Below are 52,683 nucleotides of genomic sequence, written 5' to 3' on the forward strand. Positions count from 1 at the left end.
CGCGGGCCTGGGCGGAGTTCCCCGCCGCCGTCGCGGCGGCCGACCGCTCCGGTGACCAGGTCAGCGTCGACCTCATGACGGAACGCCTCGCCAACCCGCTGCTCGACCTGGAGCGCGGCACGCTGGCGGCCCGCGTGGGCCGGGAGATCGTCGCGGTCGGGCTGGCCCCTGTCAGGCACGCGGCGGAGCCCGTCCACCTGATGGACCTGTGGGGCGGCGGCGTGCACCCCGCCCATCGCAGGCGCGGCCACGGCAGGCGGATCATCGACTGGGTGCTCGCCACCGCGCCGGAGCTGCACGCCCGCAAGCATCCCGGCAAGCCGCTCCACCTGCAGCTGCACGTCCCCGACGACAACCACGGGCTGGCCGTGCTGGCGGAGCGCACCGGGTTCGTGCCCACCCGTGTCTTCCAGGACCGGCGGCGCGACCTGACGGTCCCGGTCCCGCCGCCCCGGCCGTCCGGCGGCGTCACGATCGTCCCCTGGGCTCCCGAGCTCGACGACCAGGCGCGCGAGGTGCGCAACGCCGCCTTCCGCGACCACTGGGGCTACACGCCGCACACCGCCGAGAGCTGGAACCGCTCCATCACCGGCACCGGGGTCTTCCGTCCCGCAGGCTCGTTCCTGGCCGTGGCCGGCGGGCACGCCGTGGGCTGCCTGCTCACCCACCACCGGCCCGCCCCGACCGGCGCGCCCGAGGCGTGGATCCAGGTCGTCGCCACGGTCGCCGAGTGGCGGGGCAGAGGCGTGGCCGGCGCGCTCGTCTCCCACGCGCTCACCGCGTTCCGGGCCCAGGGTTACGCCACGGCCGGGCTCAGCGTCGACGCCGACAACGGCACCGGCGCGGTCTCCGTCTACGAGCGCGCCGGGTTCGCCACGTTCCGGACGAGGACCTCGTACGTGCACGTCAGGCAGTGATGGCGAGCTTGAGCCGCCGTCACAGAGTGATGGCGTTCTTGGCCCGGTCGACGGACTCCTCGGCGGCGGGGCCGCCCGGGTTCTCCAGCGCGAGGGCCTGGTTGACCTCGGCGAAGGGCCGCATGCGGGCCTCGTAGCGGGCGAACGCGGTCTCGTGACCGGCCCTGCCCAGCTCCTCGGCCAGCACGGACGCGCCCACCAGCGCCAGGCTGGTGCCCTGGCCGGACATCGGGGAGGGGCAGCAGGCGGCGTCGCCCAGCAGCGTCACCCGCCCGGCCGACCAGCGGTCCATGCGGACCTGGGCCATGGCGTCGAAGTAGAAGTCCGGGTCGGCCCACATGCCCTCCAGCAGCTTGGGCGTCTCCCAGCGCAGGCCGCCGCAGTGCTCGGCGGTGATGCGCTTGTGCTGCTCGATGTCGCGGTGGTCGTAGGCGATCGGCCCGGCGTTGAAGCCCAGGTAGACCTTGATGCGGCTGTTGTCGCGGGTGGTGAAGAGGCCGTAGCCGGCGTCGCCGTCCTTCAGCCAGGTCTGCCAGTCGCGCAGGCCGAGGAAGTTGTCCATCGTGCAGATGCCGACATATTGGCCGATGGGGTGGACGAAGCGCTCCTCGGGGCCGAAGGCCAGCCGGCGCACGGCCGAGTGCAGCCCGTCCGCGCCGATCACCACGTCGTAGTCGGCCGGCTCGGCCCGGGCGAACGTGACGCGCACGCCGTGCTCGTGCTCGCGCAGCGCGGTGATCGAGTCGCCGAACCGGTAGCCGGCCGGGGCGTGCTCGTGCAGGATGCCCGCCAGGTCGTCGCGGAACAGCTCCACGTCGTCGTTGTCGAGCCGGCCGCCGCTGTAGGTGGTCTCGGTGGTGCGGAAGACCTCGTTGCCGTCGCCGTCGAGCACGGACATGCCCCGGTAGGCGGTCCTGGCGTCCCGGACCCGCTCCAGCAGGCCCATCCGGTCGACGACCTCGAGCGCCGCGCCGCGTACGTCGACCGCGTGCCCGCCGGTGCGCAGAGCGGGTGACCGTTCGACGACGGTGACGGCGAAGCCCTGGCGGCCCAGCCAGTACGCCAGCGCGGATCCGGCGGTCCCCGCGCCGGAGATGAGTGCCTTCTTCATGGTGAACCCCTCTCGTGTACGACTGAACGTACAGCGTAAATACAGAGGTTGCAAAGGGGTATCTGGTAAGTTCTGTACTAGTACAGAAGGAGAGACGCATGCCCGCGCCGTACCAGCAGATCGTCGACGACCTCCGGCGGCGGATCGACGACGGCGAGCTCGCGCCCGGCGACCGGGTGCCGTCGACCAGGCAGATCGCCATGAAATGGGGCGTCGCCCTCGCCACGGCGGCCAAGGCGCTCGCCACGCTCGGCCACGAGGGCCTGGTCGAGGCCCGCCCGCGCTCCGGCACCGTCGTCGCCGACCGCGCCCAGCGGCGCCGCCCGCAGGGGGAGCAGGGCCTGACCCGCGAGCGCGTCGTCGCGGCGGCGATGGAGATCGCCGACGCCGAGGGGCTGGCCGTGCTGTCCATGCGCGGCGTCGCGGCCCGGCTCGGCGTCTCGGCCATGTCGCCCTACCGCTACGTGGGCGGCAAGGAGGAGCTGGTGACGCTCATGGCCGACGCGGCCTACGGCGACGCCGAGTGGCCGGAGACGCTGCCGGAGGGCCGCCGGGACCGGATCGAGCTGATCGCGCGGCTGCTGTGGCGGGTGCACCGGCGGCACCCGTGGCTGGCCCACGTCACCCCGCTCAACCGGCCGCTGCCCCTGCCGAACCTGATGGTCTACGCCGAGTCCCTGCTGGCCGCGCTCGACGGCCTCGGCCTCGGCTCGGTCACCATGCTCAACCTCCAGGTCCTGGTCTTCAGCCACGTCCAGGGCCTGGCCGCCAACCTGGAGCACGAGGCCCAGGTCCAGGCGGCGACCGGGGTGTCCGACCAGGAGTGGGTCGACGCCCGGATGAGCGCCCTCGACCTGCGCCGCATGCCCACGTTCGCCAAGGTGCTCGCCGGGCTGCCGAGCGAGGGCTACGACCTGGACCTGGACGCGTTCTTCGAGTTCGGCCTGCAGCCGCTGCTCGACGGCATCGACAGGCTGATCGAACGGTCGGCGACGAGTTAGAGCCAGCCGGCCTCGGTGGCGATGCGGATCGCGTCCTGCCGGGTGCGGGCGTTCAGCTTGGTGACGGCGGAGGCCAGGTAGTTGCGCACGGTGCCGTAGCTGAGGTACAGGTCCCTGGCGATGTCGCGGGGCGCGGCCCCGGCCCCGGCGCCGGTCAGGCGCAGCACGCCGCGACGTCGCGGATCGCGGCCACCAGCTCCTGCGGCCGCGCGTCCTTGAGCATGAACCCCGCACGTGCGCGTCGACGCCGCGCCGCAGGTTGCCGGGCCGGCCCAGCGCGGTGAGGATCAGCACCCGGCAGTCCGGCAGCCGCCCGCGAGGCCGCCGCCGAGGCCAGGGCGGTCGCCGCCGCTCCCGGCGCGCCTTCGACGCCCGCCGCCCCCACCGGCCCGCCCGATGCGCCGTCGCGGCTCGCTTGGTGGGCGCTCACCGCGATGACCGTCAACGTGGCCGTCATCGCGCTCCACAACGTCGCCGACACGGGCCCGGCAGTGGTGCCGCCGATCCCGGCCGCTGGGCCGTCGCCGTCACGGCCGCGGTCCTGGCCGTCGCGTTCCAGCTCCACCACGGCGTGCCCCGGGCCAGGCCCGCCCGGCACTGGCGGCGGACGCTCCCAGCGCACATCCTCGCCGTCACCGCCGCCGCGCTGCACGTCGGCGAAGGCGCCCTGTCGCCGCTGGTCGGCCTGGCCGTGGCCAACACCCTGCTGTGGCTGCCCGCCCGCTGGTCCGTGCCCGCCGTCGCGCTCGGCGCCGGCCAGTAGTTCCGCGTGCACCGATGCGCCATGCACAATGCACGGCCCGCCCGTGAGCCCGCCGGGCCGGTTGCTGTATGAATGATCGCAGCATGGCCTGGTGAGCGGAGGCGGTCCCGATGACCAACGGTGACACGGTCTCGGGACGGGTGATCTCGCCGGTCCTGGTCGGGCGCGAGGAGGAGCTGCGCCGCCTGGCCGCGGCGGTGAGCCGGCCACCGGCCGTGGTGGTGCTCGAAGGCGAGGCCGGGATCGGCAAGAGCAGGCTGCTGGCGGAGCTCGCGGCACGGCCCGAGACCGCCGGCCGGCTGCTGCTGCGCGGGGGCGCCCGGCGCATCCGGGAGCCGTTCCCGCTCGGGCCGCTGGTGGAGGCGTTGCGCGGCGCCGAGGAGCCGCTGGCGCGGGCCGGGCTGTCGCCGGTGGCGGGCGCGCTGCGCGGCCTGCTGCCCGAGCTGGCCCCGGTGCTGCCGCCCGCGCTGGACCCGCTCGACGACCGGGCCGCCGAACGGCACCGGCTGTTCCGGGGGCTCGCGGAGGTGCTGCGCGCGCTCGGCCCGGTGGTGCTGGTCGTGGAGGACCTGCACTGGGCCGACGAGCAGACCGTTGAGTTCCTCGCCTACGCGCTGGCGGTGCCGCCGCCCGGGCTGTCGATCGTGCTCACCTACCGGGGCGAGGAGGCCGGCGCGGTCGTCAGGGAGGTGACCGGGCGTCCGGCGGACGCGGTGTTCCACGATCACATTCTGCTGAAGGCGCTGGACGTCACCCAGACCGGCGACCTGGCCGCGGCGATCCTCGGCGAGTCCGGCGTCACCGCCGACTTCGGCGCCCACCTGCACGAGCTGTCGTCAGGGCTGCCGCTGGCCGTACAGGAGCTGATGGCCCTGCTGCGCGCGCGGGGCGCGCTGATCAGGCTGCGCAGCGGGCGATGGGCGCGCAAGGCGGTGGCGGAGCTCGACGTGCCGCCCGGCGTGCGGGACTCGGTGCGCGAACGGGTCGCCCGGCTGCCCGAGGCGGCGCGTGCCGTCGCGGAGGCAGCCGCGGTCTTACAGGCCCCGGCGCGGCCGGCCGACCTGGCCCGGGTGTGCGGGCTGCCGAGGGCCGACACCGTGGCCGGGGTGGACGAGCTGCTGGTCTCCGGGCTGCTGGCCGAGCAGGCGGGCGCGGTGGCGTTCCGGCACGTGCTGGCCGCGCAGGCCGTCTACGGCGCGATCCCGCTCGGGCGCCGCCAGGAGCTGCACGCCCGCGCGGCGGCGGTCGTACGGGAGCTGCGGCCCGTGCCGCTCGGCCAGGAAGCCCACCACCTGCGCCAGGCCGGGCGGCTGGCCGACTGGGTCGAGGCCGCGGAACGGGCGGCCGAGCAGGCGTCGCGCCTCGGCGACGACGCCGAAGCCGTGCGCATCCTGGAGGACGTGCTGCGCCACGCCCCGCTCGACCCGCGACGCCGGGGCCGCCTGGCCGCGCGCCTCGGCTGGGCCGCCGCCCAGGTGCTGCGCCCGCCCCAGATCATCGGCCTGCTGACGCAGGCGCTGGAGACGGAGCAGCCCGGCCCGCTGCGCGGCGAGCTCAACTTCCTCGTCGGCATGCTCCAGGAGAGGCTCGGCGAGGACTCGGGCGCGCAGCGCCGCACCATCGCCGCCGCCGTCGGCGACCTCGCCGACCGGCCCGACCTCACGGCCTGGGCGATGGCGTCGCTCGGCAGGCCGATGGACCCGAGCGTGCCGCTGGCCGAGCACGTCACGTGGCTGGAACGCGCCCTGGAGACGGCCCCGCGCGTCGGCGACCCGGCCGAGGAGGTCTTCGTCCTCGGCAAGGTCGCGACCTCCTTCAGCGGGTACGGCGACCCGCGCTGGCTGGAGCTGACCGAGGAGGTGCGCCGCAGGACCGGCGGCCGGCCACGGCACCGGCAGGAGGTGGGCGCCTACCGGTCCATCGCCGAGAACGCCTGCCTCGCGGGCAACTACGCCGTCGCCGCCGACCTGCTGGCCGCCGCCATGCGCGGCGCGGCCGGCGAGGAGTCGTCACGCGAGCCGCTGTCGCGCTGCCGGCTGGTCGCCCTCCTGCTCGCCTGCTGCCGTGGCCGCTGGGACGGGCTGGAGGAAGAGACCGCGCTGCTGCTCGACGAGTACGGCGGGCGGCCGTTCGACCGCCTGGGCGCCGAGATCGTCGCAGCCTGCCTGGCGCTGGCGCGCGGCGAGCTCGACACCGCCCGGCGCGAGCTGCCCGAGGTCACCGGCACCGCCCTGGTCCAGGGGGCCTACGAGCTGCTTCCGCTGTCGATGGCCGCCTTCCTGCGGCTGTCCACGGCGAGCGGCGAGGCCGGGGCCGCGCTCGCGGCCGTCGAGGCGGCGGTCGAGGTGTGGGAGGTCAAGGGGCTCTGGCCGCTGGCGGTGCGCGCGCTGCCCGCGCTGGCCGAGGCGATGGCGGCGGCGGGCCGGCGTGCCGAGGCCGTCGCGCTGGTGGAGCGGGTGTCGGCGCGGCTCGACGGGCTCGACGCGCCGATGGCTGCGGCGGCCCTGGCGCACGCCCGCGGCCACCTCGCCGCCGACGGCGCGGACGCGGCGGCGCTGTTCCGCGCGGCGGCGGCGGGCTACGACCTCCTGGGAGCCCCGTACGAGGCGGCCCAGTCCCGCGAACTCGCCGCCGCCCACCTCTTCACCACCAAACCCACCAAACCCACCGAACCCGACCCCGCCGAACCAGCCGCCCCACCCGGGAGGGCCGCCTCTTCGGGGGCTGCCGCCTCTTCGGGGGGTGCCGCCTCTTCCGGGGCTGTCGGCCTCTCCCGCCCTTCGGATGCTCCGGGGTTGTTGTTGGAGGCGATCGCGGGGTTTCGGGAGCTGGCTGCGCGGTGGGATCTCGACCGGGCGGCGCAGCTCGCCCGCAAGCACGGGGTGACGGTCAGGGGCCGGTATCCCGGCGGCCCGCAGGGGTACGGCGCTGACCTGTCGCCCCGGGAACGGGAGATAGCCGAAATGGCCGCCGCCGGGCTGACGAACCGGGAGATCGGCCGCCGGCTGTTCGTCTCGCCCAGGACGGTCGAGAAGCACCTGGGCGCCGCGCTGCGCAAGCTCGGCCTGCGCTCCCGCACCGCGCTCGCCGCCCACCTCGGGGACCCCCGTAGTGACCCGCCCGGTACGGGGGCCGCGAATGGGGTGGCCTACCCATAGTCCCCACCGGCGGTGCGGACGACGCTTGGGGCATGTCCGAAACCGACGCCACCGACGGCGATCCGGCTGACTCCGACCCAGCGCGGAAAGGACCGGCGGCCCCGCCGGAGCAGCCGGTCATCGAACCACTCGAAGACGCCCCCGAAGGGTTCGAGCCCGTCTGACCCTCACCCCTCAGCACCCGAAAGGGCAGTTCGGCATGTCTCCACGCACTTCACCGCATGATCCCCCCTCCTTCAGGCCCCGCCGCACCGGCGCGCTGATCGCGGCCTCGGCCCTGATTCTCGGCACGCTCGCCGTTCCGGGCGCGCCCGCCCTGGCTCAGGAACCCGAGCCCGCCGCCCCGGCGACCGCCCCGGCGACCGGGCAGGTGACCGGCCCGATCGCGCTTGCCGGGCTCGGCAAGGGCGACCGCACGGTCACCCTGATCACCGGCGACCGGGTGCGCCTCAGCGACGCGGGCGGCGGCACGTACTCCGTCCGGCCGGAGTCGAGCGTGCGCCCCGACGGCACCACCGCCCAGCTCTCCACGCTCGCCACCCCGGACGGCGTCTACGTCACCCCGAGCGACGCCGTGCCCGCCATCAACGCGGGCCGCCTGGACCGGGAGCTGTTCAACGTCACCTACCTGGCCGAGAACGGCTACACCGACGACCGGGCCAAGCAGTTACCCGTCATCGTGCAGTATCCAGGGCAGCACACGGACCGGGCGGTCGCCTCGGCGGCCGAGGCCATCCCCGCCAGCGAGCCCGTGCTCACGCTGGAGAGCGTCAACGCCGCCGCGCTGGCCGTCACCAAGGCGGAGGCGGGCGCGTTCTGGACCGCGGTGCGGGCCGAGCCGGACGCGAACGGGCTCGCCGGGCGGGCGGCGCTGCGCGGCGGGATCGCCAAGGTGTGGCTGGACGGCAAGGTCAAGGCCGATCTGGCGGAGAGCGTCCCGATGATCGGCGCCCCGCAGGCGTGGGCCGGCGGGCACGACGGCGCGGGCGTGAAGGTCGCCGTCCTCGACACCGGGGTGGACGCCACGCACCCCGACCTGGCGGACCGGATCGCCGACAGCAGGTCCTTCATCCCCGGCGAGGAGGTGCGGGACGGCCACGGCCACGGCACCCACGTCGCCTCCACGATCGCCGGCTCGGGCGCGGCCGGAGGCGGCAAGCACAAGGGCGTCGCGCCGGGCGCGCGGTTGATCGTCGGCAAGGTGCTGTCCGACGCGGGATCGGGCCAGGACTCCCAGATCATCGAGGGCATGGAGTGGGCTGCCGCCTCCGGCGCCAAGGTGGTCAGCATGAGCCTGGGCGGCGGCGCGAGCGACGGCAGCGACCCGATGAGCCAGGCGGTCGACGCGCTCACCGCGTCGTCCGGCGCGCTGTTCGTGATCGCCGCGGGCAACGCCGGAGAGGGCGGCGCCGAGACCGTCGCCACCCCCGGCACCGCCGAGGCCGCGCTCACCGTGGCCGCCGTGGACAAGAACGACGCATGGGCCCCGTTCTCCAGCCAGGGACCGCGCGTCGGCGGCGGACTCAAGCCGGACATCGCCGCCCCCGGCGTGGCCATCGCCGCGGCGCGCGCCGCGGGCACGAGCATGGGCAGCCCGATCGACGAGCACTACACGGCCGCGAACGGCACCTCGATGGCCACCCCGCACGTCGCCGGAGCCGCCGCGATCATGGCGCAGCGGCACCCGGAATGGACGGCACCGCAGCTCAAGGCCGCGCTCATGTCGACCGCCAAGGACGACGCCCTCAGCGTGTACAAGCAGGGCGCAGGCCGCGTCGACCTCGCCACCGCGTACACCCAGCAGGTCTTCGCCGTCACCGGCGGGATCGACTTCGGCGCGGTGGAGAGCGGCGCCGAGCCGGCCACCCGCGAGCTGACCTACACCAACCTGGGCGGCGCGCCCGTCACGCTGACGCTCGCCCCCACCCTGAGCGGGTCGGACGGCGGCGCGGTCGAGGGCGCGCTGAGACTGGGCGCGACGACGCTCACCGTGCCAGCAGGAGGCGCGGCCACCGCCACGGTCACCGTCGACCCCAAGGCGCTGGCGAAGCTGGACAACTACACCGGCGCCGTCACCGCGACCGCCGACGGCGTCCGGCTGCGCACCCCCGTGGGCGTCGTCCGTGAGACGCCCAAGGCCACGCTCACCATCCACACCCTGGGCCGCGACGGCAAGCCGCTGACCCCGTGGGCCCAGGACACGATCGACGTGTCCGGCGGCAAGGGCGTCATCGGCGGCGTCTCCGTGCCCGCCGAGGGCACCACGATCGTCCGCGTCCCGCACGGCGTCATCAGCGTGGCCCAGTTCGTGCAGTGGGTCGACGACGACGACCGGCTCAACCTGGCGATGCTGTCGGCGCCGGAGCTGACCGTCACGGAGGACACCGAGATCACGCTCGACGGCCGGAAGCTGAGCCAGGTGCGGTTCAGCACCCCGCAGCCGGCCGAGCCGCTGAACAACTACGTCTACCTGGCGTATCAGCGGACGGTCGGCAACGGCGACTCCTACATGGGGTTCACCTGGCCGCGCGCGCCCTACGGAGGGGCCGCCAAGCTGTGGGCGCTGCCCACCGAGAAGGTCACCAAGGGCGCCTTCCGCTTCCACACCCGCTTCACCCTCGGCCGGGCCGAGGTCGCCATGAGCGTGCGCGGGCGTGACAAGCTCACCCTGCACCCGATGACCGCGCTGCACGGCGTCAACACCGCCGGGGTGCACGAGCAGAGCGACGGCTTCCCCGGCTACGTGCCGTTCACCGGGACCCGCGACCTGGACGTCGTCGACGTCGGCGAGGGCAGGCCGGAGGACCTCGCGGGCCGCGACCTGCGCGGCAAGCTCGTCCTGCTGGAGGCGCCGCTGTCGCAGGGCGTGTTCGGCGACGCGTGCGGCGTGCAGATCGAGCGGCTCGGCCCGATCCGTGACGCCGGCGCGGCGGTGGTCGCGTACTTCCCGAAGCCCGGGTCCGGCTGCGCGATCCCGCTGGGCTTCACGCAGGTCCCGTTCACGGGGGAGGCCAAGCCCATCGGCGTCGCCACGGTGTCGCTGCCGTCGGCCGAAGGGCTCGCCCTGCGCGCCCGGCTCACCGGCGGCAAGCGGCTGACCGTACGGGTGACCGGCACCGAGGAGACGCCCTACAGCTACACCTTCGCCCCTTACGAGGAGGGCCGGGTGTCCCGTTCGCTGCACTACACCTTCGGCGAGCGTGACCTGGCCAGGGTCGATCTGGACGCCCACGTCGTCGCTCCTCACCGCTACGACGACTGGCGGTACGCGCACAAGCCCGACGACGTCATGCCGCTGTCGACGAAGCTCGCCGGGTGGGGCGGCCCCCGGCTCGGCCTCCAGGAACGCCGCGACTGGGTCGGGCCGCTCGACGGCGGGATGCTCTGGTCGCACGGCATGGAGGAGCTGCGCGGCACGCCGGCCGACGCCCGGGTCCCGCAGTGGGCGCTGGAGGTGCTCGACAAGCCGGTCCGGATCCGTCAGACCTGGATGGCCACGCCGTTCACGCCCGGCGCCGCGACCGGCTCGGACAAGGTCTACAAGCTGGCCAAGCCGGGCGCGAACCTCGGCGCCTTCTTCCGGTGCATGATGTGCGTCCAGGGCGACAAGCTGTGGGCGGAGTTCGAGCCCAGCTACGGCTCCCCGGGCGCCAGGCAGTACAGCGGCGGCTACTGGCCGACGAACGACCTGACCAAGCCGGGGTTCGAGGTCCGCCTCTACAGGGACGGCAAGGAGATCCCACGCACCGAGGCCGGCGGCTCGACCGTCCTGCCGGTCTTCACCCTGCCGCAGCAGTCGGGCAGCTACCGGCTGACCGCCAGGAACGACCGGCACGACACCGAGTGGACCTTCACCGCCCCGGCGGCCGGGGCCGAGCGGCTGCCCGGTTCGTTCTGCTCACTCGAAGTGCTGTACGGCACGGCGGAGCCCTGCAAGCCGGCCCCGGTCGTGTTCGTCGGCTACGACCTGGGTGACACGCTGGACGCCGCCAACAGCGTGCGCGCCGGTCGTACGCACGCCTTCACCGTGTCCGCCTACCACTCGCCGTCCGCGTCGGACATGCCGGGCATCGCCGGTCTGAAGCTGTGGGCCAGCACCGACGACGGCGCCACGTACACGTCCGTCCCCGTCAAGCGCGGCAAGGACGGCACGTACACCGCCAGGACCCGCTATCCCGCGCTCGGCGCCACCAAGGGCGCCGTGACCCTCAAGGTCGAGGCGTGGGACAAGGCGGGCAACACCGTCAAGCAGACCACCGTCCGAGCCTTCGGCCTGCGTTAGTCAGCTCGTGAGCGCCCGGCGTCGCCGACGCCGGGCGCTCACGCGTCCCGGCCCGGGCGGAAGGCCGTTTCGTACAGGTCGTCGAAGGTCTTCAGGAAGTCGTTCCAGTCGCCGTTGAGGTTGACCACCAGCGTGCGGTGGCCCTGGCGGTCGCCCATCGCGAACGAGGTCGAGCCCTGGATGAAGCCGCCGCCGCCCCAGAGCGTCACCCCGCACGGGAGCCGCTGCTCGTAGACGCCGAGGCCGTAGCGGGTGCCGGGCACCCAGTCCGCGCCGTCGGTCGGGACCGTGGTGAACATCTCCTCCTGCTGGGCGGGCGGCAGCAGCTCGCCGTCGAGCAGGGCGCGCAGGAACCGGTGCAGGTCGGCGGTCGTCGAGACCATGCCGCCCGCGGCCCCGGCCCAGCTCAGGTCGGCGTCCGTCACGTCGTGGACGTCGGCGGGCCCGCCGCCCTCGTCGGAGCGGGAGTAGTGCCGGGCGCGCGGCTCGCGGACCGTTTCGGCGCCCGTCGGCAGGTACGTCCCGGTCAGGCCGAGCGGGCCGGCGATGCGGCGGTCGATCTCGGCGGCCAGGGTCGAGCCGGTCGCACCCTCGACGATCATCCCGGCCAGCGTGTAGTTGAGCTTGGAGTAGATGAAGCGCGTGCCCGGCGTCTCGGGGCGCGGGGGGTCCTGGCCGATGACGGCGTCGGGCAGCCCGCTGGTGTGGTTGAGCAGCTGCCTGACGGTGATCGCGGAGCCGTCGCCGCCCAGGTGCTCCTCGACCACGCCGGGCAGCCACGTGGCCACCGTGTCGTCCAGGCTCAGCTTGCCCTCGGCGGCCAGGCGCAGGACGACCGTGCCGGCGAACGCCTTGGTGAAGCTGCCGATGCGGAAGTGCTCGCCGGGCCGCCGCTCGCGGCCGGTGGTCAGGTCGGCCACTCCCGCCGTGCCGAACCAGCGGGTCCCGTCGCGGTCGCGCAGCTCGGCGACGATGCCGGGGCCGTCGCCGTCGGCCACGGCCCGGTCGAGGGCGGCGGCGAGCTGATCGGGGCGGAACGGGGACATGGTGCCTCCAGAGGCGTCAGGGGAAGATGCAAGCAACCGTAGTTGACTATTTCGAATTTAGTCAACTGCGGTTGCTTAGCCTGGAGGCTCCGGGCTATGCGGTCCCGGAGGGCTTCTTCGTGCCGCGCACCTTGGCGTAGTGGCGGGCGGCCCTGGCCCGGTTGCCGCAGCCGGCCGAGCACCACTCGCGCCGCGCGGATTCGCGCAGGAAGTAGAGCACGCATCCCGGGGCCTGGCAGGCGCGCAGCTCGTGGCGCCGCGGCCCGGCGAACAGGGTGACGGCGTCCTCGGCCAGCGCGGAGAGCGCGGCGTCGACGGCGCGCCCGGCGGTGCGCACGACGGCCTGCGGCTCCGGGCCGGTGCGCAGCTCGTGCCAGCGCGGGGCGCGGGCGGCGTGCGCGTTGAGCGTCGCGACCGAGCCGGGCTCGGGCTCCTGCCCGGCGACGGTCGCGGCGGCGAGGGCGCGTACGGCCTCCCGCAGCTCCCGCGCGTGACGCAGGTCGTCGCCGGTCACGCCCAGGAGGTCGGCGTCCGAGAGCGGGACGGCGAGCCGGTCGCGCACGTCGCGCAGCCACGCGGCGAGGTGCTCGACGGTACGCAGGCCGTCGAGGACCTGGCCGCGCACGGCATGCGTGGTGTTGCCGAGTTCGATCGGCGGCAGCTCCCCGAGCTGGGGAGCGCCGCCACCGGTGAGGTCTGCCACATCCACACTTCTAACGCTACCGGCAGCTTGACACCGTGAGGACCGTCCGCCATATTTCTAACGGTCGTACTTGCCTTTAACCATGAGAAAAACCGGAGGACTCGCATGAGCGCACTGGCCCTGCGGACCGGCCACGTCGGCCTGAACGTGACCGACCTGGCCCGCTCCACCGCCTTCTACCGCCAGGTCCTGGAGCTGGAGATCTACAACGAGCAGACCGACGGCGACCGCCGCTACGCCCTCCTCGGCCGCGACGGCGCCCTGATGGTCACGCTGTGGCAGCAGAGCGACGGCGCGTTCCCCGCGGACCGGCCCGGCCTGCACCACCTGTCGTTTCAGGCCCCCGACATCGAGGCGGTCCACCGCGCCGAGGCCGTCCTGCGCGGGCTCGGCGTGCAGCCGCTGCACGACGGCGTCGTCCCGCACGGCGAGGGCGCCTCGTCCGGCGGCGTGTTCTTCACCGACCCGGACGGCATCCGCCTGGAGATCTACGCCCCCTCCGGCGCCGACACCGCACCCGCGCCGACCAAGGGCGCGCCGACGTGCGGCTTCTTCTAGAACCCAGCGGCCAGGAAAGGAGCCGACCGTGCTCCACCACGGCGAACACGTGGTGCAACGCCGGGCCGGGCTGACCACCGACGGATGGGGATCGGCGGGTGTCGGCGCGGCCGTCCCGCCGGTCGCCGCGAACTTCCTCCGCGAGCAGCGGCTGGTCGTGATCGCGGCCGCCGACGACACCGGCGCGGCCTGGGCCGGGCTGATCACCGGCCCGCCGGGGTTCGTCACCGCCCCGGACGACCGGACCGTGGTCACCGACCGGCTGCCCGGCACGGGCGATCCGCTCGCCGGCCTGTTCGACACCGAACGCGACCTCGGCATGCTCGTCATCGAGCCCTCCGGGCGGCGCCGGATGCGGGTCAACGGCCTGGCCCGCAGGGACGGCGACCGGCTCGTCACCAGCACCCACCAGGTGTACGCGAACTGCCCGAAGTACATCCAGACGCGTACGTACCTCGAGGAGCTGCCCTCGCCGGGCCGGGCGGCGGCCGTCACCGGCGAGCTGACCGAGCACCAGCGGCGGTGGGTCGCCGGGGCCGACACCTTCTTCGTCGCCACCTACGCGGCAGGGCAGGGCGCCGACGCCTCGCACCGGGGCGGGAACCCCGGGTTCGTCACCGTGACGGGCGACGGGCGGCTCACCTGGCCCGACTACACGGGCAACTCCATGTTCATGACGCTGGGCAACCTCGCCGTCGAACCCCGCTGCGGGCTGCTGTTCCTCGACTGGGAGAACGGCGACACACTGCAGCTGACCGGCCGGGCCCGCGTCGACTGGGACCCCGGCCGGGCCGCGGCCGTGCCCGGCGCCCACCGGCTCGTCGACTTCGAGGTCGAGCGGGCCGTCCAGATCACCGGAGGGCTTCCGCAACGCTGGTCGTTCGGCGGCTACTCGCGCTTCAACCCGGCCCAGGCCGCCGAGAGGAGGGCGTGATGCGGGTCCGCGTCGACGACGCCCTGTGCCAGATCCACGCCCAGTGCGTGTTCGCCGCGCCGGAGGCGTTCAGCCTCGACGCCGACGACGAGCTGGTCTACGACGCGGAGCCCGGCGACGCGTACTGGCCCGCCGTCGAGGAGGCGGCGCGTGCCTGTCCCGTCCAGGCGATCACGCTCGAAGAAGACTGACCGAGGAGAGAGCTCATGACCGTTCCGCCCTTCACCGAAGAGAGCGCCCGCGCCAAGGTCCAGGCCGCCGAGGACGCCTGGAACACCCGTGACCCGCGCCGCGTGTCCCTCGCCTACACACCCGACTCGGTCTGGCGCAACCGGGACGAGTTCGTCACCGGCAGGGAGGAGATCGTCGGCTTCCTGACCCGCAAGTGGGCCAGGGAGCTGGACTACGCGCTGCGCAAGGAGCTGTGGGCCTTCACCGCCGACCGGATCGCCGTCCGTTTCCAGTACGAGTGGAGCGACGCGGCCGGGGGATGGTGGCGCAGTTACGGTAACGAGCTGTGGGAGTTCGACGCGAGCGGGCTGATGCGGCGGCGCGAGGCCAGCATCAACGACCTGCCGATCGCCGCCGGCGAGCGCCGGATCTTCGGGCCGCGCGGGGAGGATGAGCGGGGCGTGCCCGTGCCGCTCGCCTGACAAAGAGGGAAATAGCCGGTATTTCCTCCTGGTTAACTCTCGTACAGCGATGATCACGAGAGTCAGGAGACGCGATGACCTCACCGGGCGATCCGTTCAACGCGGGCGGCGACCAGGAGCTCGGCCGGCTGCTGGACCAGTTCCGGCAGGACGTGGCCGCGATCGAGAGGCTGAGCGGCCGGATAGCCGCCGTCAAGGGACGGGGGGAGGCCGCCGAGGGCCGGGTGGTGGCCGAGGTGACACAGACGGGGGCGCTGACCGGGCTCACCATCGACCCGCGCGCCATGCGGCTCGGCTCCGCGGAGCTGGCGGCGGCGGTCCTCGAAGCGGCGGGCCGGGCCGCCCGCGACGCCGAGCGGGAGGCGGGCGACCTGGTGGCCCCCTTCATCGCCGAGACCGTGCTGGACGGCGCGGGCCCGAGCGGCGACCGGCCGGGCGCCGGGGGCGACCGCGGGCGGCGGCCTTGAGGATCAACCCGGGCCGCGCGAGCATCTACGGGTTCGGCGCGCTGGGCATCGCCGGGTTCGTCTTCAAGATGCTCGCCGTGGACTACCCGACCGGCGACCCGGCCAAGGCCCGCCAGGCCGCCGAGGTGTGGGCCAGGCTGGCCGAACGCGTCGAGCGGAGCCCGGACAAGACGTTCGCCGCCGCGGAGACGGTGTGGAGGCAGAACAGCGGGGCCGGGGTCGACGCCTTCAAGAAGGCGGTCACCGCCGGCCTCTATCCACAGCCGCCCACGGCCGGCTACGCCGCCAGGCTCGCCCAGCGCTGCCGGCAGAACAGCCAGGCGTGCACCGAGTACGCGGAGGTCATCGAGACCGCGCGGCACACGTACTGGACGCTGGCGCTGGCCAACTTCGCCAGCTTCATCTTCATCACCACCTTCCCCTGGCAGGCGGGGACGGCGTACCAGATCAGCCAGTTCCTCATGCGCCGGGCGCAGGCGGGCATGCTGGCCAAGCTGCTGGAGCACAGCGTCGCCAAAATCGTGCTGGCCAAGCTCACGGAGTACACGATCGGCAGCACCTTCTTCGCCGTCGGGGACGTGGCCGTGGTCGCGGGCGTGAAGGCGCTGCGCGGGGAGGACCCCGGCTCGCTGGAGCAGAACGCCACGCAGGCGCTCAAGGAGTTCGCCGCCTCGGTCGCCTTCTACGGCGCATTCGACGCCGCGATGCCCCTGGCCGGCAAGATCAGCCAGAATCCCGACGTCCGCTACTTCCTGAGCCGGGTGGCCGGCGGCTCCATCGGATACGGCCCCTCGTACGACGCCATGAACGGCCAGGAGGGCGCCGAGCTGATCCCGACGTGGAAGGAGACGCTGGGCCGGCTGCTCCTCTACTTCACGATGGCGCACAAACCCGCGAGCTGAGGAGGACGGCATGGACATCCACAAGCACGTGATGCGCTCGGCGGCGCACGCGTTCGACGTCGAGCGGGACGAGCTCGGACGGTTCGTCGGGGAGGCGGCCAGGGACCTGGAGGCGATCGGCGCGTTCTGGGGTGACGACGACCTGGGCGCCACGTTCCTCAAGGGGGAGGGTGGCGCGTCGGGGTACGAGGCGGTGACCGGGCAGATCCAGGAGGGGGTGGCGAACTTCCTGACCGGGCACGGGGAGATCGCCCGGCGGCTGCGCCTGATGAGGGACAACGTCGAGGTGGGGGACTGGAACCAGGTCGCCCTGATCCTGTCGAAGCTCCCGCCCGGCGACCCGGACCGGCCGATCTGGGGGGCGAGCTGATGTTTCGGTAGCCGTACGAAATTTTCATCGGGACAACTGCGCAGGTGAGCCGGGATCTCGGCATCGTGACGAGTGGGCGGCATTGACAGCTTGACAAATTCGAGCCGATACTTTCGCCAACTCGCCGATAGTTTCGAGGAGGAAGCGCGCACATGAACGAGCCCCTCGCACCCCCGAAACGCCGCGGACCCATCAGGCGGTTCGTCGCCCGCTCCTGCGTCGTGGCGGTGGCCGTGGCCACGGCGATGCTCCCCGGCGTCGCCCACGCGGCCATCACGACCAACCAGACGGGCACCAACAACGGCTACTTCTACTCGTTCTGGACCGACAGCAACGGGACCGTCTCCATGGAGCTGGGCTCCGGCGGCAACTACAGCACCTCGTGGCGCAACACCGGCAACTTCGTCGCGGGCAAGGGCTGGAGCACCGGCGGACGCCGCACCGTCAGCTATTCGGGCAGCTTCAACCCGTCAGGCAACGCCTACCTGACCCTCTACGGCTGGACGAGGAACCCGCTCGTCGAGTACTACATCGTCGACAACTGGGGCACCTATCGGCCCACGGGCACGTACAAGGGCACGGTCACCAGCGACGGCGGCACGTACGACATCTACCAGACGACCCGCTACAACGCCCCGTCGATCGAGGGGACCAGGACGTTCAACCAGTACTGGAGCGTCCGGCAGTCGAAGAAGACCGGCGGCACCATCACCTCGGGCAACCACTTCGACGCCTGGGCCAGGCACGGCATGAACCTGGGCGGCCATGACTACATGATCATGGCGACCGAGGGCTACCAGAGCAGCGGCAACTCCAACATCACCGTGGGCGGCACCACCGGCGGCGGCGACGGGGGCAACGGGAGCGGCGGGTGCTCGGCGACGCTGTCGGCGGGCCAGCAGTGGAGCGACCGCTACAACCTGAACGTCGCGGTCAGCGGCTCCAGCAACTGGACCGTGACGATGAACGTGCCCTCCCCGGCGAAGGTCCTGTCCACCTGGAACGTCAGCGCCAGTTATCCCAGCTCCCAGGTGCTCACCGCCAGGCCGAACGGCAATGGCAACAACTGGGGCGTGACCATCCAGCACAACGGCAACTGGAACTGGCCGACGGTCTCCTGCAGCGCGGGCTGACCCCGGGGCACGCGAAGGGGCGGCGGCCGGGGCCGCCGCGCCGATGCCGGCTCAGCCGCAGGTGTTGGCGCGGATCGAGACGACGGGCCAGGGGGTGATGGAGGTGTGCGAGGTCTGCCCGACCGGCACACAGGGGCCGACGACGAGGATGGGGCCGGCGAGCGGCGAAGCGTGCTTCTGCAGGACGACGACCTGGTGCATGCCGGTGCCGGAGGAGCAGAAGCTGCTCGCCGAGCCGGCGCCGTACTGGGTGGTGCATCCCGTAGGCGCCGCGGCGGCGGGGGAGGCGAGGAGGACGGCCGGGCCGAAGGCCAGGGCTGCGGCGCCCGCCAGAATGGCGGCACGATGACGAAGGCTCATACGAGTCTCCAGGGGTGGGGGGTTTTACTTTTAGGAAAGTTTCCTAAAAGTGAGGCTAGATCGCTGTTTCCCCCACCGTCAAGACAGCCGTTTGCCCGTCAACCACGACATTTCCCATCTTGCTTCGCACGCCCTGCCGACCCGGCATGATCTAACTCGGCCGGATGACCGATGGGAGCGATGTGAAGAGAAGATTGACCCTGCTGGCGACCGCCTTCGTCACGGTCGCGGCAGTCTTACCCGTTCAGGCCGCCGGAGCGAGCCCCCAGCAGCCGCCCCAGGCGATCACCTGGACGCCGTGCGAGGAGGAGCCCGCCGCCGAGTGCGGCAAGCTGGCCGTCCCGATCGACTGGTCACAGCCTGACGGCCCCACCGTCGAGCTCGCCCTGGCCAGGCGCAAGGCCACCGACCCCGCCGCCCGCATCGGCTCACTGGTGATCAACCCCGGCGGCCCCGGCGGCTCCGGCGTCGAAGCCGCTTACGGCGCCCCCGGCTTCTTCACCCCCGAACTGCAGCGGCACTTCGACATCGTCGGGTTCGACCCGCGCGGCGTCGGCCGCAGCAACCCCGTGGTCTGCTCGGCGTCCGTCTACAACGAGATGCCGTACGCCGTCATGACCAGCCAGGCCGACTTCGACAGGTGGACCGCCTACAACGAGCGGCTGCGCGCCGACTGCCGCGCCCGCACCGGCCCCCTGTACGACCACGTCGACTCCGTCAGCGTGGCCCGCGACCTGGACGCCATCCGCGCCGCACTCGGCGAGGAGAAGCTCACCTACTACGGGATCTCGTACGGCACGCTGATCGGCCAGATGTACGCCGAGCTGTTCCCCGGCCGGATCCGCGCGCTCGCCCTCGACAGCAACATGGACCACAGCCTGCGCGTCAAGCAGTTCCTCGACAGCGAGGCCGCCGCCGTCGAGGACGCCTTCGACCAGTTCGTCGGCTGGTGCGACCAGGAGCCGAGCTGCGCCCTGCACGGCCAGGACGTCCGCGCGATCTGGAAGGACCTGCTGGCCAAGGCCCGGCGCGGCGAGCTCTACTACCCCGGGGTGCCCGACCGGCCGATGACCGAGCTGCAGGTGCTGTGGCAGGGCGTCCTCGGCACCGAAGGCCCCGCCTGGCAGCTCCTCGCCCAGATGATCAACGCGCTCAACGGCGGCACCCCGCCCGACTGGGTGCCCCCGCTGCCCGGCCGCCAGCCCGTGCAGGGCGAACTCGCCCACCTGCCGACCGTCATCCTGTGCCAGGACTACAGTCTGCGGGTGCGCAACTACCGCGAATACGCCGCACTGCTGCGCAGTTCCGCCCACCGGGCCCCCGACATGCGCTTCAACCCGATGCCGATCGAGGACCTGCCCGTCTGCCTCAACCACCCCACCAACAACCCGCAGCACCGGCTGCGCTACAAGGGCAGCGCGCCGCTGCTGCTCGGCAACTCGCTGCACGACCCGTCCACCCCGTACGGCTGGTCGGCCAACGTCGCCAGGCAGCTCGGCCGCAAGGCGGTGCTGCTCACCTACGAAGGCTGGGGCCACCGCATCTACGGCAAGGACGAGTGCAGCACGGTGCCCATCGACAACTACCTGATCTCGCTGACCGTGCCCCCGCACGGCTACCGCTGCCCCGTCGGCGGCCGGGTCGAGAACACGCTCAAGCGGCAGGCCGAACTCTGGCCCACCGACGGCCTCCCCTGGTCGTCGCTGCCCCGCTGACCCCGTGGCCGGGCCCGGAAACCACCCCGGGCCCGGCCCTCAGTGCACTGTCCTGCGCGCCTCGTACCAGGTGGCGCCCACCGGCTCGCCCGCCAGGTTCCAGCTCCACGACACCACGGGCGTGATGCCGAGGTAGAAGCCGGGCCCCACCATGCCGACCCGTTCCACCGGCTCCCCGGCCCGGCCGTAGACGCGCACCCCCCGCGCGACGAACGGCTCCATCGACACCAGGTCGTCGACCACCACCGCCACCAGGTGGTTGCCGGCCCTGACGTTGCGGAACTTGCGCGTCTCCAGCACCGACGCGCCCGACCCGCCGACCCAGAACCGCTCGCCGTCGAACTCGAACGCGACCGGCACCACGTCCGGCTGCCCGCCCGGCCCCAGCGTCGCGATCCGCGCCAGCGGCTGCGACCGCAGGTACGCGATCTCCTCCTCGGTGAACGCCATGACGTTCCTCCTTTCAGTCACGACCCCCTTGCCGGGAAGCCGTACGTGACGCCAGACTGCGGCGTGGCCGTTGAAGACCAAGACTGGTGGAAGACGCTGGAGCGCGCCCTGGAGATCGTGGAGCGCGACGTCCGCGCGGCGGACCTGGATCCCGGGCAGGGCGGCGACCTCACGAGACCGCGAACATCGCAGAGTTCACCCACTGAACGACCACGGAGCTGACTTGGAAGGCCGAGCCCGTGTGCGCACCCCATGAGGGTGGCGCGCTGCCTAGCTAGGGGCGGGGGCGCATTCCGGCGAAGAGGGCCTCGAGCACCCGGTCGACGTATTCGTGCGTCACCGGCTCCTGCGTGACCATGAGGGTGAAGAACAGCGGCCCCGTCAGGATCGACATGGCCAGGTCCAGGTCGAACTCGGGGGCGAGCTGCCCCTGCTCCCTGGCCTTGGTGAGCCGGGCGACGGTCTTGGCCTCCTGCGGCTTGGTGAAGCGCTCGTTCAGCTCGGCGGCGACGGCCGGGTTGTGCTGGGCCTCGCCGATCAGCGACTGGAAGAGCGGCCCGAACGGGGGGCGGCCGAGCAGGTCGACGGCATGGTGGATCTGCGTGCGGAGGTCGGCCATGACGTCGCCGGTGTCGGGGTAGTCGAGGTCCGGCTGTTGCGGTGACAGGACCGCGTCCAGGAACAGGGCGCCCTTGGACGGCCAGCGGCGGTAGATCGTGTGCTTGCCGACGCCGGCGCGGGCCGCGACCCCTTCGATGCTGAGCTTGGCGTAGCCGATCTCCTGGGCCAGCTCAAGCGTGGTGCGCCTGATGGCCTCGGTCCGGTCGTCGGCCCGGGTGCGTGGGGTGTCCGTCATGTGGACAGCCTATTAGAACGGCACGTGCCGTTGGCGGGGGTTGCGGGCGTTCGGGGTCAGGCCCGTGCGGTGATCCGCTCGGTGCTCCGGATCACCGCCCGGACGGGCTCCCGGTCGCCGGTCGTGGACCGGACGAGCACCCGGCCGTTGTCGATCTTCACGTCCCAGCGCGGCTCCTCGACCGTCGCGGGCCCGCGCACCACCTTGCCGTCGGCGAGCCGGAACGTGCTGCCGTGCCACGGGCACCGGATGCAGCCGTCGCCGACGATCGTGCCCTCGTCCAGCGGCCCGCCGGCGTGCGTGCAGGTGGCCGAGAGCGCGTGCAGCGTCCCGTCGTGCTGGACGAGCAGCACGGCGACCCCGTCCGCCGTGACGCGGTGCGCCCGGCCGTCGCTCACCTCGGCCACCGCCGCGACGTCGGTCCAGTCGGTGACGGGCTGCTGGAACGCGGTGTGGTTGACGCCGACGCCCTGCACGAACGACAGGCGCCCGCCCAGGTACGCGCCGATCGACGTCATGGCCAGGCCCGCGCCGCTCAGCAGCATCCCGGCCCGCCGCTGCCCGCGCCCGCGCGCGACCCAGGAGGCAGCCTGGAGCGCGGTCGCCGTCACGTTGCACAGCGCGTGCACGAGCCCGGTCCGCTGCTCGGGCCCGTAGGTCTCCGACCAGTCGGACGCCCCCGCCGCCGCGGCGGGCACCGTGGCGATCAGCCCGACGCCGACCAGGCGGCGCGCCGACTCGGCCCCGGCCTCGCCTCCGGCCACGTCCAGGAAGGAGGCCATGGTCCAGGCGCCGATGGGCAGGTCCGTAAGAACGGGGTGCAGCGAGTGGCCCAGCCAGGTGCCCGACAGCGCGTTCTTGATCGCGTCGGGGCGTGTCAGCCGTCCGACCAGGCCCGCGAGCTTGTTCGATGCGCCGTCGAGCGCACTCCAGTCCTCGACTTTTTTGCTCATGACGGCTGGCTTCCCCAGGCCGGGTGACTCATGCCTGGGGGAGCCCGGCGCGCTACGGCCGCTCGGCGCGCAGCCGGTCGACGGCGGCCGTCGCGTGCACCGCGTACTCGCCGAGAAGCTCGGAGTGGGCCTGTTCGAGGCCGAGGATGACGGCGCCGAGCACGGTGGCCAGCGCGCCGACGACGCTGCTGGAGATCGCCACGAACTCGTGCAGCGGCCGGGCCGCCGCCTGCACCGCCTCGACGACCTCGGGAGCGTCGCCGATCTCGCCGCCGATCACCACCAGGTCGGGGTCGACGACCGCCGCAAGCGCGGCGCACGCCCTGGCGACGTCCAGCACGTACGCGTCGAGCACGGCCTTGGCCTCGGCCGAGCCGGCCGCGACGTCGGCCAGGATCGCCTTGACCACGTCGCCGACGGAGGCCGCGCCGGGAGCCTGCGAGCGGTAGGAGTCGACCAGGCGGGAGGCCGCCAGCCGCTCCTCCATCGCGTGGCGCGAGGTCTGCTCGGCGCCGTCGGCCCACGGGAACGGCAGCCGCGACAGCTCGCCCGCCGCGCCGTGCGCGCCGCGCACCAGCCGGCCCTCGTTGATGAGCCCAGCGCCGACGCCCACGCCGAGCTGCAGGTAGGCCAGGCTCGGCACGTCGGCCCCGGCGCCGATCCGCATCTCGGCCACCGCCGAGCAGTTGACGTTGTTCTCCAGCCGCACCGGGCCGTCGAAGTGGTCGGTGAGCGCGTCGAGCAGCGTGGCGACGGCGCCCTTCTCCTGTCCGGCGGAGGCGGGCACCTGGCTGCGGCGGGCGTCGATGATCTGCGGCAGCGCGATCGTCACGGCCCGCAGCCGGTCGCGTCCGGCGCACCAGTCGGCGAGCTGCCGGGCCGCCCGTTCCATGACGTGCGGCGACGGCTCGCGGCGGCGGGCCTCGCCGGGGCGGACCGGCTCGGAGATGGACACGTGCGTGGTGCGCGCCCCGGCGAGGTCGACGGCCATCAGCTCGACGTGGGAGCTGCCCAGGTCGACGCCGAGCGCCCAGCCGACCTCGTCGGCCGCCTCGAACAGCACGGCCGGCTTGCCCGTCGCCGGGACGTGCCTGCCGTTGCGGCGCAGGTAGCCGGCCTCCTCCAGGGCGCTGACGGCGTCGTTGACGCTCGGCTTCGACAGGCCGGTGGCGGCGAGCAGCCGGGGCCGGGTGGTCGAGCCGTGGCCGAGCGTGTGACTCAGGACGTGGCGCTGGGTCGGGGGGAGTTCCGGCGAACGCATGTGGTCATCCAATCGGAGTCACGCCTGTCTTGTCAGGGCGCGTACGGCGGCGGCGGAACTCGCCCGGGAGGCGCCGAAGGTCCGGACCACGCCGGTGGCGCGCGGGTAGTCCGTCCCCGGGTAGCCCATGTCGACGACGACCAGGCGCGGCGCGTCCAGCCGGTCGAAGACCTCGGCGCTGGCGGGATGGCGGGGCAGGTCCCGTACGACGGCCACGACGACGTCGGACGGCCCGAGGCCCGGCAGGTCGGGCGGGTCGCTGATCGGCGGGGTCAGGACGTGGTCGGCGAACGCGACGCCGGCCGCGCGCAGCTCCGGCCCGATGCCCCACGGGACGGGCCCGGCCGCGATGGAGGTCCGGTCGTCGAACGTGACGACGTGCACAGTGCCGCCGGTGCTGCCCGCGATCGACGCGTCGCCCTCGACGGTGGTCGCCCCCCAGGCCGCCGCCAGCCCGGCCGCGCGCTCGGCGGCGGTGTCGGCGGCGCCGGGCACGCCGACCGTGCCGGGGTAGGCGCGGGCCATCGCGGCGACCCGCCGGTTGGCCTCCTCCAGCCGCTCGGCGGGCAGCTCGCCGGACCGCACGGCGGCGACGATCGCGTCGACGACGGCGGTGGTCGCCTCCTCGTACTGCTCGGCCCCGAGACACAGCACGTCGACGCCGGCGCGCAGCGCGCCCACGGCGGCGGCGGGCAGCGACGAGGCGTGGTTCAGCACGCCGTGCATCTCCAGCGCGTCGGAGATGACGACGCCGTCGTAGCCGATCTCGTCCCGCAGCAGGCGGCTGATCACGGCGGGGCTGAGCGTCGTGGGCGCCGAGGGGTCGAGGCAGTCGACCACCACGTGCGCGGTCATCATGCTCGCCACGCCGGAGGCGGCCGCGCTGACGAAGGTGCGCAGGTGCTCGTCGTCGAACTCGGCCCGCCCGGCGGTCACCCGGCCGAGCGACAGGTGCGAGTCCAGCAGCGAGCCGCCGAGCCCCGGGTAGTGCTTGACGCACGCCGCCACGCCCGCCTCCTGCAGGCCCTCGATCCAGGCGGCGGCGTGCTCGGCGTTGTCACGCGGGCTGCGGCCGTAGGAGCGGGTGGTCAGCGGGCTGAGCGGGTCGGTCACGTAGTCGCCGATCGGCGCCAGGTTGTAGTTGACGCCGAGGTCGCGCAGCTCGGCGCCGATGCCGCGGCCCACCGCCCGGGTGGCGTCCAGGTCGCCGTTCTCGCTCAGCACCCGGTTGCCGGGGTAGGGGCTGCCCTCGTCGTGGTGGATGCGGGTGACGTCGCCGCCCTCCTCGTCGATCCCCACGACGGCGTCCGGCCGGGCCTCGCGGATCTGCCGGACCAGCTCCGCCACCTGCTGCGGCGACACGATGTTGCGGCCGAACAGGATGACGCCCGCCATCCCCTCGCGCAGCCGGTCGAGCAGCCACGGCGGAGCGGTGGTGCCCTCGAACGCGGGCAGCACGGTGCCGAGGGCGAGTTGCCGCAGGTCTGATGTCATGCGAATTGCTCCTCATATGCCAGGTGGGCGAGCCGGACGGCCCCGAAGACCGGCTCGGTGCCGAGGACCGACAGCGGCAGCGTGACGCCCTGCTCGACCAGCGCTTCGGCGAACGCGGACCGGAACGACGGCTGCTTGACCATGACCGCGCCCGCGCCGACGACGGCGTCCGCGCGGACCCCGAGGCGCAGCGCGGCCGCGACGTTGCCGGCGAGCCGCTGGGCGTTGCCCACGATGGCCCGCCGCGCGCTGGGGGAGCCGGCCTCCGCGCACGCGAAGACGCTCTCGGCGAGCTCGCCCAGCTCCTCGCGCACGCCCTCCAGCGCTCCGGGGAGGCGGCGGTCCTCGATGACGTCGAACGCGCCGGCGACGAACGTGCGGAACACCCGGTCGCCCTCGCCGCGGTCCAGGCTCTCGGCGTACAGCCGCAGGGCGTCGATGACGATGCGCGGCGCGCTCCCGTGGTCGCCGAGCAGCCAGCCCCACCCGTCGGTGAGGATCGTGACGCCGTCGGGGGTCCGGCCGCCGACGACGGCCCCGGTTCCCGCGATCACCGACACGGCATGGTCGTACCCGCCTGCCAGGCCGACCAGCAGGGCGTCGTTGCAGACCCGTACGGTGACGTCGGGGCCGAACTCTGCGGCCACGGCGGCGTGCAGCTCCCTGGTCAGCGCCTCGGAGTCGCAGCCGCGGGCGCCGACGCCGACGGCGGCGAGCCGGTGGCTCGCGGGCGTCACCTGGCCGGTGGCGGCGTGGATCAGCGCGGCGCGCCCGGCCGTGGACAGGTCGTTCCAGTCGGTGTTGGGCAGGGTCTGACCGGCGAGGTGCTCGCCGGTGACGGCGTCCTCGACGTGGACGCGCAGGTACGAGCCGCCGATGTCGAGGCCCGCGACGCCGGGGCGCGGCTGGGGGGCCACGCTCACGCGGTCGTCTCCACCTTCGTGTCGAGGCGGGTGAACACCGCGTCCTCGGGGCGCCGGCCGGTGGCCGCGCAGGCCTCCTGGACGACCATCTGGCAGATGACGGTGGCCGCGATGGACAGCTCGGCGCCGCTCATCCCGGGCAGGTGGATCTGGTGCAGCGGGCCGGGGCCGTCGTAGGCGATCGGCTCGGCGCCGATGAGGTGCACGGTGGCGCCGTGGTCGGCGAGCTGGCGGGCGAGCAGCGCCTCGCTGCCGCAGTCGACGATCACGTGGACGGTGCCCGGCCGGGCGCTGTCCATGAATCCGTGCAGGTAGGAGCGGGTGTCGAAGCTGGAGGCAGGCAGTGCGACGCCTTCGCGGAACAGCAGCGAGGCGCCCTCGGCCGCCGCCAGCCCCGCTCCGGAGGAGACCACGTCGAGGTGGCCGGCGCGCACCAGGTCGGCGGCGATGCGCCCGGCTGCCGCGCGCTGCCCGTCGATCACCGCGGCCAGCCGCTCGCCGAACGAGCGCCAGCGCGGCTCGTCGACGCCGCCGGTCAGGTGCTCGGCCAGCATGGCCAGGGCGAGCGCGGTGGCCGTGTAGCCGACGGTGGACACGCGGGAGTCGGCGACGCCGCCCAGCCACAGGTGCCGGGGGGCCAGCTCGGACACCGGCGAGGGCGTCCGGTTGACGACGCTCATCCGCGACTCCTCGGGGGCCAGTGACAGCGCGCGCACGATCTCGACGCTGCGTCCCGACTGGGAGACCCCCAGGTACGTCGTCTCCGGGCGCACCTGGTCGGCGGTGAAATCGGCTCCAGTCAGCAGCTCGCACGCCACGCCGCGCGCGGTGAGCCCGGCGACCAGCACGTGCGCGGCGGCGCGGCTGGCCCCGATCGCGAAGGCGACGAGGCGGGTGACGTCGCCGTGACGGTCAAGCTGCCCCGGCAGAGCCCCGGCGAGGTCCGCCAACGACTCGGGCTGGCTGCGAAAGGCCTCGTCAAAGGAGTTCCACGGGAAAACTGTTGCTGTAGCCATGTTAGTAAGGTAGCTTACCTTACTCAGGATCGTCAAAGGAGTACGAATCCTGTGGAGGTGTACCCGAATGCATGATCGTCCGTCGCAGCCCCAGCCGACCCGCCGTTCGGTCCTGGCGTTCCTGGCGCTGTCCCCCGTCGCCGGCGCGCTCGCCGCCGGCTGTGCCACGTCCGGCGGAAAGCAGGCGCCCGCCGCGTCCCCGACGGGCCGTGCCGTCGCGGGCAATCCGTTCGGGGTGGCCGCCGGCACGCCCGTCGAGGTCGTGCTCTTCGACGGCGGCTACGGCCAGGCCTACATCAAGCTGCCCGTCGAGCTCTACCAGAAGAAGCATCCCAAGACCGAGGTCAAGCAGACCTCCACCCAGCAGATCCAGCAGACGCTGCAGCCGCGCTTCGTCGCCGGCAACCCGCCGGACGTCGTCAACAACTCCGGCTCCAACGCCATCGACTACGGCGCGCTCGTCGGCGACAAGGCCCTGCTGTCGCTGGCCCCGCTGCTGGACGCGCCCTCTTGGAGCGATCCAGCCGTGCCCGTGCGCGACACCCTGCGCCCCGGCGTGGTCGAGGTCGGCACGCACGACGGCCAGTTCGTCGTCCTCAACTACTCCTACGGCGCCTACGGTGCCTGGTACAGCGCCTCCCTGTTCGAGGAGAAGGGCTGGACCTACCCGCAGACCTGGGACGACTACCTCGGGCTGTGCGACAAGATGGCCACCGCCGGCATCGCCCCCTGGACCTACCCCGGCCAGTTCCCGTACTACATGTTCTGGTGGCTGGCCTCGATGATCTACAAGGTCGCGGGCAAGGAAGTCATCGACAAGATCAACAACTTCGAGAAGGACGCCTGGACCGACGAGCGGGCCGTCGCCGCGCTCAAGGCGTTCGAGGCCATCCCCACCAACGGCTGGGTGCTCAAGGGCAGCTCGGGCCTCAACCACACCGACGCCCAGATGCAGTTCCTCCAGGGCAAGGCCGGATTCGTCCCCGGCGGCTCCTGGCTGGAGAAGGAGATGGGCGACAGCGTCCCGGCCGGCTTCGACATGTCGATCTGCCGCGTCCCGTCGATCACCGACGCCGACGACCGGCCGTTCGGCGCCCTGTGCGCCAAGGCGGGCGAGCCGTACATCGTGCCGCGTGACGCCGCCAACTCCGCCGGCGGCCTGGAGTTCCTGCGCGCGATGCTCTCGAACGAGGGCGGCTCCAACTTCATCGCCCAGGCCGGCGCGCTCTCCTCCAACCGCAACGCCACGCTGCCCGCCGACGCCAAGCACGGCCTCGTCTCCATCAACGACGCGCTCAAGGAGGCCGGCGACAACATCTTCGGCCTGACCGTCGACACCCGTAACAGCCGCCTGTGGAACGACATCGCCAAGGTGATGGGCCGGTTCATGAACGGCGACGTGAAGGCCGACCAGCTCGCCAAGGAAGCGCAGCGCCTCACCGACGCGGCCCGGAACTGAGATGCGAAACCGGCACCAGCGCCGTGTGATCGTCGGCTTCCTCGCCGCGCCGCTCATCCTCTACACGGTGTTCGTGGCCTCGCCGTACGTGCAGGCGTTCTACATCGCCATCACCGACTGGCGGGGCCTGTCGGCCGAGTTCGACGTGATCGGCCTGGCCAACTTCGCCGAGCTCTTCGGCGACCCGGTCTTCTGGAAGGCGCTCGGCAACAACCTGATCCTCCTGATCACGCTGCCGCTCGTCACGATCGGGCTGGCGCTGTTCCTGGCGTTCATGCTGAACGCCGCGGGCGGCCCCCGCAGCGGGGAGATCCGCGGCGTCCGGGGCGCCACGTTCTACCGGGTCGTGTTCTTCTTCCCGTACGTGCTGTCGATCGCGATCATCGGCGTGCTGTGGATGAACATCTACAACCCGATCAACGGCCTGCTCAACGGCGGGCTGCGCGCGATCGGGCTCGGGCACGTGCAGCCGTCGTGGCTCGGCGACGAGAGACTGGCCTTCTGGGCGGTGCTCGCCGTCCTCGTCTGGAACGGCGTCGGCTTCTACGTCGTCCTGTTCACCGCCGGCCTCAAGGCGATCCCCGCGTCGCTGCTGGAGGCCGCGGTGCTCGACGGCGCCTCCAGGAGCCAGGTCTTCTTCCGCATCACCGTGCCGCTCATCTGGGAGAACATCCGCACAGCGGCCGTCTACCTGGGGATCGCCGCACTGGACGCGTTCGCCATCGTGCAGATCATGACCGGCGGCGGGCCGAACGACTCCACCCAGGTGGGCTCGTTCTACCTCTACCAGAACGCGTTCTCCTACGGCCGGTTCGGCTACGCCTCGGCGATGGGCGTCGTGCTCTTCGTCGTCACCCTGGCCCTGTCCGCCTTCACGCTCCGCGCGACCCGCCGAGAGAGGATCGAATTCTGATGGCCGCCACCGGTGCGCGCAGGCCGCGAGGCAGATCCGCGGGCCCGACGATCGCCGTCGCCCAGGCGTTCCTCGTCCTGTGGGCCGTCGTGTCGACCGTGCCGCTGATCTGGGCCGTCGTCAGCTCGCTCAAGAGCGACCCGGAGATCGTCGCCGACCCGTGGTCGCTCCCCGAGGCCCTGCGCTGGGACAACTTCGCCCGCGCCTGGGACACCGCCTCCATCGGCACGTACTTCGGCAACACCGTGATCGTCGTCGGCGGCGGCGTCGTGCTGACGCTGCTGCTGTCGGCCATGGGCGCCTACGTGTTCGCGCGCTTCGACTTCCGCGTCAAGGGCGTGCTCTACTACTTCTTCATCGCCGGGATGACGTTCCCCGTCTTCATGGCGCTCGTCCCGCTGTTCTTCGTCGTGCAGAACCTCGGGCTCGGCAATTCGCTGCCCGGCCTCATCCTCGTGTACGCCGCGTACTCGCTGCCGTTCTCGATGTTCTTCCTGGTGGCGTTCTTCCGCACGCTGCCCGAGGAGGTCGCGGAGGCGGCCAAGCTCGACGGGTGCGGCGAGGTGGCCACGTTCTTCCGGGTGATGCTGCCGATGGCCAAGCCGGGGCTCATCAGCGTCGGCATCTTCAACTTCATCGGCCAGTGGAACCAGTATCTGATCCCGTTGGTGCTGGTCAGCGACGACAGCAAGTTCGTCCTGTCGCAGGGGCTGGCCAACCTCGCGGTCGAGCAGGGCTATGCCGGTGACCGTTCGGGCCTGTTCGCGGGCCTGACGATCGCGATGGCGCCGATCCTGATCGTCTACGTCCTCCTCCAGCGGCGCATCCAGGCCGGCATGACCGCGGGGGCGCTCAAGTAGACAGCGATCTTGACTCGAAGGGTCCGATGTATTTGCCGTAGGAGTCAAGCTGGGACCCCACCCTGTCTGCTGCATCACCCTTGCGCATGCCGCTTCGTTGGTGCGAGACTGGCGATCATCTAAATAGAAAAGATTCTTTCCTATTAGAATCCGCTCTCTTATAGATCCCATGTCTTGGAGGCAGACAGCCCAATGACTACCGATCACGTGGTCGCGGGCCATACCCGCGTGCTGTCGTCCGGCCAGGAGCGGCTCTGGTTCCTGAACCAGCTCGACCCCGGCAACGCCTCCTACAACATGTTCGTCACCGAGCGCCTGCGCGGCCCGCTCGACGCCGGCGCGCTCGAACGCGCCCTCCTCGCCGTCGCCGCCCGGCACGAGGTGCTGCGCACCCGCTACGCCGACGAGGACGGCCGGCCGGTCGCGGTCGTCGACCCGCACCCGCGCGTCACCCTGACCCGGGTCGACCTGGCCGCCCCCGACGGCGAGGAACGCGCCGCCCGGCTGGTGGCCGAGTGGACCGGACGGCCGTTCGACCTGGTCGAGGACCAGCCGCTGCGGGCCGGCCTGATCCGGCTCGGCCCCGGCGAGCACGTGTTCGTCGTCGTGCTGCACCACATCGCCGCCGACGGCTGGTCGCTCGGCATCCTGCTGCGCGAGCTCACCCGCGCCTACAACGGCGAGCCGGCCCCGGCCCCGCTGACCCTGCAGTACGCCGACCACGCCCGCGAGCAGCGCGAACGGGACGCCACGCCGCCCCAGGCGCTGGTCGACAGGCTCAGGAACGCGCCCGCGCTGGAACTGCCCGCCGACCGGCCGCGCCCGCTCGTGAAGACCACCGCCGGCGACCGTGTCGTCACCACCCTGCCCGCCGGGATCAGTGACCGCATCGGCCTGCTGGCCAGGCGGGAGCGCTGCACGCTGTTCATGACGTTGCTCGCCGCGTTCCAGGCGCAGCTCTCCCGCTACAGCGGCCAGCAGGACGTGTGCGTGGGCACCCCGGTCTCCACCCGCGACAGCGAGGAGCTGGAGCCGCTGATCGGCTTCTTCCTCAACACGCTGGTGGTGCGCACCGACCTGTCCGGCGACCCCACCTTCCGCGAGCTCATGCACCGGGTGCGCGCCACGGCGATGGAGTCGCTGATGGCCTCCGACGTGCCGTTCGACCGGCTCGTCGACGCCCTCGACCTGCGCCGCGACCTCAGCCGCACGCCGCTGTTCCAGGCCGAGTTCGTCATGGGCGCCGAGACCGCCGGGCAGCTCGCGCTCGACGGCGTGACGGCCGAGCCCTACGACCCGGGGACCGCGCAGGCCAAGTTCGACCTGGCGCTGGAGGCGGCGCCCGGGGCCGACGGGCTGCGGCTCTTCCTCGTCTACAGCACCGACCTGTTCGACCGCGCCACCGCCGAGCGCTTCTCCGGCCACTTCGCCAACGTGCTGCGCCAGGTGGCCGACGACCCCGAGGTGCGGCTGTCGGAGCTCGAACTCGCCGGGCCGGGGGAGCTGGCCCTCCTCGACGCGTGGAGCCGGGCCGAACCGGTGCCGCCCCGGGCGCGCACGCTGCACGAGATGGTGGCCGCCACCGCCGCCGCCCGCCCGTCGCACCCCGCCATCGTCCAGGCCGGCCGCACGCTCACGTACGCCGAGCTCGACGGCCGCGCCGACCGGCTCGCCGCGCTGCTGCGCGAGGCCGGGGTGGGCATCGGCGACCGGGTGGCGATCTGCCTGGAGCAGTCGCCCGAGCTCGCCGTGGCCGTGCTCGGCGTGCTCAAGGCCGGAGCCGCGTACGTGCCCGTCGACCCCGAGCAGCCGGACGAGCGGCTGGCGTACCTGCTGACCGACTCGGGCGCGGCGGCGCTGGTCGCCGACACCCCGGTGGGCGGCTTCGCCGGGCCGCTGCTCGGCGTCCCGCAGGAGAGCGGCGAGCCGGTCGGGCCGTCGGCCGGGCCGGACGACCTGGCGTACGTGATCTACACCTCCGGGTCCACCGGGCGGCCGAAGGGCGTGGCCGTCCAGCACCAGCAGGTCCTCAACTACCTGTCCGACGTGCGCGAACGCTTCGGCGTCGTGGACGGGGCCAGGTTCGGGCTGCTGCAGTCGCTCTCGTTCGACTTCGGCGTCACGGTCTTCTACCTGGCGCTCATGACCGGCGGGACGCTGGAGCTGTACCCGTCGCGGATCTCCGGGGCCGAGTTCGCCGGCCACGGCCTGGACTACCTGAAGATGACCCCGTCCCACTTCGGCGCGCTGGCCGCCGAGGTGCCGCCGGAGGAGCTGCTGCCCCGCCGTACGATGATCTTCGGCGGCGAGGGGTCGAGCTGGCAGCAGACCAGGGAGCTCGCCGCGCTGGGCCGGTGCGAGATCGTCAACCACTACGGCCCGACCGAGACCACCGTGGGCGTCACCACCTACACGGTCAGGCCCGACGACGAGATCCGCGGCCCCGTCACGCCGATCGGCCGCCCGCTCGGGCACGCCCGCGTCCACGTGCTCGACGCCGCGATGCGGCAGGTGCCGATCGGCGTGCCCGGCGAGCTGTGCGTCGGCGGTGACCGGCTGGCCCGCGAGTACCTCGGCCGGCCGGACCTGACGGCCGAGAAGTTCGTGACCGTCCGGGGCGAGCGCCTCTACCGCACCGGCGACCTGGCCCGCTGGCTGCCGAGCGGCGACCTGGAGTTCCTGGGCCGCCGCGACCTCCAGGTGAAGATCCGCGGCTACCGGGTGGAGCTGGGCGAGATCGACGAGGCGCTGCGCAAGCTGCCCGGCGTCGCGCACGCGGTGGCCGACGCCCGGGGCGAGCCCGGCGCGCTGGAGCTGGTCGCGTACCTGGTGGCCGACGGCGAGCGGATACCGGTCGGCGAGCTGCGGCGGGCGCTGGGCGCCGCGCTGCCCGAGTACATGGTGCCGACCCGCTACGTGTGGCTGGACCGGCTGCCGCTGAAGTCGCACGGCAAGGTCGACCGGGCCGCGCTGCCCGAGCCGGAGGCCGAGCGCCCCGACCAGGGCGTGGCCTACGAGCCGCCGTCGGGGCCGGTCGAGGAGGTGATCGCGGCGGCCGTGGCCGACGTGCTCGGGCTGCCCCGGGTGGGCGCGCTCGACGACTTCTTCGACCTGGGCGGCCACTCGCTGCTGGCCACCCGCGTCGTCGCCAGGCTCCGCCGCGACCTGCCCGAGGAGTGCGCGCCGGTCAGCGTGATGGACCTGTTCCAGCATCCGACCGTGCGCAGGCTGGCCGCCGTGGCGGGCGAGCCGTCGGCCCGGCGCGGGCTGCTCTACCTGCTCACGCCGCCCGGCCCGGCCACGCGCACGCTCGTCTGCGTCCCGTACGGCGGAGGCAGCGCGGTCGTCTACCAGCCGCTGGCCGACGCCCTGCCGGAGGGCACGGCGCTGTACTCGGTGGCCGTGCCGGGCCACGACCTCGGCCTCGCCGAGGAGCCCAGGCCGCTGGCGCAGGTGGCCGCCGAGTGCGCGGCCGAGATCATGGAGAAGGTCGGCGGGCCGCTGTCGCTGTACGGGCACTGCGGGGTCGGCGGCGCGCTGACCGTGGCGATCGCCCGGCTGCTGGAGGAGGCAGGCCGCGAGATCGAGACCGTCTACCTGGGCGGGATCTTCCCGTTCGCCCGGCCGACGCGCGGGCTGCTCGGCCTGTGGGCGAAGCTCACCGGCAGCGACCGGTGGCGCAGCGACCGGGGCCAGCTCGCCTGGCTGACCTCGATGGGCGCCGACCTGGGCGAGCTCGACGAGGAGCAGCGGGCGTTCATCGTGCGCAACATGCGGCACGACGCGCGGCAGGCGGAGGAGTACTTCACCGGACTGCTGGACGCCGACGCCGCGCCGCTGCGGGCGCCGATCGTGTCGGTCGTGGGCGAGCAGGACCCGACGACGGAGTACTACGAGGAGCGCTACCGCGAGTGGCACTTCATGACCGGGCGCACGACGCTGGCGGTGATCAGCGAAGCCGGTCACTACTTCCTGAAATATCGGGCGGAGGAGCTGGCCGCGATCCTCTCCCGCGACCCGCTCACCCCCGGCGACAGCGGCCCCGGCTGGAGCGTCGAGGCCACCTCCACTCCCCGGGCCGCCTCCCCGGAGACCACAGCCGGACCCGAACCCAGCGTCGGACGCTTCCTGGCCGTGGCGCTCGGCCAGATGGTGACGATCACCGGCGCGACCATCACCGAGTTCGCCATCCCCATCTGGATCTACCTGAGCACCGGGCGGCTCGCGCAGATGGCGCTGATGACCGTGCTCGCCGTGATCCCCGGCGTGCTCGCCGCGCCGCTGGTCGGCGCCATCGTCGACCGGACCAGCAGGCGCAAGGTGATGCTCGCGAGCAGCCTCGCCGGCCTCGCCATCCAGGGCGCGGCGGCCGCCCTGCTGTTCACCGACGGGCTCGACACCTGGACCCTGTACCCGCTGCTCACCATGCTGTCGGTGGCGCTGGCCTTCCAGCGGGTCGCGTACTCGTCGGCCATCCCGCAGCTCGTGCCCAAGCGCTACCTCGGGCACGCCAACGGCGTCGCGCAGATGACGGCGGGCGTCGCCCAGTTCGTCGCCCCGCTGGCCGCGGTCGGGCTCATGTCCGTGATCGGGCTCGGCGGCATCCTCATCGCCGACATCATCGGCTACCTGGTCGCCGCCATCGTGCTGACCGTGGTGCGCTTCCCCGCCACGCTCGCCCACCAGCGCAGGGAATCGGTCGGCGCCGAGATCAAGGCCGGGTTCCGGCTGTCGATCGGCAACCGGGACTTCCGGGCGATGGTCGCGTTCTTCGCGCTGCTGGCCATCGTGCTGTCACCGGTCTTCATGCTCTACTCGCCGCTCGTGCTCTCCTTCTCCAGCCTGTCGCAGGTCGGCGTGATCGCGCTGTGCGGCGGCGCGGGCGCGGCGGCAGGCGGCCTGTGGATGAGCCTGTGGGGCGGCCCCCGCCGCCGGCGCATGATCGGCATGCTGCTGCTCACGCTGGTGATCGCGGTGTCCTGCGTGCTCGTCGGCCTGACCCGGTCGCTCGTGCTCATCGGCATCGGCGCGTTCGGTGTGTCGCTGGGGCTGGCGCTGGTCAACGGCGTGTACGCGACGATCATCCAGGTCAAGGTGCCCCAGCGCTACCACGGCAGGGTGTTCGCGCTCAACCAGATGGTGGCCTGGTCCACGATCCCGCTCGGCGTCGGCGTGCTGACGCCGCTCGCCGAACGGGCACTCGAACCGCTCATGCTCCCCGGCGGCGCCCTGGCCGGCACCGTCGGAGCCGTGATCGGCACCGGGCCGGGACGCGGCATCGCGCTGATCTACGTGATCTTCGGGCTGTTCATCGCGCTGCTGGTGGCAGGCGCGCTCCGGACCAGGGTGCTGTCCCGCTTCGACGACCACGTCCCCGACGCGACCCCCGACGACCTGATCGGCGTCGCCCGCCTCAAGCAGAGCGAATAGCGGCGACCGGCTCAGCGGGCGGCGTCGAGTACCGCCCGCTGCCCGGCCGTCAGCTCCAGGTCCACCGCGCCCAGACTTTCCTCCAACTGCTCCACCGAAGAGGCCCCGACCAGCGGGGCGGCACCCGCCAGCTCTCCAGGTCAACCACCGCCCGTTACGCCCGCCGTCGTACGGGCCCGTGCGCTCTGACGTGGCGCTCGTCCGTCCCTAGGGGCGATCCCCGAGGCCCACGGCGGTACGCGCCGGTCCCCGCGTACGTGCGACGGTGTAGGACGACTGCCTCCCGCGGGCCGACGTCACCGGACCTGGATTTCGCGACTCTGGATCCAACGCGGAACGACACCGACAGGGAGCGCGAGATGAACACCACCGTCACCCCCACCCAGACCATGATCACCGGGCTGGCCGGCTGGCTGTCCCGGCACAGCATCGACATCCTGCGGGTCAGCCTCGGCCTGGTGTTCGTGGCCTTCGGCACGCTCAAGTTCTTCCCAGGGGTCAGCCCGGCGGAGGCCTTGTCCGTGGCCACGCTGGAGAAGCTGTCGTTCGGCATGCTGTCCGGCTACGCGGCGCAGTTCGTCATCGCCGCCATGGAGGTCTTCATCGGGCTCACGCTGGTCACCGGCAAGTTCCTGAAGACCGGGCTCGTGGTGATGGCCGGCGCGCTGGCCGGCTTCTTCGCCCCGTACGCGCTGTTCTTCACGAACCTGTTCCCCGGGGCCCCCACGCTCGAGGCGCAGTACATCTTCAAGGACATCGTGCTCGCGGCGGCCGCCATGGTGATCGGCGCCCGCGCACTCGGCGCCCGCCTGGTCCCCGCCCGTGCATGACCAGCCCAGCCCCCGCCTCCCGGCTCTGCCCCGGGAGGCATCTCCATGCCCACCCCCGGGGCCCACACCTCACACCAGGCCCCGCCGGGCGGGTCGTGCCGGGCGGGTCGTGCCGGGTCGGTCGGGCCGGGTAGGTCGGGCTGGGCCAACCGCGCCGAGCTGTCGCGCGCGGGCTGGGCCGGTCGTGCCGGGCCGGTCGGGTGGGGGCGGCCGTGCCGGGCCGGTCGGGCGGGCGGAGTCGGCGCACCCGGCGGGGGCGGCCGCTCCAGCGGGTCAGGCCGGGGCGATCGCCTGGAGGAGGGCGCGGGCCTCGGCGACCGGGCGGGCGGCGCCCTTGCGGGCAGCCAGCTCGGCCAGCCCGGGAATGCCGACCCGCACTCCGGCCTGTGGGCCGACCCGCGCCCCGGCCAGGGCGGCGGCCTTGACCGCGACCGCGAGCAGGTCGGCAAGCACCGGACGGGCAGGCTCGCCGCCCCCCGGCAGCAGGGCGGGCAGCGCGGACGCCAGCATCGCCCACGTTTCGCCGTGCGCCCCCGACAGCGCGAGCTCCTCCAGCGCGGGCGCGACCCGCTTGAGCGTCACGGAGTCCAGCGCCACAAGCGTGGCCAGCGCCCAGCCGAGATCCCCGGCTGACAGCTCCCCACGCAGGGCGAGGATCTTCGCCGCGTCGATCGCGTGCACCCGTACGGCGGGCTGCTTGTGCCCCATGCCCAGCACGATCGCGGCGGCCGTGGCCCGCCCCACCGGGCCGTCCCCGTACGCCAGCGCGGGCAGCACGTCCACCTGGGCATTACGGTGGCGCAGGTCCACGGCGAAACACTCCAGCACGTGCGCGGCCAGCGCTTCCCGATGGGACGGCAGCACCGAGGGCCACCACGCCATCCGGTCCGAATGGCCGGCGAAGTATTCCCTGGGCTCCAGCGTGAACAGCTCGCGGATCCGCTCCGGCAGGCCAGGCGCCGGCGTCATACGGGCGTGCAGCTCGGTGACGGGGGCGTAGTTCTGGTAGCCGCCGAGGTTCCGCATCACGCTCGCCGGGCCGTACGCGATGACCGGATCGGCCACCCCGCCCGCCCGCAGCCACGCCGCCAGCCTCCGCCCCGCCGCCGACGTAAGCTCTTCCGCCCGGCCGAGCGCCACCGGGTCGACGGCCCGGGGCAGGCGGAGCAGCGCCTGGCAGAAGTCGAGAGGCAGCGGCTCGCGGTCACCCAGGAGTTCGAGCCGGTCGACGAGCGTTGCGGCGTCGAGGCGCCCCGTGCGCGCGGTCGGGGTGGCCAGCAGCAACGGGACGCTCCCACCCGCCTCGAACAGCGCCACGACCTCCCTGTAGCGGTCCCGGATGAACCAGTCGAGCACGGTCTCATAGGGAGGATTCCTCGCCAGGTAGTCGCTGATCTGGCGGGAGAGCACGGCGCTGTCCGACGGCGACACCACCGCGAGCGCGCACAGGGCCAGCAGCGAGTAAGGGTGGTAGCAGGTGCTCGGGTCAGCCCATAACGGGTAGCCGTGCTCGAAGCTGCTCCACCGCTCGTTCCGCCACGGCCGCAGCGCCTCGGCAGTGCCCTCGCGGTCACGGTGGACGTGCTCGACCAGCGCGGCGAGCATCAGCTCGTAGCGGATGGGGTCGTGCGGCCAGCTCATGGAGGACAGCGCGGCGGCCAGCTCCGCCGCCGAGCCGATCGGCCCCGGCATGCCCGGCAGCGCGGGCGCGGTCAACGGCGTGGTGACCGGGGCCTCGGGCGGCGCCGGCACGACCTCCCCGTAGGCGGCGGCGATCCGGGCCAGGGCCTCCGGCGGCAGGACCGCCGCCGCCTCCCGCACCGCCTCGCGGGCCGCCCGGCTCGCCTGCGGCGCCAGCTTGACCGCCAACCGCACCGCCCGATCCCGCAACGACGGCACCTCCACCCCGAAAACCAGCCCCAACGCCGCAACCGCCCCATCAACGCGGTTGGACGCTCCCTGGCCGCCCGCACCATCAACGCGACCGGACGCCCCCTCACCGGGCTGGCCCCCGACCGGATCGGAAGCGCCCTTGGCGGGCGGGCCGCTGACCAGGCCGGACGCGTCTTCGCCGCCCGCCTCATCGCCGTGACCGGCCGCCCTCTCACCGGGCTCGCCCCCGGCCAGGTCGGATGCCCCTTCGCCAGTCGGGCCCCCGACCAGGCCGGACGGGCCCTCGGCGGGCCGGCCGCTGACGCGGTCGGACGGGGCCTTCGGGCGTGGGGTGGCTGGGCGGGTGGGGGCGGACTGCGCTATCCACTGGAGCGCCGTCGTGACGTACTTCCGCTCCTGCCGGAACGCCAGCGCGCCGACCGCCTCGGCGAACAGCTCGTCGCCCAGCCCGCCCGCCTCGTCGGCGCGGCGCAGCTCGGCGGCGGCCAGCCGCACCAGCGGCGAGGCGGCGAACGGCAGCACCCGCACCAGGTCCACCACGGGAAGCTCCGCCACCTCCGGCCGCAGCTCCTCCCACAGGGCCACGAACGGCTCGACCTCCCGGGCGTCACCACCGTTGAGGAACTTCGACGCGCACCCGCCGATCAGCGCCTTCCGGTCCAGCCGCCCTTCGCCCGCCAGCCCGGCCAGCGCCCCGATCACCGTGGGGTGCTGGTACGCCGAGTTCCACGCCCGGTCGTGCGCCAGCGGCCGGGCGACGCCCTCGGCCTGGAACAGCCGGGGCACCATGAAGTCCAGCAGCGGATGGTCGCGCACCAGCTCGGCGCCCGCGCCCGTCCACAGCCTGTGGTGCAGGTGCCACACCCAGCCCGCCACGAACGCGTCGTTGTCGGGCGGCTCGATCCCCGTCTCGATCACCAGCGTGGCGGCCAGGTCCCAGCCGGGCTCGCCGTCCACCCGCCCCGCGAGCCCGCGACCGCCCGGACGGAGCCCGGCGGCCAGCCGGCTGGCCAGGTCGCGCCGCCACGGCTCCGGCCGGTCGCGGACCAGCCGCGAGATCCGCTCGGCGTCGGCCTTGGGCGACGGCACCGTACGCAGCTCGCGCCGGTCGAGCCAGGCGGCGACCTGGGCGGCCCCGCCCAGGCAGGCAGCCCCCGCCATGCGCAGGGAGGGAGCGGCGCCGGCGACCCCCCAGCGTGACTCGTCGCGCACCCGCGCGGCCAGGTAGCCGGGCAGCTCCGCGGCCACCGCCTTACGGTCGGCCGCCCCGAGCCCCACCAGGAACGCCACCAGCCCGTCCCCGCCGTCCCCGTTCTCGATCCGTCGCCGGATCTCCTCCCACGGACCCACGCCTCCACCTCCACCCGACCACGGCAAGCAACGCTCGAACGCTACCGACCCCCACCGACAACCAGGGGCCGACATCAGGAGGCCGGGGGAAGGCCCAGCGCCCCACCGACATCCGGGAGGGCCCACTGGCGTCCGGGAGGGCGCACCGGCGACTGCGGGTGGGGATGCTCGGGCGGTCAGCACCGGCAGCCGACACCCGGGGGAACGCCCGGGTGGTCAGCCGAGGGCTTCGCCGACGCCTTCCACGTCGCGGATCGCGCTCATGACCTGTTCGCTCCGCCCGGTCGCCGGGTCGAAGACGGTCACGCCCAGGGGCGGCGCCTCCTGGGGCATCCCGAACACCAGCTTGGTCCCGTAGAAGGCCACCGGCAGGTTGCCGCCGGGCAGCGTGGGGACGACGGTGCCGGGCACGCCCTCCCGCATCGACAGCACCTGGGCCGAGTCACCCCAGGCCACGGCCACCCGCCCGTCGGGTGCGGCGGCGAGCGCGGAGCCGGTGCTGGAGGACCCGCAGGCTCCACACTCGACGGTGTCGAGGATCCGGGCGTGGTCGAGGACGAGCACGTTGCCGCACTGCCCCTCCGTGGCGGCGAACGTGCCGCCGGGCACGTAGGCGACGGCGTCGCCGAGCTCGCACTCGCTGCCGCCGTCGTGCTTGACGGCTTCGAGCCGCTCGGCCCGCACGTCCGCGATCATGGTCACGGCGCCGTCGTAGGGGCCGATGCCGTTGGCGAGCTGCCTGCCGCTGCCGTCGTCGCGTTCGCGTGGGGAGCCGACGAGCAGCCCGGTGCGGCCGTCGGGGAGTGGGCCGACGGCCACGGTGGCGCCGAAGCCGTCGTGCGGCTCGCTGTTGCCGGGGACGCCTTCGGTCTCCTGGGTGATGCGCCGGGGCGGCGTGGTGTCGCCGTCGGTCACGTAGACGGCGCCCGCCTGCTGGACGCCGCTGTCGTTCTCCTCCGGCGCCCCGATGGCGATGGTCCCGCCGTGGGCGGCCACGGCGGCGCCGAACCGAGCGCCCGGCTGCGGGTTCGGCGAGACGATCTTCCTGTACGGCGCGGCGTTCCCGCCGTACAGGACGTAGACGGCGCCCGCGCTGTGCCCGCCGTCGACCTTCGTGTACGGGGCTCCGACGACGACGTCGGCGCACCCGTCGGCGTTGACGCGGGCGAGCGCCACCGAGGCCCCGATGGCGTCGGCGCCCAGGTCGGGGATGCGCAGGCGGACGAGCTTGCCCGCGCTGAGGATCGACACCTGCCCGCCGGTGAGCATGCGGTTGCCCACGGCGACGTCGTCGTGTCCGTCGCCGTCGAAGTCCCGCGCGCTCGCCTTGGCGCAACGGTCCGCGGGGGAGGCGGCGCCGGTGGGGCCGGCCGGGGCCGCGCCCGCGCCGGGATCGCACGCGGTGAGCGTGATGAGGAGTGCCGTGAACGCGAGCACGAGCCGCCGTGACATATCCCGATGATTGCGGATCCATCCCACCCACGGCCACTCGGCGCAGGGCCCGTGTGACACTGGCGCGGGAGGTGGGATGGCTTGCGCCCGGTCGTCGAGTACGAGGGCTAGACGATCTCCAGGTTGGCCATCATGGCCATGTCCTCGTGCTCGGCGTTGTGGCAGTGGAACAGGTAGCGCCCCCGGTAGCCGTCGAAGCGGGTGATGATCTCCACCCCTTCGCCCGGCCGCAGGGCGACGGTGTCCTTGAGCCCGGCGTCGTGGGGGAGCGGCGGCCGGCCCCGGCGCGAGAGCACCTGGAAGCCGACCAGGTGCAGGTGGACGGGGTGGTGGACGTCCGCCACGAGCCGCCAGATCTCGACGTCGCCGAGGCGGGCGGTGACGTCCGTGCGGGCGGGGTCGAACGGCAGCCCGCCGATCAGCCAGCCGTGACGGCCGTGCATCCGCCCGGCACGGAACGAGAGGTCGCGCACCCGGACCGCGTCCGACCGCCGCCATCGGGGCAGATCGGTGGAGAGCGTACGGGGGATGCGGCTGTCGTCGGCGGCCCTGCGCGCTACGCGGAAGGCCATCACGTCGCGCGTCCGGCCCGAGCCGAGCCGGTTCACCAGCCGGACCAGGCCGCCGACGGGGACGCCGGAGAAGTCGACGACCACGTCGTGGCGTTCGGCGGGGGCCATCGGCAGGACCCGGTGGGTGACCGGCGCCGCGAGAAGCCCCTGGTCGGCGCCGATCTGGACGAGGTCGAGGCGGCGCCCGTCGCCGGTGACCGCTTCGAGCTCGTAGTGGCGGGCGTTGGAGGCGTTCAGCAGGCGCAGCCTGTAGCGGGCGGCGTCGGCCTCGTGCACGGGCCAGGGCGCGCCGTTGACCAGGATCACGTCGCCGAGCACGCCGGCCAGGTACTCCTCGCGCACGCCCGGCCGTCCGCGCAGCGTGGGGTCGAGCGACGGGTAGTCGAGGCCGCCGTCGGCGGTGAAAGCCCGGTCCGCGATCATGAGCGGCAGCTCGCGCGGCCCGGCGGGCAGGCCGAGCGCGTCCTCGGCGTCGTCGCGCACGATGTGCAGCCCGGCCAGGCCGCGCCAGATCGCCGGGGCGGTGAAGTCCATCCGGTGGTCGTGGTACCAGAGCAGGGTGGGCCGCTGGTCGAGGGGGAACGTGTATTCCCTGGTCAGCTCCGACACCACCGCGCGCGGGTCGTGCATGGCGTGCCCGCCGTGGTCCCATTCGCGGGGCAGGACGAGGTCGGTCGGGTAACCGTCGGAGTCCGCCGGGGTCCGGCCGCCGTGCAGGTGCACGACGGTGGGCACGGGCAGGTCGTTGCGGTGCGTGACGGTGACCGGCCTGCCGCGCCGTGACTCGATCGTGGGCCCGGGGAAGACGCCCTCGTACGTCCACAGCGGCGTCCTGACGCCGGGCAGGATCTCCGCGGTCACCTCGCGCTGGGTGATCGCGTAGCGGTCGACGCCGCCGGCGGTGCTGACCGGCTTGAGCACGGCGGGCAGCGGCAGCGGCACCCGGAACGGCGGCGGCAGCGGCACGGCGCTGCGCAGCTCGGCGCCGGTGACGGCCGGGCGGCGGGCCAGCGCGGCCGAGGTCGACAGCCCGGCGGCGGCCACCAGCCCGAGCGTCCCGCCGATGCCGAACAGCCGCCGCCTGGTCACCCCGTACTGCTCAGGCATCACGGACCTCCCGCCGTCCGAGAGGCCGCCAGGTGGCGATGAACTGCACGACGACCCCCGCGACGGTCGTCACCCCGAGCGGGACGTGCAGCCACAGCGCGCTCTCCATCCCGGCGAAGTACTGCACGGTCTCGGCCGCGACCACCGCCAGCGTGGCCAGGAACGGCCAGACCTGGCGCATCCGCACCCACGCCACGACGGCCACCACCAGCTGCACGTAGCCGATGGAGGTGGTCACGTCGGCGCCCACCGCGTGCCAGCGCAGGCTCCCGTAGTCACCGGTCAGATAGACCCCGGCGAAGACCGGCTGGGCGGCGATCGCCACCAGGTGCGCGCTGACGACGGCCCGCAGGGCCCATGCCGTCGGCGTCGTCATGACGGATCCTCCTGTCACGTCGTCCGTTCGTCGACGCGTCCGACACTATGACTCGACGGTTATCTTGTCGAAGATCAATATTGCTATGCTGTCATGCACCGGGAGGCATGATGGATCTGAACGCGCTGCGCCAGTTCGTGGCCGTGGCCCGGCTGGAGCACCTCAGCCGCGCCGCCGAGGAGCTGCGCGTCGCCCAGCCGTCGCTCAGCCGCACGATCGCCCGGCTGGAGAACGAGCTGGGCACGCCGCTGTTCGAGCGCAGCGGCCGTCTCCGGCTCAACGACGTGGGCCGGCTCTTCCTCGGCCACGTCGAACGCGCCCTGGGCGAGCTCGACGCGGGCGCCCGGGCCGTCGCCGACGCCGTCAGCGAGGGCTTCGGCGGCGTGCGGCTGGCGTCGGAGACGTTCCTCACGCTCACCGGGCCGCTGGCCGCCTACAAGCGCGCCCATCCCGACGTCGAGGTCGAGCTCCGCTGGATGCCCGCCGACGACATGGCCCGCGCCCTGCGCGCACAGGAGGTCGACCTGTGCGTGGCCTCCCAGCCCATCGCCGCCGAGGGCCTGACGGCGGTCCAGCTGCTCGACGACGTGGTGGGGGTGGCCACGCCGCCCGGCCACCCGCTCGCCGGCCGCGCCCGCGTGAGCGTCGACGAGCTCGCCGGGCAGCCTCTCGTCAGCGCCCGCGCGGGCCACTGGCAGCGCCGCCTGCTGGAGCGGCTGTTCGCCGCGCGCGGCCTCACCCCGAAGATCGTCTGCGAGGTGGACGAGCCCAGCGCCATCGCCGGGCTGATCAGCGCCGGGCTCGGCATCGGCCTCGTCCCCGGCTTCGCCAGGCGCGTCTCCGCCGGGTTCGCCGGGTGCTGGATCCCCGTCGACAACCCCGACTGCCGGCGCACGGTCACCCTCTACTGGGCCACCGGCAGCCGCCTGCCGGCCGCCGCCCGCCTGATGCGCTCCACGATCACCGGCTGGGACTGGGACCCGGCCTGACGTTCGAGGGGGCTGCGTCGTCGTACCGATGACACCACAGGAGAGGACGCACCATCATGCCCACACAGCGCGAGAGCGACGAGGCCGCGATCCGGCAGCACGTCGGGAAGATCGTCGAAGGGCTCCGGGCCAAGGACCTCGACGGTCTGCGGAGCCTCTACGCGGCGGACGTCGTGTCCTTCGACATAGAGCCGCCCCTGCAGCACGTCGGGGTCGAGGCGAAGATGAAGAACTGGACGAACGTGTTCGCGGTCTTCGAGACCGTCGACTACGAGGTCCGCGACCTCGCGCTCACCGTGGGCGACGAGGTGGCGTTCGGGCACTGCTTCGGCCGGTTGAGCGGCACGCTGAAGAACGGCACGGCGACGAGCGGCATGTGGGTGCGGGGCACGTTCTGCTTCCGCAAGGCCGACGGCCGCTGGCTGATCGCGCACGACCAGGTGTCCGTGCCGTTCGACCTGGCCAGCGGCCGGGGCGTCGTCGACCTCCAGCCCTGACCCGAGCGGGTCAGGGGCGCCTGAGCCGGACCGCGAGGAACGACGGCGCCCGGTGCAGCCGGTCGTAGGCGGCCTCGTCGACCTCCCGCAGCTCGGCGGTGGGCCGGGGCTCGGCCAGGTGCTCCAGCACGAACCCCGCCGCCAGCAGCTCGCCCAGGAACGTCTCCAGCGGCAGGCGCTGGTAGTGGATCGACAGCCCGCTGTCGCCGAGCGGCAGGTCCCGCCAGTCGTGGCTGAAGTACGAGCCGCCGAAGTGCTGCCAGTCGGCCGTGGGGTGGGTGGTCGACACCAGCAGCCAGCCGCCCGGCCGCAGCACGCGGCGCAGCTCGCCCAGCAGCCGCGCCCGGTCGCGGACGTGCTCGTACACGAGCGCGCAGAGCGCCCCGTCGAACGACGCGTCGGCGGCGAAGCCCAGCGGCTCCTCCAGGTCGTGCAGCAGCAGCTCGGCCCGGCCGCCGACGCGGGCCCGTGCGTGGCCCAGCAGGGTGGCGCTGCCGTCGACGCCGACCACCTGGGCGCCGCGCGCCACCAGCTCGGCCGCGTAGTGGCCCGCCCCGCAGCCGACGTCCAGGACGCGCGCCCCCGACACGTCGCCGGCCAGCGCGAGCATCGCGGGCCTGTCGGTGTAGGCGTTGTACGGGCTCGTCTCGGCATGCCCGGCGAAGTGGTCGCCGAGCGCGTCATGGTAAGCGGTGCGCATCGGGCCATCATCGCGCGAGCGCCCGCTACAGGCCGACCCAGCGCCGGTAGGGGCCGAGGTCGACGTTGCCGCCGCAGACGACGGTGACGACGTGGCGCCCGGCGAACCGGTCAGGGTCCTCCAGCACGGCGGCCACGCCCAGGGCCGCCGACGGTTCGGCGACGAGCCCGGCGTGCTCCAGCAGCAGCCGCAGACCCGTGACGATCGACGCCTCCTCGACCAGGACGGCGTCGTCGGCGACCGCCAGCAGGTCGGCCAGGACGGCGGGGATCGGGCGGCGGCCGGCGACGCCGTCGGCGATGGTGTCGGTGGTGTCGGTGGTGACGACCTCGCGCGCGTGCCACGAGCGGGTCATCGCGGGCGCGCCGTGCGGCTGCACGCAGATCACCTCGACCTGCGGCAGCAGCGTCTTCAGGACGTGTCCCACGCCGGTGGCCATCGCCCCGCCGCCCAGGGCGATCAGGACCGTGTCGAACGCGGGCGTCCCGGCCGCCAGCTCCAGCCCGATGGTCGCCGCGCCCTCGCACGTCTCGAGGTCGAGGCTGTCCTCGACCAGCCGGACGCCCCGCTGCCGGGCGAGCTCGGCGGCCCGTTCGCGGGCCTGGTCGAAGTCGCCCGCCACCAGCTCCAGCTCGGCGCCGAGCGCGCGGATCCGGTCGAGCTTGACGGCGGGCGCCCGGCGTGCGGCCACGACGGTCACGGCCAGGCCGCGGCGGCGGCCCGACCAGGCGAGCGCCTGGCCGAGGTTGCCCGCGCTCGCGCACACCACCTCCGGCCTGCCCTGATCGGCCAGCAGGCTCGTGACCAGCTCGGTCCCCCGGGCCTTGAAGCTGCGGACCGGGTTCGCCGTCTCCAGCTTGACGCTCACCGTGCAGCCGAGCCGCTGCCCCAGCGCGTCGCACTCGTACAGCGGCGTGTCCAGGAAGCGCGGGTCGATCACCGCGCGGGCCGCGCGGATCCGGCCGAGGTCGAGGCGCGTGCCGGGCTCGGCGGGCGGCATCGGTCAGCTCTCCGGTCGGCCGCCGCCGGTCAGGGCGGGGGCGGCGCGGTTGGCGCTGGACAGGTGGACGCCCGTGGCGCGTTCGGCGAGGGCGAGCGCGCCGGCGACGGGATGGCCGGGGAACTCGGGCCGCTCACCGTCGACGTCGACGCCGAGCGCCCGCAGGTCGTCCGCGAGCCGGTCGGGGTCGGAGCCCTGCCGGAGCCGGTAGGAGAACAGGCCGAACGCGGTGATCAGCTCCCCGTCGGCGTAGTAGCCGAAGTCCGCGCCGCTGTGAGTGACCCGGACGACGGCCGCGACCGTGCCGGCCGACAGGCGGGCGATCCCGTCGTGGACGGCTCCGTCGCCGAAGCGTTCGAGCAGGACGGTCCCGCCGTCGGCTGCGTAGGCGGAGACGCCGTGCCCGTCCTGGCCGAGGGGGCCGGGGGTGACGCCGATGCGCCGCATGGCCTCCTCGGGCGTCAGGTCGCGGGCGAACCCGGCGTGCAGCCAGGGCCCGCCGGGGTCGCCGGTGAACCCGGCGCACAGCCAGGCGTGGGCCGAGCCGGTCATCGCCGGTCCTGCCTCGGCTCGAACCGGACGAACGGAATGTGCATGCCCACCTCGCGGTAATCCTCCTGGCTCCCGTCGACGGCGTAGCCCATGAGCTTGCACAGGCGGCGGGCGGCGGCGGGGTGCCGGGACGCGTATCGGGCCATGATGTCAGGCCCCTCCTCGGCGGGGACAGGGGTGGCCGTCACCTGGAGGACGCGCCCGCCGACCTGGACGGTCACCTCCGGGGCGGCCATGACGTTGCGATACCAGTCGGCCTTGACGCCGAACCCGGAGGCGGCCAGGTAGCCGCGCCCGTCGTGCGCGACGACCTCGATGACGGCCTGACGGCGCAGCCCGGAGACCCGGCCGGTGTGGTTGAGCAGCATGACGCGGCGGCCCAGCAGCGCGCCCAGGCCCAGGCGGTAGAGGAGGATGGGCAGCCGCCACAGCCTGCGGCTCAGCCCGGTCGGCGGCGCGGGCCTCTTGACGATCTCCACTGCGGTCAGCCCCTTCCGGGTGTCGTGGCCGGGTCCTCGCCGGGGAGCAGGCTCTCCGCCACGGCCAGCGCCTCGTCCGTGGGCAGCTCGCCGTCGATCATCCGGTGCAGCATCAGCCCGTCGATCGCGGCGACGGCCAGCGTGGCGATCCCGATCGCCCGGGCGGCGGGCCGGCCGGGGTGGAGGGCGCGCAGCCGGTCGGCGAGCCGCTGCCGGGCCTGGCGGAGCTCGTCGCGCAGCATGGCGCCGAGCGCGGGGTCGCGGGTCGCGCCGATGATCAGCTCGGCGGCCAGCCGGGGCGCGGGCTCGGCGCCGCCGGTGCGCGGCAGCAGGGCGCGGATGGCGGCCAGCGCGGTCCGCTCGTCCTCGGCGGCGAGCAGCTCGTCGACGAGCGGGTTGACGAGGAGGTCGGTGCCGCGCCGGAAGATCGCCGCGTGCAGGCCGGGCAGGCCGCCGAAGTGGTAGTGGATCAGGCCGGGGTTGGTGCCGGCGCGCTCGGCCACGGCCCGCGCGGTGACGCCGGGCCACCCGTGCTCGCCCAGGAGCGCGAGCCCGGCCTCCACCAGTTGCTCGCGCCGCCGGTCGCCGCGCGGCGAATTTGGTCGCTCGGCCAAGTTGGTCATGCGGCCAAACTAGCACGCCCGCCCGGACGGGGCTCAGCCGGGCCGGTAGGCCGCCAGGAAGACCCGCACGGCGGAGTCGGCGTAGTGGTCGAGCTCCGCCTCCGTGAATGCGACGTCGTCACCGCAGAACATGACCCTGTTGACCGGGATCGAGGTGGTGAGCCAGGTGAAGTGGTTGGCCGCGATCAGCGAGTCGTCGATCCGCAGCAGGCCCCGGCGCGCGAGCTCCTCGAAGCACGACGCCAGCGAGGCGTGCACGCGCTCGGGCCCCGCCTCGAAGTAGGCCCGGCCGAGCTTGGGGAAGCGGCCGGCCTCGGCGATGACCAGGCGGCGCACGCGCAGTTGCGACGGCTGGGTGAGGGCGCGCACGAACTCGTGCGCGACGGCCCGCAGCGTGGTCTCCACGTCGTCGGCGGTGGCCAGCTCGGTCATCGCGGCCTTGAAGATCTGGTCGATGCCGACGAGCCGGTCGAGCACGATCTCCTCGAAGAGCTGCTCCTTGCGGCCGAAGTGCTTGTAGATCGTCTGCTTCGAGGCCCCGGCGGCGGCCGCGATCTCGTCGGTCTTGGCGCCCACGTACCCGTCGCGCAGGAAGACCTCCATGGCCGCGTCCATGATGCGCCGCCTGACCTGGGCGCCGGGCCGTTCCTTGGCCGTCGCGTGCGGGGCTTCGACTTGCGTCACTTCGGTTCCTCCTACGCGTGCGGTGAACAGGCCTGTTGACACCAAGCGTACAGTACCGTACGGTTCCGATCACGCAGAACTGTACCGTACGGTACTGCTACAGCAGAGGGAGAACGCGGATGCGCAAGATCGTGAGTGGCCTCTTCATCTCGCTTGACGGCGTGGTCGAGGCGCCCGACCAGTGGCACTTCCCCTACTTCGACGACGAGATGGGCAATGCCGTCCAGGCCATGATGGACGGCACCGAGGCGATGCTCCTGGGCCGCCGCACCTACGAGGAGTTCGCCTCCTACTGGCCCACCTCGACCGACGACCTGGCCGGATACATGAACGACACCCCGAAGTACGTGGTGTCCAACACGCTGACCTCCGTCACCGAGTGGCAGAACTCCACGCTCGTCACCGGCGACCTCGTCAAGGAGATCGCCCGGCTCAAGGAGCAGCCGGGCGGGAAGATCAGCATGTCCGGCAGCGGCACGCTCGTCAGCTCACTCGTGCGCGAGGGGCTGCTGGACGAGCTGCACCTGCTGCTCCACCCGATCGTCGTCGGCTCGGGCAAGCGGCTCTTCGGCGACGGCGCGCAGGCGCCGCTCCGCCTGACCGGCTCGCAGACCTTCGCCAGCGGCGTGCTGCACCTGACCTACGCGCCCGCCGTCTGACCAGCCCGACCAGCCTGGCCAGCCCGACCGGATCATCAGACGGTCTCCAGCGTGGTGGTGATCTCCACGCTGCCGCCGATGGTCCGCGCGATCGGGCAGTGGCGGGTGTGCCGGTCGTGCGCCCGGGCCACCTCTTCCGGGTCCACGCCCTCGGCCAGGCGCACCAGGTAGCGCACGTGCACGGAGGCGATGCGCAGCACCCCGCCGTCCTTGACGATGATCCCCTCGGCCTCCGACGTCAGCGCGCCGTCGGTCGTCGGCTGGCCGAGCCGCCCGAGCATGCCGGACAGGGTGCCGGTCAGGCATCCGGCGGTCGCGCCCACCAGGTAGTCCAGGGTGGTGGCGTGCGGCTCGATGGTGTCGAGCGGCACGTTGTAGTGCTCGGCCACCCCGCCGTGCATGCCCATCGGCACCTGCCCGTCCAGCGGCACGGTGACCAGCTTCGTGCGGCCGGGCGCGGCCTCGACGCTCACCCGGGCGATCTCGGCGACGGTGCTGCTGTCGATCATGTTCACTGCTCCTTGTCGTGGCGGGGCGGTCAGCGGGTGGTGTTGGACGCCGCGGCGGTCAGCGCGCCGAAGTCGACGCGGCCGCCGTCCAGGGGGACGACGGCGGCCACGTAGCAGTCGGGGCGCACCACGTACACGACGTCCTGCTCGCCGGCGTACACGTCCCACATCTCGTCGGACAGCACGGTGAGCACCCCGGAACCGGCGGGGGTGGGGGCCAGGACGGCGCGGCGCACCCACGCGGGGGCGGGGACGGCGTCGAGCGCGGTCCGCAGCCCGGAGGTCAGGCCGCCCCGGCCGGGCACGGCCAGCAGCGTGAGCGCGCCCGCGACGGCGGCGCGCAGCGTGGTCGTCCGGCCGCCCTGGGCGCAGCGCAGGTCGGGCAGCGGCTCGCCCGGCCGCACCCGGGGGGAGGGCAGCGCGGTCGGCGCGGTCAGGACGGAGCCGGTGTAGGGGAACGGCTCGTACAGCTTGCCGCTGTCGACCCGGTTCGCATGGTCGGGGGCGTCGGCGGCGGCGGCCAGCGCGGCGTCGCGGGCCCGGCGGCCGGCCTCGTCGTCGGGGGTCATGAACTTCATGGACGCCCCGGTGACCGCCAGGTTGTGGTCGGCGGCGGCGGCCCGCTCGGCCTCGTAGCTGTCCAGGAGCGCGGGCCCGGCCTGGCCGTTGAGCACGAAGCCGAGCTTCCAGGCCAGGTTCTCGGCGTCCTCCATGCCGCTGTTCATGCCGCGGGCGCCGAACGGCGACACGACGTGCGCGGCGTCGCCCACCAGGAACACCCGGCCGCTGCGGAAGGCCGAGGCCCGGCACTGCTGGAAGGTGTAGGTGTTGCTGCGGACCACGCGCACCGGGTGGTCGCCGATCGCGGTGGCGATGCGGGCGCGGACGCGCTCGGGGTCGGTGAGGACGTCGGCGTCGGCGTCCAGCGGGATCTGCCAGTCGAGCCGCCACAGCCGCCGGGTCACGCCGTGCATGAGCACGATGCCCTCCGGGTGGAAGGGCGGGTTGAACCAGAGCCGCCGCTCCCGCTCGAACGGCAGCTCGGCCTCGAAGTCGGCGACGAGGAAGCGGCCCTGGGTCTGCCAGCCGTCGAAGGTGATGCCCAGGTGGCGGCGGATCCGGCTGCCGATGCCGTCGGCGGCGACCAGGTAGGCGCCGGTGTGGGTCTCCTCGCCGTCGGGGCCGGTGGCGGTGACCCGTACGCCGGAGTCGTCCTGCTCGAAGGCGTCGACGGTGCGGCCGAGCCGGATGTCGGCCAGGCCGGTCGCCAGCGCCGCCTCGTGGAGCAGCTCCTCGATGCGGAACTGCGGGAAATTGACGAAAGGCGGGTAGATCTCCTCGCCCTTCGGCGGGAACCTGAGCTGGAGAATCTCCTGGTCGCCGTAGTAGGTGCGGCCCAGCGACCAGCTCACGCCGTCGTTGACGATCTCGTCGGCGAGGCCGAGCCGGTCATACAGCGCGAGGATGTCACGCTGCACGGTGACGGCTCTCGACTGGCGGCAGCTCGGCTGGTCACGCCGCTCCAGCACCACCGAGCGCACGTTCTGCCGGGCGAGGAGGAGCGCGGTGGCCAGGCCCACGGGCCCCGCTCCCACGATCACCACACGGGGAGAAGAACTTGAGCTGTCCGGCAGAACCATCGCCACCTCCGGCGTGACCGATACTCGGTCGCTACGACCGTCTATTGGTCATAGCGTGCCCTGTCTGCGGCCGGACTTCAAGAGGTACGGCCAAGGCGTACGGTGAAGTCGTGTTGGCGCGTGAGTGCGCGAAGCGCGATAATCGCTCACATGCCCCGATTTTCGAGGGGTGGTAACCCCGTCCTTCGCCTGGGAGTGAGACCGTGACCGAACCGGCCAGACCCGCTGAGATCGCGCAGACGCTCGACCGGGGGCTGCACCTGCTGGAGATCCTCGCCGAGGCGGACCCGGACCACGGGCTCTCCCCGACCGAGGCCGCCGCCAAGCTGGGCGTCCACCGTTCCATCGCCGCCCGCCTGCTGGCGACCCTGCTGCGGCGCGGGTTCGTCCGGCGCAACCGCGAGGGCCGCTACCTGCTGGGCATGGGCCTGTTCACGCTGGCCCGCCAGGTGTCGCAGAACCTCCTGGTCGTGGCGGGTCCGCTGCTCACCGAGATCGCCGAGCGCCTCGACGCCACCGCCGTCATGCACGTCGCCGACGGCGACGGCGCCGTCACCCTGGCCTCCGTCGAGCCCAAGCGGGCCAGCTTCCACATCGGCCTGCGCACCGGCTCGCGCCACCCGCTGGGCACCGCCGCCACCGGCATCGCCATCCTGGCCGGCCGCCCGGCCGAGCCGGGCGAGCGCGACAAGGTCGCCCAGGGGCGCGAGCAGGGGTACGTGGTCACGACCGGCGAGCTCGTCCCCAACTTCACCGGCATCGCCGCGCCCATCGTGGTCAACGGCTGGTGCGACGCCAGCGTCGGCGTCGTCATCCCCAAGGAGCGTCAGCACGACGAGCGGGCGCTGGCCGACGAGGTGATCACGCTGGCCAGGAGCATCGCGCTCGCCCTCACCTGACCCCTGGCATGACCTCCGCCCGCGCCGAGCGCGGGCGTGCGAGGCCCCGGAGCCCCGAGGGTGAAGTCAAGGGGTCATCGCAACACGGATTGATCAACTGGCTAGCGCCAGAAGCTTGGTGAGACGCTCGGCTGGGGTTTCCCAGCCGAGCGTTTTGCGTGGCCGGCCGTTCAACCGGGCAGCG

49 protein-coding genes are annotated in these 52,683 nt (G+C 73.3%); 24 read left to right on the forward strand and 25 right to left on the reverse strand.

Annotated elements, in window-relative coordinates; genetic code table 11:
- The coding region (locus KME80_RS32360; protein WP_219510307.1) for a GNAT family N-acetyltransferase at nucleotides 1-917 on the forward strand (917 nt) is incomplete at its 5' end.
- Between the two features lie 19 nt (nucleotides 918-936).
- Here KME80_RS32360 and KME80_RS32365 read toward each other — a convergent pair.
- Complete coding sequence (locus KME80_RS32365; RefSeq protein ID WP_219510308.1) at nucleotides 937-2,028, reverse strand: FAD-dependent monooxygenase; 1,092 nt, start codon at nucleotides 2,026-2,028, stop codon at nucleotides 937-939.
- 98 nt (nucleotides 2,029-2,126) lie between these two features.
- On the opposite strand from KME80_RS32365, the gene KME80_RS32370 reads away from it, so the two are divergent.
- Nucleotides 2,127-3,029 carry a TetR/AcrR family transcriptional regulator gene (locus KME80_RS32370; RefSeq protein ID WP_219510309.1) on the forward strand — a complete coding sequence of 301 codons (903 nt, stop codon included), beginning with the start codon at nucleotides 2,127-2,129 and terminating at the stop codon, nucleotides 3,027-3,029.
- Here KME80_RS32370 and KME80_RS32375 read toward each other — a convergent pair.
- Both KME80_RS32375 and KME80_RS32380 read right to left on the reverse strand, forming a co-directional pair.
- Entirely contained in the window at nucleotides 3,026-3,196 is a 171-nt protein-coding gene (locus tag KME80_RS32375; RefSeq protein WP_219510310.1) for a response regulator transcription factor, read from the reverse strand. The two genes, KME80_RS32370 and KME80_RS32375, sit on opposite strands and share 4 nt — an antisense overlap.
- Nucleotides 3,184-3,597, reverse strand: a complete 414-nt coding sequence (locus KME80_RS32380; RefSeq protein WP_219510311.1) for a hypothetical protein — start codon at nucleotides 3,595-3,597, stop codon at nucleotides 3,184-3,186. Before KME80_RS32380 ends, KME80_RS32375 begins: the two co-directional genes overlap by 13 nt.
- Before the next feature lie 3 nt (nucleotides 3,598-3,600).
- On the opposite strand from KME80_RS32380, the gene KME80_RS32385 reads away from it, so the two are divergent.
- The 4 genes from KME80_RS32385 to KME80_RS32395 all read left to right on the forward strand — a co-directional run bounded on the left by KME80_RS32385 (nucleotide 3,601) and on the right by KME80_RS32395 (nucleotide 11,232).
- The gene (locus tag KME80_RS32385) at nucleotides 3,601-3,792 is read left to right on the forward strand and encodes a hypothetical protein (RefSeq protein WP_219510312.1); all 192 of its coding nucleotides are present in this window, start codon (nucleotides 3,601-3,603) and stop codon (nucleotides 3,790-3,792) included.
- A 110-nt stretch (nucleotides 3,793-3,902) separates the two neighbouring features.
- Complete coding sequence (locus tag KME80_RS32390) at nucleotides 3,903-6,950, forward strand: helix-turn-helix transcriptional regulator (RefSeq protein WP_219510313.1); 3,048 nt, start codon at nucleotides 3,903-3,905, stop codon at nucleotides 6,948-6,950.
- A 32-nt stretch (nucleotides 6,951-6,982) separates the two neighbouring features.
- Entirely contained in the window at nucleotides 6,983-7,114 is a 132-nt protein-coding gene (locus KME80_RS52145) for a hypothetical protein (RefSeq protein WP_281427272.1), read from the forward strand.
- Between the two features lie 35 nt (nucleotides 7,115-7,149).
- A complete protein-coding gene (locus tag KME80_RS32395; protein WP_246646133.1) occupies nucleotides 7,150-11,232 on the forward strand; it encodes a S8 family peptidase in 4,083 nt (1,360 codons plus the stop codon).
- 38 nt (nucleotides 11,233-11,270) lie between these two features.
- On the opposite strand, the gene KME80_RS32400 is transcribed toward KME80_RS32395, so the two are convergent.
- Together KME80_RS32400 and KME80_RS32405 are read right to left on the reverse strand one after the other, a co-directional pair.
- Nucleotides 11,271-12,278: a serine hydrolase domain-containing protein gene (locus tag KME80_RS32400; RefSeq protein ID WP_219510314.1), complete on the reverse strand. Its 1,008-nt coding sequence runs from the start codon at nucleotides 12,276-12,278 to the stop codon at nucleotides 11,271-11,273.
- 94 nt (nucleotides 12,279-12,372) lie between these two features.
- A complete protein-coding gene (locus tag KME80_RS32405; protein WP_308126014.1) occupies nucleotides 12,373-12,987 on the reverse strand; it encodes a CGNR zinc finger domain-containing protein in 615 nt (204 codons plus the stop codon).
- Nucleotides 12,988-13,086: 99 nt separating this feature from the next.
- On the opposite strand from KME80_RS32405, the gene KME80_RS32410 reads away from it, so the two are divergent.
- The 8 genes from KME80_RS32410 (at nucleotide 13,087) to xynA (ending at nucleotide 17,998) form a co-directional block, all read left to right on the forward strand.
- On the forward strand, nucleotides 13,087-13,539 hold the full coding sequence (locus KME80_RS32410; protein ID WP_219510315.1) for a VOC family protein: 453 nt from the start codon (nucleotides 13,087-13,089) through the stop codon (nucleotides 13,537-13,539).
- A 28-nt stretch (nucleotides 13,540-13,567) separates the two neighbouring features.
- The gene (locus KME80_RS32415; protein WP_219510317.1) at nucleotides 13,568-14,473 is read left to right on the forward strand and encodes a pyridoxamine 5'-phosphate oxidase family protein; all 906 of its coding nucleotides are present in this window, start codon (nucleotides 13,568-13,570) and stop codon (nucleotides 14,471-14,473) included.
- Nucleotides 14,473-14,664: a ferredoxin gene (locus KME80_RS32420; protein ID WP_219510319.1), complete on the forward strand. Its 192-nt coding sequence runs from the start codon at nucleotides 14,473-14,475 to the stop codon at nucleotides 14,662-14,664. Before KME80_RS32415 ends, KME80_RS32420 begins: the two co-directional genes overlap by 1 nt.
- A gap of 15 nt (nucleotides 14,665-14,679) precedes the next feature.
- Nucleotides 14,680-15,126 (forward strand): nuclear transport factor 2 family protein, encoded by a 447-nt coding sequence (locus KME80_RS32425; protein WP_219510321.1) that lies wholly within the window; start codon nucleotides 14,680-14,682, stop codon nucleotides 15,124-15,126.
- Between the two features lie 74 nt (nucleotides 15,127-15,200).
- A complete protein-coding gene (locus KME80_RS32430) occupies nucleotides 15,201-15,593 on the forward strand; it encodes a YbaB/EbfC family nucleoid-associated protein (RefSeq protein WP_219510323.1) in 393 nt (130 codons plus the stop codon).
- Nucleotides 15,590-16,495 (forward strand): WXG100-like domain-containing protein, encoded by a 906-nt coding sequence (locus KME80_RS32435; protein WP_219510325.1) that lies wholly within the window; start codon nucleotides 15,590-15,592, stop codon nucleotides 16,493-16,495. The genes KME80_RS32430 and KME80_RS32435 overlap by 4 nt, the downstream gene beginning before the upstream one ends.
- A 10-nt stretch (nucleotides 16,496-16,505) precedes the next feature.
- On the forward strand, nucleotides 16,506-16,865 hold the full coding sequence (locus KME80_RS32440; protein WP_219510326.1) for a hypothetical protein: 360 nt from the start codon (nucleotides 16,506-16,508) through the stop codon (nucleotides 16,863-16,865).
- Between the two features lie 152 nt (nucleotides 16,866-17,017).
- Nucleotides 17,018-17,998 (forward strand): endo-1,4-beta-xylanase XynA, encoded by a 981-nt coding sequence (gene xynA / locus KME80_RS32445; RefSeq protein WP_219510328.1) that lies wholly within the window; start codon nucleotides 17,018-17,020, stop codon nucleotides 17,996-17,998.
- Nucleotides 17,999-18,049: 51 nt separating this feature from the next.
- Here xynA and KME80_RS32450 read toward each other — a convergent pair whose 3' ends face one another.
- Nucleotides 18,050-18,358 carry a hypothetical protein gene (locus KME80_RS32450; protein ID WP_219510330.1) on the reverse strand — a complete coding sequence of 103 codons (309 nt, stop codon included), beginning with the start codon at nucleotides 18,356-18,358 and terminating at the stop codon, nucleotides 18,050-18,052.
- 182 nt (nucleotides 18,359-18,540) lie between these two features.
- Here KME80_RS32450 and KME80_RS32455 point away from each other — a divergent pair, with 182 nt between their 5' ends.
- On the forward strand, nucleotides 18,541-20,073 hold the full coding sequence (locus KME80_RS32455; RefSeq protein ID WP_219510332.1) for an alpha/beta fold hydrolase: 1,533 nt from the start codon (nucleotides 18,541-18,543) through the stop codon (nucleotides 20,071-20,073).
- A gap of 39 nt (nucleotides 20,074-20,112) precedes the next feature.
- Here KME80_RS32455 and KME80_RS32460 read toward each other — a convergent pair whose 3' ends face one another.
- The 7 genes from KME80_RS32460 to KME80_RS32490 form a co-directional block, all read right to left on the reverse strand.
- Entirely contained in the window at nucleotides 20,113-20,523 is a 411-nt protein-coding gene (locus tag KME80_RS32460) for a PPOX class F420-dependent oxidoreductase (RefSeq protein WP_219510334.1), read from the reverse strand.
- Nucleotides 20,524-20,797: 274 nt separating this feature from the next.
- Complete coding sequence (locus KME80_RS32465; RefSeq protein ID WP_219510335.1) at nucleotides 20,798-21,379, reverse strand: TetR/AcrR family transcriptional regulator; 582 nt, start codon at nucleotides 21,377-21,379, stop codon at nucleotides 20,798-20,800.
- Between the two features lie 56 nt (nucleotides 21,380-21,435).
- Complete coding sequence (locus tag KME80_RS32470; RefSeq protein WP_219510336.1) at nucleotides 21,436-22,332, reverse strand: Rieske (2Fe-2S) protein; 897 nt, start codon at nucleotides 22,330-22,332, stop codon at nucleotides 21,436-21,438.
- Between the two features lie 52 nt (nucleotides 22,333-22,384).
- Nucleotides 22,385-23,593: an ROK family transcriptional regulator gene (locus tag KME80_RS32475; protein WP_219510337.1), complete on the reverse strand. Its 1,209-nt coding sequence runs from the start codon at nucleotides 23,591-23,593 to the stop codon at nucleotides 22,385-22,387.
- An 18-nt stretch (nucleotides 23,594-23,611) separates the two neighbouring features.
- The gene (locus tag KME80_RS32480) at nucleotides 23,612-25,087 is read right to left on the reverse strand and encodes a glycoside hydrolase family 3 N-terminal domain-containing protein (protein WP_219510338.1); all 1,476 of its coding nucleotides are present in this window, start codon (nucleotides 25,085-25,087) and stop codon (nucleotides 23,612-23,614) included.
- Nucleotides 25,084-26,010 (reverse strand): BadF/BadG/BcrA/BcrD ATPase family protein, encoded by a 927-nt coding sequence (locus KME80_RS32485; RefSeq protein WP_219510339.1) that lies wholly within the window; start codon nucleotides 26,008-26,010, stop codon nucleotides 25,084-25,086. Before KME80_RS32485 ends, KME80_RS32480 begins: the two co-directional genes overlap by 4 nt.
- Nucleotides 26,007-27,026: a hypothetical protein gene (locus KME80_RS32490; RefSeq protein ID WP_219510340.1), complete on the reverse strand. Its 1,020-nt coding sequence runs from the start codon at nucleotides 27,024-27,026 to the stop codon at nucleotides 26,007-26,009. Before KME80_RS32490 ends, KME80_RS32485 begins: the two co-directional genes overlap by 4 nt.
- Nucleotides 27,027-27,093: 67 nt before the next feature.
- On the opposite strand from KME80_RS32490, the gene ngcE reads away from it, so the two are divergent.
- The 5 genes from ngcE to KME80_RS32515 all read left to right on the forward strand — a co-directional run bounded on the left by ngcE (nucleotide 27,094) and on the right by KME80_RS32515 (nucleotide 36,518).
- Nucleotides 27,094-28,485: an N-acetylglucosamine/diacetylchitobiose ABC transporter substrate-binding protein gene (gene ngcE / locus KME80_RS32495; protein WP_219510341.1), complete on the forward strand. Its 1,392-nt coding sequence runs from the start codon at nucleotides 27,094-27,096 to the stop codon at nucleotides 28,483-28,485.
- Between the two features lie 25 nt (nucleotides 28,486-28,510).
- Nucleotides 28,511-29,398: a carbohydrate ABC transporter permease gene (locus KME80_RS32500; protein ID WP_308126015.1), complete on the forward strand. Its 888-nt coding sequence runs from the start codon at nucleotides 28,511-28,513 to the stop codon at nucleotides 29,396-29,398.
- On the forward strand, nucleotides 29,398-30,258 hold the full coding sequence (locus KME80_RS32505; RefSeq protein ID WP_219510343.1) for a carbohydrate ABC transporter permease: 861 nt from the start codon (nucleotides 29,398-29,400) through the stop codon (nucleotides 30,256-30,258). The genes KME80_RS32500 and KME80_RS32505 overlap by 1 nt, the downstream gene beginning before the upstream one ends.
- A 192-nt stretch (nucleotides 30,259-30,450) precedes the next feature.
- Nucleotides 30,451-35,688, forward strand: a complete 5,238-nt coding sequence (locus KME80_RS32510) for a non-ribosomal peptide synthetase/MFS transporter (protein ID WP_219510344.1) — start codon at nucleotides 30,451-30,453, stop codon at nucleotides 35,686-35,688.
- 359 nt (nucleotides 35,689-36,047) lie between these two features.
- On the forward strand, nucleotides 36,048-36,518 hold the full coding sequence (locus KME80_RS32515; protein WP_219510345.1) for a DoxX family membrane protein: 471 nt from the start codon (nucleotides 36,048-36,050) through the stop codon (nucleotides 36,516-36,518).
- Nucleotides 36,519-36,791: 273 nt separating this feature from the next.
- On the opposite strand, the gene KME80_RS32520 is transcribed toward KME80_RS32515, so the two are convergent.
- From KME80_RS32520 to KME80_RS32535, 4 genes are all read right to left on the reverse strand, one after another.
- Nucleotides 36,792-39,761, reverse strand: coding sequence for a hypothetical protein (locus tag KME80_RS32520; protein ID WP_219510346.1), 2,970 nt, complete (start codon nucleotides 39,759-39,761; stop codon nucleotides 36,792-36,794).
- Between the two features lie 216 nt (nucleotides 39,762-39,977).
- Entirely contained in the window at nucleotides 39,978-41,213 is a 1,236-nt protein-coding gene (locus KME80_RS32525) for an FG-GAP-like repeat-containing protein (RefSeq protein ID WP_219510348.1), read from the reverse strand.
- A gap of 107 nt (nucleotides 41,214-41,320) precedes the next feature.
- A complete protein-coding gene (locus KME80_RS32530; protein WP_219510349.1) occupies nucleotides 41,321-42,892 on the reverse strand; it encodes a multicopper oxidase family protein in 1,572 nt (523 codons plus the stop codon).
- Nucleotides 42,885-43,268 (reverse strand): hypothetical protein, encoded by a 384-nt coding sequence (locus KME80_RS32535; RefSeq protein WP_219510350.1) that lies wholly within the window; start codon nucleotides 43,266-43,268, stop codon nucleotides 42,885-42,887. Before KME80_RS32535 ends, KME80_RS32530 begins: the two co-directional genes overlap by 8 nt.
- Nucleotides 43,269-43,375: 107 nt before the next feature.
- Here KME80_RS32535 and KME80_RS32540 point away from each other — a divergent pair, with 107 nt between their 5' ends.
- Nucleotides 43,376-44,257, forward strand: coding sequence for a LysR family transcriptional regulator (locus KME80_RS32540; protein WP_246646135.1), 882 nt, complete (start codon nucleotides 43,376-43,378; stop codon nucleotides 44,255-44,257).
- Between the two features lie 56 nt (nucleotides 44,258-44,313).
- The gene (locus KME80_RS32545) at nucleotides 44,314-44,754 is read left to right on the forward strand and encodes a YybH family protein (RefSeq protein ID WP_219510351.1); all 441 of its coding nucleotides are present in this window, start codon (nucleotides 44,314-44,316) and stop codon (nucleotides 44,752-44,754) included.
- A gap of 10 nt (nucleotides 44,755-44,764) precedes the next feature.
- Here KME80_RS32545 and KME80_RS32550 read toward each other — a convergent pair whose 3' ends face one another.
- The 6 genes from KME80_RS32550 to KME80_RS32575 are packed head-to-tail and all read right to left on the reverse strand — an operon-like array spanning nucleotide 44,765 to nucleotide 48,792.
- Nucleotides 44,765-45,454: a class I SAM-dependent methyltransferase gene (locus KME80_RS32550; protein ID WP_219510352.1), complete on the reverse strand. Its 690-nt coding sequence runs from the start codon at nucleotides 45,452-45,454 to the stop codon at nucleotides 44,765-44,767.
- Nucleotides 45,455-45,479: 25 nt separating this feature from the next.
- On the reverse strand, nucleotides 45,480-46,454 hold the full coding sequence (locus KME80_RS32555; protein ID WP_219510353.1) for a threonine ammonia-lyase: 975 nt from the start codon (nucleotides 46,452-46,454) through the stop codon (nucleotides 45,480-45,482).
- 3 nt (nucleotides 46,455-46,457) lie between these two features.
- Nucleotides 46,458-47,006, reverse strand: coding sequence for a DUF6461 domain-containing protein (locus tag KME80_RS32560; protein WP_219510354.1), 549 nt, complete (start codon nucleotides 47,004-47,006; stop codon nucleotides 46,458-46,460).
- The gene (locus tag KME80_RS32565) at nucleotides 47,003-47,485 is read right to left on the reverse strand and encodes a nitroreductase family deazaflavin-dependent oxidoreductase (RefSeq protein ID WP_219510355.1); all 483 of its coding nucleotides are present in this window, start codon (nucleotides 47,483-47,485) and stop codon (nucleotides 47,003-47,005) included. The genes KME80_RS32560 and KME80_RS32565 overlap by 4 nt, the downstream gene beginning before the upstream one ends.
- Before the next feature lie 5 nt (nucleotides 47,486-47,490).
- The gene (locus KME80_RS32570; RefSeq protein WP_219510357.1) at nucleotides 47,491-48,108 is read right to left on the reverse strand and encodes a TetR/AcrR family transcriptional regulator; all 618 of its coding nucleotides are present in this window, start codon (nucleotides 48,106-48,108) and stop codon (nucleotides 47,491-47,493) included.
- Between the two features lie 33 nt (nucleotides 48,109-48,141).
- Nucleotides 48,142-48,792 (reverse strand): TetR/AcrR family transcriptional regulator, encoded by a 651-nt coding sequence (locus KME80_RS32575; RefSeq protein ID WP_219510358.1) that lies wholly within the window; start codon nucleotides 48,790-48,792, stop codon nucleotides 48,142-48,144.
- Nucleotides 48,793-48,911: 119 nt separating this feature from the next.
- Between KME80_RS32575 and KME80_RS32580 the strand changes: the two genes are divergently transcribed.
- Nucleotides 48,912-49,451 (forward strand): dihydrofolate reductase family protein, encoded by a 540-nt coding sequence (locus KME80_RS32580; protein WP_219510360.1) that lies wholly within the window; start codon nucleotides 48,912-48,914, stop codon nucleotides 49,449-49,451.
- Between the two features lie 35 nt (nucleotides 49,452-49,486).
- On the opposite strand, the gene KME80_RS32585 is transcribed toward KME80_RS32580, so the two are convergent.
- Nucleotides 49,487-49,960, reverse strand: a complete 474-nt coding sequence (locus KME80_RS32585) for an OsmC family protein (protein ID WP_219510361.1) — start codon at nucleotides 49,958-49,960, stop codon at nucleotides 49,487-49,489.
- 29 nt (nucleotides 49,961-49,989) lie between these two features.
- The gene (locus KME80_RS32590) at nucleotides 49,990-51,600 is read right to left on the reverse strand and encodes an FAD-dependent oxidoreductase (protein WP_246646136.1); all 1,611 of its coding nucleotides are present in this window, start codon (nucleotides 51,598-51,600) and stop codon (nucleotides 49,990-49,992) included.
- Nucleotides 51,601-51,803: 203 nt separating this feature from the next.
- On the opposite strand from KME80_RS32590, the gene KME80_RS32595 reads away from it, so the two are divergent.
- Nucleotides 51,804-52,499, forward strand: coding sequence for an IclR family transcriptional regulator (locus KME80_RS32595; RefSeq protein WP_219510363.1), 696 nt, complete (start codon nucleotides 51,804-51,806; stop codon nucleotides 52,497-52,499).
- Nucleotides 52,500-52,683 lie beyond the last annotated feature (184 nt).

This window comes from Nonomuraea ceibae (assembly GCF_019396325.1).
Classification (GTDB): Bacteria; Actinomycetota; Actinomycetes; order Streptosporangiales; family Streptosporangiaceae; genus Nonomuraea; species Nonomuraea ceibae.

What these genes read in the sequence shown, in the direction of transcription:
- KME80_RS32365 (WP_219510308.1), bottom strand. Translation starts at nt 2,028, where the DNA reads ATGAAGAAGGCACTCATCTCCGGCGCGGGGACCGCCGGATCCGCGCTG.
- KME80_RS32370 (WP_219510309.1), top strand. Translation starts at nt 2,127, where the DNA reads ATGCCCGCGCCGTACCAGCAGATCGTCGACGACCTCCGGCGGCGGATC.
- KME80_RS32390 (WP_219510313.1), top strand. Translation starts at nt 3,903, where the DNA reads ATGACCAACGGTGACACGGTCTCGGGACGGGTGATCTCGCCGGTCCTG.
- KME80_RS52145 (WP_281427272.1), top strand. Translation starts at nt 6,983, where the DNA reads ATGTCCGAAACCGACGCCACCGACGGCGATCCGGCTGACTCCGACCCA.
- KME80_RS32395 (WP_246646133.1), top strand. Translation starts at nt 7,150, where the DNA reads ATGTCTCCACGCACTTCACCGCATGATCCCCCCTCCTTCAGGCCCCGC.
- KME80_RS32400 (WP_219510314.1), bottom strand. Translation starts at nt 12,278, where the DNA reads ATGTCCCCGTTCCGCCCCGATCAGCTCGCCGCCGCCCTCGACCGGGCC.
- KME80_RS32410 (WP_219510315.1), top strand. Translation starts at nt 13,087, where the DNA reads ATGAGCGCACTGGCCCTGCGGACCGGCCACGTCGGCCTGAACGTGACC.
- KME80_RS32420 (WP_219510319.1), top strand. Translation starts at nt 14,473, where the DNA reads ATGCGGGTCCGCGTCGACGACGCCCTGTGCCAGATCCACGCCCAGTGC.
- KME80_RS32425 (WP_219510321.1), top strand. Translation starts at nt 14,680, where the DNA reads ATGACCGTTCCGCCCTTCACCGAAGAGAGCGCCCGCGCCAAGGTCCAG.
- KME80_RS32430 (WP_219510323.1), top strand. Translation starts at nt 15,201, where the DNA reads ATGACCTCACCGGGCGATCCGTTCAACGCGGGCGGCGACCAGGAGCTC.
- KME80_RS32440 (WP_219510326.1), top strand. Translation starts at nt 16,506, where the DNA reads ATGGACATCCACAAGCACGTGATGCGCTCGGCGGCGCACGCGTTCGAC.
- xynA (WP_219510328.1), top strand. Translation starts at nt 17,018, where the DNA reads ATGAACGAGCCCCTCGCACCCCCGAAACGCCGCGGACCCATCAGGCGG.
- KME80_RS32450 (WP_219510330.1), bottom strand. Translation starts at nt 18,358, where the DNA reads ATGAGCCTTCGTCATCGTGCCGCCATTCTGGCGGGCGCCGCAGCCCTG.
- KME80_RS32460 (WP_219510334.1), bottom strand. Translation starts at nt 20,523, where the DNA reads ATGGCGTTCACCGAGGAGGAGATCGCGTACCTGCGGTCGCAGCCGCTG.
- KME80_RS32465 (WP_219510335.1), bottom strand. Translation starts at nt 21,379, where the DNA reads ATGACGGACACCCCACGCACCCGGGCCGACGACCGGACCGAGGCCATC.
- KME80_RS32470 (WP_219510336.1), bottom strand. Translation starts at nt 22,332, where the DNA reads ATGAGCAAAAAAGTCGAGGACTGGAGTGCGCTCGACGGCGCATCGAAC.
- KME80_RS32475 (WP_219510337.1), bottom strand. Translation starts at nt 23,593, where the DNA reads ATGCGTTCGCCGGAACTCCCCCCGACCCAGCGCCACGTCCTGAGTCAC.
- KME80_RS32480 (WP_219510338.1), bottom strand. Translation starts at nt 25,087, where the DNA reads ATGACATCAGACCTGCGGCAACTCGCCCTCGGCACCGTGCTGCCCGCG.
- KME80_RS32490 (WP_219510340.1), bottom strand. Translation starts at nt 27,026, where the DNA reads ATGGCTACAGCAACAGTTTTCCCGTGGAACTCCTTTGACGAGGCCTTT.
- ngcE (WP_219510341.1), top strand. Translation starts at nt 27,094, where the DNA reads ATGCATGATCGTCCGTCGCAGCCCCAGCCGACCCGCCGTTCGGTCCTG.
- KME80_RS32505 (WP_219510343.1), top strand. Translation starts at nt 29,398, where the DNA reads ATGGCCGCCACCGGTGCGCGCAGGCCGCGAGGCAGATCCGCGGGCCCG.
- KME80_RS32510 (WP_219510344.1), top strand. Translation starts at nt 30,451, where the DNA reads ATGACTACCGATCACGTGGTCGCGGGCCATACCCGCGTGCTGTCGTCC.
- KME80_RS32515 (WP_219510345.1), top strand. Translation starts at nt 36,048, where the DNA reads ATGAACACCACCGTCACCCCCACCCAGACCATGATCACCGGGCTGGCC.
- KME80_RS32525 (WP_219510348.1), bottom strand. Translation starts at nt 41,213, where the DNA reads ATGTCACGGCGGCTCGTGCTCGCGTTCACGGCACTCCTCATCACGCTC.
- KME80_RS32530 (WP_219510349.1), bottom strand. Translation starts at nt 42,892, where the DNA reads ATGCCTGAGCAGTACGGGGTGACCAGGCGGCGGCTGTTCGGCATCGGC.
- KME80_RS32535 (WP_219510350.1), bottom strand. Translation starts at nt 43,268, where the DNA reads ATGACGACGCCGACGGCATGGGCCCTGCGGGCCGTCGTCAGCGCGCAC.
- KME80_RS32540 (WP_246646135.1), top strand. Translation starts at nt 43,376, where the DNA reads ATGATGGATCTGAACGCGCTGCGCCAGTTCGTGGCCGTGGCCCGGCTG.
- KME80_RS32545 (WP_219510351.1), top strand. Translation starts at nt 44,314, where the DNA reads ATGCCCACACAGCGCGAGAGCGACGAGGCCGCGATCCGGCAGCACGTC.
- KME80_RS32550 (WP_219510352.1), bottom strand. Translation starts at nt 45,454, where the DNA reads ATGCGCACCGCTTACCATGACGCGCTCGGCGACCACTTCGCCGGGCAT.
- KME80_RS32555 (WP_219510353.1), bottom strand. Translation starts at nt 46,454, where the DNA reads ATGCCGCCCGCCGAGCCCGGCACGCGCCTCGACCTCGGCCGGATCCGC.
- KME80_RS32560 (WP_219510354.1), bottom strand. Translation starts at nt 47,006, where the DNA reads ATGACCGGCTCGGCCCACGCCTGGCTGTGCGCCGGGTTCACCGGCGAC.
- KME80_RS32570 (WP_219510357.1), bottom strand. Translation starts at nt 48,108, where the DNA reads ATGACCAACTTGGCCGAGCGACCAAATTCGCCGCGCGGCGACCGGCGG.
- KME80_RS32580 (WP_219510360.1), top strand. Translation starts at nt 48,912, where the DNA reads ATGCGCAAGATCGTGAGTGGCCTCTTCATCTCGCTTGACGGCGTGGTC.
- KME80_RS32585 (WP_219510361.1), bottom strand. Translation starts at nt 49,960, where the DNA reads ATGATCGACAGCAGCACCGTCGCCGAGATCGCCCGGGTGAGCGTCGAG.
- KME80_RS32590 (WP_246646136.1), bottom strand. Translation starts at nt 51,600, where the DNA reads ATGGTTCTGCCGGACAGCTCAAGTTCTTCTCCCCGTGTGGTGATCGTG.